This is a genomic window from Streptomyces sp. NPDC048018 (genome assembly GCF_043202995.1).
GTDB lineage: Bacteria > Actinomycetota > Actinomycetes > Streptomycetales > Streptomycetaceae > Streptomyces.
Genome location: NZ_JBIDBK010000005.1, coordinates 674,125 through 730,196, shown reverse-complemented (window position 1 = coordinate 730,196; position 56,072 = coordinate 674,125). Strand labels below are relative to the sequence as shown.

The 56,072-nt window shown below is 72.9% G+C and carries 45 protein-coding genes, 9 tRNA genes and 1 riboswitch (1 of these 55 running past the window's edge); of the genes, 23 read left to right on the top strand and 31 right to left on the bottom strand.

Features of this window, described 5'->3' with window-relative positions; genetic code table 11:
* Positions 1–272 precede the first annotated feature (272 nt).
* Positions 273–1,019: a TetR/AcrR family transcriptional regulator gene (locus tag ACGF1Z_RS23295; protein WP_393006877.1), complete on the top strand. Its 747-nt coding sequence runs from the start codon at positions 273–275 to the stop codon at positions 1,017–1,019.
* A gap of 205 nt (positions 1,020–1,224) precedes the next feature.
* A complete protein-coding gene (locus ACGF1Z_RS23290; RefSeq protein WP_393006875.1) occupies positions 1,225–3,210 on the top strand; it encodes a sigma-70 family RNA polymerase sigma factor in 1,986 nt (661 codons plus the stop codon).
* A 5-nt stretch (positions 3,211–3,215) separates the two neighbouring features.
* Here ACGF1Z_RS23290 and ACGF1Z_RS23285 read toward each other — a convergent pair whose 3' ends face one another.
* Together ACGF1Z_RS23285 and ACGF1Z_RS23280 are read right to left on the bottom strand one after the other, a co-directional pair.
* Complete coding sequence (locus tag ACGF1Z_RS23285; protein ID WP_393006873.1) at positions 3,216–6,401, bottom strand: ATP-binding protein; 3,186 nt, start codon at positions 6,399–6,401, stop codon at positions 3,216–3,218.
* 152 nt (positions 6,402–6,553) lie between these two features.
* Entirely contained in the window at positions 6,554–8,674 is a 2,121-nt protein-coding gene (locus tag ACGF1Z_RS23280; RefSeq protein ID WP_393006871.1) for an asparagine synthase-related protein, read from the bottom strand.
* 551 nt (positions 8,675–9,225) lie between these two features.
* Here ACGF1Z_RS23280 and ACGF1Z_RS23275 point away from each other — a divergent pair.
* The 4 genes from ACGF1Z_RS23275 to ACGF1Z_RS23260 all read left to right on the top strand — a co-directional run bounded on the left by ACGF1Z_RS23275 (position 9,226) and on the right by ACGF1Z_RS23260 (position 14,679).
* On the top strand, positions 9,226–10,695 hold the full coding sequence (locus ACGF1Z_RS23275) for an MFS transporter (RefSeq protein WP_393006869.1): 1,470 nt from the start codon (positions 9,226–9,228) through the stop codon (positions 10,693–10,695).
* A 77-nt stretch (positions 10,696–10,772) separates the two neighbouring features.
* On the top strand, positions 10,773–11,966 hold the full coding sequence (lhgO, locus tag ACGF1Z_RS23270) for an L-2-hydroxyglutarate oxidase (protein WP_376637927.1): 1,194 nt from the start codon (positions 10,773–10,775) through the stop codon (positions 11,964–11,966).
* Between the two features lie 249 nt (positions 11,967–12,215).
* Positions 12,216–13,043: a tRNA (guanosine(46)-N7)-methyltransferase TrmB gene (trmB, locus tag ACGF1Z_RS23265; RefSeq protein ID WP_393006867.1), complete on the top strand. Its 828-nt coding sequence runs from the start codon at positions 12,216–12,218 to the stop codon at positions 13,041–13,043.
* Between the two features lie 322 nt (positions 13,044–13,365).
* Positions 13,366–14,679, top strand: a complete 1,314-nt coding sequence (locus tag ACGF1Z_RS23260) for a PrsW family intramembrane metalloprotease (protein WP_393006946.1) — start codon at positions 13,366–13,368, stop codon at positions 14,677–14,679.
* A gap of 74 nt (positions 14,680–14,753) precedes the next feature.
* Here the strand turns inward: ACGF1Z_RS23260 and ACGF1Z_RS23255 are convergent, their stop codons facing one another.
* The 9 genes from ACGF1Z_RS23255 to ACGF1Z_RS23215 form a co-directional block, all read right to left on the bottom strand.
* Complete coding sequence (locus ACGF1Z_RS23255; protein ID WP_393006865.1) at positions 14,754–15,701, bottom strand: aldo/keto reductase; 948 nt, start codon at positions 15,699–15,701, stop codon at positions 14,754–14,756.
* 78 nt (positions 15,702–15,779) lie between these two features.
* Positions 15,780–16,847 carry a M23 family metallopeptidase gene (locus ACGF1Z_RS23250; protein WP_393006863.1) on the bottom strand — a complete coding sequence of 356 codons (1,068 nt, stop codon included), beginning with the start codon at positions 16,845–16,847 and terminating at the stop codon, positions 15,780–15,782.
* A gap of 11 nt (positions 16,848–16,858) precedes the next feature.
* Positions 16,859–17,004, bottom strand: a riboswitch (cyclic di-AMP (ydaO/yuaA leader).
* 212 nt (positions 17,005–17,216) lie between these two features.
* Complete coding sequence (locus ACGF1Z_RS23245; RefSeq protein WP_393006861.1) at positions 17,217–18,401, bottom strand: PP2C family protein-serine/threonine phosphatase; 1,185 nt, start codon at positions 18,399–18,401, stop codon at positions 17,217–17,219.
* A gap of 63 nt (positions 18,402–18,464) precedes the next feature.
* On the bottom strand, positions 18,465–19,712 hold the full coding sequence (locus ACGF1Z_RS23240; protein WP_393006859.1) for an MFS transporter: 1,248 nt from the start codon (positions 19,710–19,712) through the stop codon (positions 18,465–18,467).
* Positions 19,712–20,761 carry a PLP-dependent cysteine synthase family protein gene (locus ACGF1Z_RS23235; protein WP_393006857.1) on the bottom strand — a complete coding sequence of 350 codons (1,050 nt, stop codon included), beginning with the start codon at positions 20,759–20,761 and terminating at the stop codon, positions 19,712–19,714. The genes ACGF1Z_RS23240 and ACGF1Z_RS23235 overlap by 1 nt, the downstream gene beginning before the upstream one ends.
* A gap of 86 nt (positions 20,762–20,847) precedes the next feature.
* Positions 20,848–21,240: a hypothetical protein gene (locus ACGF1Z_RS23230; RefSeq protein ID WP_393006856.1), complete on the bottom strand. Its 393-nt coding sequence runs from the start codon at positions 21,238–21,240 to the stop codon at positions 20,848–20,850.
* A gap of 174 nt (positions 21,241–21,414) precedes the next feature.
* Positions 21,415–22,155 carry a MerR family transcriptional regulator gene (locus ACGF1Z_RS23225; RefSeq protein WP_393006854.1) on the bottom strand — a complete coding sequence of 247 codons (741 nt, stop codon included), beginning with the start codon at positions 22,153–22,155 and terminating at the stop codon, positions 21,415–21,417.
* 115 nt (positions 22,156–22,270) lie between these two features.
* Positions 22,271–22,344 (bottom strand) — tRNA-Met (locus ACGF1Z_RS23220).
* Between the two features lie 53 nt (positions 22,345–22,397).
* Positions 22,398–22,892 (bottom strand): rhodanese-like domain-containing protein, encoded by a 495-nt coding sequence (locus tag ACGF1Z_RS23215; RefSeq protein WP_393006852.1) that lies wholly within the window; start codon positions 22,890–22,892, stop codon positions 22,398–22,400.
* Between the two features lie 187 nt (positions 22,893–23,079).
* Between ACGF1Z_RS23215 and sigJ the strand changes: the two genes are divergently transcribed.
* Positions 23,080–23,964, top strand: a complete 885-nt coding sequence (sigJ, locus tag ACGF1Z_RS23210) for an RNA polymerase sigma factor SigJ (RefSeq protein ID WP_393006850.1) — start codon at positions 23,080–23,082, stop codon at positions 23,962–23,964.
* A 217-nt stretch (positions 23,965–24,181) separates the two neighbouring features.
* A complete protein-coding gene (locus ACGF1Z_RS23205; protein WP_393006848.1) occupies positions 24,182–24,619 on the top strand; it encodes an NUDIX domain-containing protein in 438 nt (145 codons plus the stop codon).
* Positions 24,620–24,872: 253 nt separating this feature from the next.
* Here ACGF1Z_RS23205 and ACGF1Z_RS23200 read toward each other — a convergent pair whose 3' ends face one another.
* From ACGF1Z_RS23200 to ACGF1Z_RS23180, 5 genes are all read right to left on the bottom strand, one after another.
* Positions 24,873–26,267 (bottom strand): Mucin-2, encoded by a 1,395-nt coding sequence (locus ACGF1Z_RS23200; protein ID WP_393006846.1) that lies wholly within the window; start codon positions 26,265–26,267, stop codon positions 24,873–24,875.
* Between the two features lie 123 nt (positions 26,268–26,390).
* Complete coding sequence (locus tag ACGF1Z_RS23195) at positions 26,391–26,744, bottom strand: ankyrin repeat domain-containing protein (RefSeq protein ID WP_393006844.1); 354 nt, start codon at positions 26,742–26,744, stop codon at positions 26,391–26,393.
* A gap of 202 nt (positions 26,745–26,946) precedes the next feature.
* Positions 26,947–27,022: transfer RNA gene (locus tag ACGF1Z_RS23190), tRNA-Lys, on the bottom strand.
* A 210-nt stretch (positions 27,023–27,232) separates the two neighbouring features.
* A complete protein-coding gene (locus ACGF1Z_RS23185) occupies positions 27,233–29,518 on the bottom strand; it encodes a DEAD/DEAH box helicase (RefSeq protein ID WP_393006842.1) in 2,286 nt (761 codons plus the stop codon).
* Positions 29,519–29,718: 200 nt separating this feature from the next.
* Positions 29,719–30,237, bottom strand: a complete 519-nt coding sequence (locus tag ACGF1Z_RS23180; protein WP_393006840.1) for a hypothetical protein — start codon at positions 30,235–30,237, stop codon at positions 29,719–29,721.
* 325 nt (positions 30,238–30,562) lie between these two features.
* Between ACGF1Z_RS23180 and ACGF1Z_RS23175 the strand changes: the two genes are divergently transcribed.
* The 4 genes from ACGF1Z_RS23175 (at position 30,563) to ACGF1Z_RS23160 (ending at position 31,349) form a co-directional block, all read left to right on the top strand.
* Entirely contained in the window at positions 30,563–30,913 is a 351-nt protein-coding gene (locus ACGF1Z_RS23175; protein WP_393006838.1) for a metallopeptidase family protein, read from the top strand.
* 154 nt (positions 30,914–31,067) lie between these two features.
* Positions 31,068–31,140 (top strand) — tRNA-Glu (locus ACGF1Z_RS23170).
* A gap of 39 nt (positions 31,141–31,179) precedes the next feature.
* Positions 31,180–31,253, top strand: a tRNA-Asp gene (locus ACGF1Z_RS23165).
* Positions 31,254–31,275: 22 nt separating this feature from the next.
* Positions 31,276–31,349 (top strand) — tRNA-Phe (locus tag ACGF1Z_RS23160).
* A 216-nt stretch (positions 31,350–31,565) separates the two neighbouring features.
* Here the strand turns inward: ACGF1Z_RS23160 and ACGF1Z_RS23155 are convergent.
* From ACGF1Z_RS23155 to ACGF1Z_RS23145, 3 genes are read right to left on the bottom strand one after another with little or no spacing between them, the layout of a single operon-like run.
* On the bottom strand, positions 31,566–32,405 hold the full coding sequence (locus ACGF1Z_RS23155) for a cytochrome c biogenesis CcdA family protein (RefSeq protein ID WP_393006836.1): 840 nt from the start codon (positions 32,403–32,405) through the stop codon (positions 31,566–31,568).
* The gene (locus ACGF1Z_RS23150; RefSeq protein ID WP_393006834.1) at positions 32,402–33,166 is read right to left on the bottom strand and encodes a DsbA family protein; all 765 of its coding nucleotides are present in this window, start codon (positions 33,164–33,166) and stop codon (positions 32,402–32,404) included. The genes ACGF1Z_RS23155 and ACGF1Z_RS23150 overlap by 4 nt, the downstream gene beginning before the upstream one ends.
* A gap of 57 nt (positions 33,167–33,223) precedes the next feature.
* On the bottom strand, positions 33,224–33,580 hold the full coding sequence (locus ACGF1Z_RS23145) for a hypothetical protein (protein ID WP_393006832.1): 357 nt from the start codon (positions 33,578–33,580) through the stop codon (positions 33,224–33,226).
* Positions 33,581–33,698: 118 nt separating this feature from the next.
* On the opposite strand from ACGF1Z_RS23145, the gene hrpA reads away from it, so the two are divergent.
* Complete coding sequence (gene hrpA / locus ACGF1Z_RS23140; RefSeq protein WP_393006830.1) at positions 33,699–37,667, top strand: ATP-dependent RNA helicase HrpA; 3,969 nt, start codon at positions 33,699–33,701, stop codon at positions 37,665–37,667.
* Positions 37,668–37,751: 84 nt separating this feature from the next.
* A tRNA-Asp gene (locus tag ACGF1Z_RS23135) sits at positions 37,752–37,828 on the top strand.
* A 408-nt stretch (positions 37,829–38,236) separates the two neighbouring features.
* Here the strand turns inward: ACGF1Z_RS23135 and bldC are convergent.
* Complete coding sequence (gene bldC / locus ACGF1Z_RS23130) at positions 38,237–38,443, bottom strand: developmental transcriptional regulator BldC (RefSeq protein WP_003949541.1); 207 nt, start codon at positions 38,441–38,443, stop codon at positions 38,237–38,239.
* Positions 38,444–38,987: 544 nt separating this feature from the next.
* Positions 38,988–39,839 (bottom strand): hypothetical protein, encoded by an 852-nt coding sequence (locus ACGF1Z_RS23125; protein ID WP_393006828.1) that lies wholly within the window; start codon positions 39,837–39,839, stop codon positions 38,988–38,990.
* A 154-nt stretch (positions 39,840–39,993) separates the two neighbouring features.
* Between ACGF1Z_RS23125 and ACGF1Z_RS23120 the strand changes: the two genes are divergently transcribed.
* Positions 39,994–41,082, top strand: a complete 1,089-nt coding sequence (locus ACGF1Z_RS23120) for a Leu/Phe/Val dehydrogenase (RefSeq protein WP_393006826.1) — start codon at positions 39,994–39,996, stop codon at positions 41,080–41,082.
* A 288-nt stretch (positions 41,083–41,370) separates the two neighbouring features.
* Positions 41,371–41,625 (top strand): DUF3073 domain-containing protein, encoded by a 255-nt coding sequence (locus ACGF1Z_RS23115; protein ID WP_265861184.1) that lies wholly within the window; start codon positions 41,371–41,373, stop codon positions 41,623–41,625.
* 171 nt (positions 41,626–41,796) lie between these two features.
* Here the strand turns inward: ACGF1Z_RS23115 and purM are convergent, their stop codons facing one another.
* Positions 41,797–42,864, bottom strand: a complete 1,068-nt coding sequence (gene purM / locus ACGF1Z_RS23110) for a phosphoribosylformylglycinamidine cyclo-ligase (protein WP_393006824.1) — start codon at positions 42,862–42,864, stop codon at positions 41,797–41,799.
* A gap of 45 nt (positions 42,865–42,909) precedes the next feature.
* Entirely contained in the window at positions 42,910–44,436 is a 1,527-nt protein-coding gene (purF, locus tag ACGF1Z_RS23105; RefSeq protein ID WP_376637908.1) for an amidophosphoribosyltransferase, read from the bottom strand.
* A gap of 276 nt (positions 44,437–44,712) precedes the next feature.
* Here purF and ACGF1Z_RS23100 point away from each other — a divergent pair, with 276 nt between their 5' ends.
* Positions 44,713–44,811, top strand: a complete 99-nt coding sequence (locus tag ACGF1Z_RS23100) for a putative leader peptide (RefSeq protein WP_376637907.1) — start codon at positions 44,713–44,715, stop codon at positions 44,809–44,811.
* Between the two features lie 207 nt (positions 44,812–45,018).
* The gene (locus ACGF1Z_RS23095; RefSeq protein ID WP_393006821.1) at positions 45,019–46,437 is read left to right on the top strand and encodes a sulfatase; all 1,419 of its coding nucleotides are present in this window, start codon (positions 45,019–45,021) and stop codon (positions 46,435–46,437) included.
* 43 nt (positions 46,438–46,480) lie between these two features.
* Here the strand turns inward: ACGF1Z_RS23095 and ACGF1Z_RS23090 are convergent, their stop codons facing one another.
* Entirely contained in the window at positions 46,481–47,281 is an 801-nt protein-coding gene (locus tag ACGF1Z_RS23090) for an META domain-containing protein (RefSeq protein WP_393006819.1), read from the bottom strand.
* Positions 47,282–47,370: 89 nt separating this feature from the next.
* A complete protein-coding gene (locus ACGF1Z_RS23085) occupies positions 47,371–48,159 on the bottom strand; it encodes a sterol carrier family protein (protein WP_393006817.1) in 789 nt (262 codons plus the stop codon).
* A gap of 67 nt (positions 48,160–48,226) precedes the next feature.
* Here ACGF1Z_RS23085 and ACGF1Z_RS23080 point away from each other — a divergent pair, with 67 nt between their 5' ends.
* On the top strand, positions 48,227–48,637 hold the full coding sequence (locus ACGF1Z_RS23080; RefSeq protein WP_393006815.1) for a nuclear transport factor 2 family protein: 411 nt from the start codon (positions 48,227–48,229) through the stop codon (positions 48,635–48,637).
* 76 nt (positions 48,638–48,713) lie between these two features.
* Here ACGF1Z_RS23080 and purL read toward each other — a convergent pair whose 3' ends face one another.
* From purL to purS, 3 genes are read right to left on the bottom strand one after another with little or no spacing between them, the layout of a single operon-like run.
* A complete protein-coding gene (gene purL / locus ACGF1Z_RS23075; RefSeq protein WP_393006813.1) occupies positions 48,714–50,963 on the bottom strand; it encodes a phosphoribosylformylglycinamidine synthase subunit PurL in 2,250 nt (749 codons plus the stop codon).
* Complete coding sequence (gene purQ, locus ACGF1Z_RS23070; RefSeq protein ID WP_393006811.1) at positions 50,963–51,643, bottom strand: phosphoribosylformylglycinamidine synthase subunit PurQ; 681 nt, start codon at positions 51,641–51,643, stop codon at positions 50,963–50,965. Before purQ ends, purL begins: the two co-directional genes overlap by 1 nt.
* A complete protein-coding gene (gene purS / locus ACGF1Z_RS23065; protein WP_009996980.1) occupies positions 51,640–51,885 on the bottom strand; it encodes a phosphoribosylformylglycinamidine synthase subunit PurS in 246 nt (81 codons plus the stop codon). The genes purQ and purS overlap by 4 nt, the downstream gene beginning before the upstream one ends.
* A 329-nt stretch (positions 51,886–52,214) precedes the next feature.
* Here purS and ACGF1Z_RS23060 point away from each other — a divergent pair, with 329 nt between their 5' ends.
* The 4 genes from ACGF1Z_RS23060 (at position 52,215) to ACGF1Z_RS23045 (ending at position 53,110) form a co-directional block, all read left to right on the top strand.
* Positions 52,215–52,562 carry an Lsr2 family protein gene (locus ACGF1Z_RS23060; RefSeq protein ID WP_393006808.1) on the top strand — a complete coding sequence of 116 codons (348 nt, stop codon included), beginning with the start codon at positions 52,215–52,217 and terminating at the stop codon, positions 52,560–52,562.
* 100 nt (positions 52,563–52,662) lie between these two features.
* A tRNA-Gly gene (locus ACGF1Z_RS23055) sits at positions 52,663–52,734 on the top strand.
* An 81-nt stretch (positions 52,735–52,815) separates the two neighbouring features.
* A tRNA-Gly gene (locus tag ACGF1Z_RS23050) sits at positions 52,816–52,888 on the top strand.
* Positions 52,889–53,034: 146 nt separating this feature from the next.
* Positions 53,035–53,110 (top strand) — tRNA-Gly (locus ACGF1Z_RS23045).
* Positions 53,111–53,154: 44 nt separating this feature from the next.
* On the opposite strand, the gene ACGF1Z_RS23040 is transcribed toward ACGF1Z_RS23045, so the two are convergent.
* The 3 genes from ACGF1Z_RS23040 to ACGF1Z_RS23030 form a co-directional block, all read right to left on the bottom strand.
* Positions 53,155–54,066: a phosphoribosylaminoimidazolesuccinocarboxamide synthase gene (locus ACGF1Z_RS23040; protein ID WP_393006806.1), complete on the bottom strand. Its 912-nt coding sequence runs from the start codon at positions 54,064–54,066 to the stop codon at positions 53,155–53,157.
* Between the two features lie 88 nt (positions 54,067–54,154).
* On the bottom strand, positions 54,155–55,615 hold the full coding sequence (locus ACGF1Z_RS23035; protein WP_393006804.1) for a N,N-dimethylformamidase beta subunit family domain-containing protein: 1,461 nt from the start codon (positions 55,613–55,615) through the stop codon (positions 54,155–54,157).
* Between the two features lie 169 nt (positions 55,616–55,784).
* Positions 55,785–56,072, bottom strand: the end of a protein-coding gene (locus ACGF1Z_RS23030) for a hypothetical protein (protein WP_393006802.1). Its footprint extends 1,800 nt past the window's final position; only the last 288 of its 2,088 coding nucleotides appear in the window; its start codon lies beyond the right edge, outside the window — the gene reads right to left on this strand; its stop codon occupies positions 55,785–55,787.

Here is a 56,072-nt window from a genome sequence, read left to right as displayed (position 1 = left end):
GGCGAAGGGGCCCACGGGGTGGAGAAGTACCCAGGTCAGGGTGGAAGTGGCCGGTTCGGGGCGGGGTCGGAATCGGGAGGGTCCGGGTCCTTGCTCCGATCGGGGGGCGCACCGTACGGAACTGCCCCTTCTGAATTGACCCCGACTCAACTATGTTCGTACCTCGTCGGGGTGTCGGACCGCCGCGTGAGGACCAAGGGCGCGGCCCGGTCGGACCCCCGTATCAGGGCGGGGAGTCTCCGGGGGGAGACATCATGAGCGGGGGAACGCTTATGCAGATTCAGGATTCCTACGGGCAGCTCCGTACGGCGCATGCGGCGCCCAACGGGCGGTCCGCACCGCTGCGCGTGGACGCGCAGCGCAATCTGGAGCACGTGCTGCGTGCCGCGCGCGAGGTGTTCGGCGAGCTCGGTTACGGCGCTCCGATGGAGGACGTGGCGCGTCGCGCCAGGGTCGGCGTCGGCACGGTGTACCGCCGCTTTCCCAGCAAGGACGTGCTGGTCCGGCGGATAGCCGAGGAGGAGACCGCGCGGCTCACGGAGCAGGCGCGGACCGCACTCGGCCAGGAGGACGAGCCGTGGTCGGCGCTGTCCCGCTTCCTGCGCACCTCGGTTGCCTCGGGCGCCGGTCGCCTGCTGCCGCCGCAGGTGCTGCGGGTGGGCGTGGACGACGTGCTGCTGCCGGCCGGTGCGCCGGAGGAGGCGCGGGTGCCGCAGCAGCGGGCGTCCGTGCCGGCGGGCTCCGTCGGATATGCGCAGCAGGTCGAGGAGCGGGTCGTCGCGCCGCGCGCGGTGCCGGCCGTCGAGCAGGAGGACACCGGGGCCGCGGAGCTCCTGGAGGTCGTGGGCCGGCTCGTGGAGCGGGCGCGTGAGGCGGGCGAGCTGCGGACGGACGTGACGGTGTCCGACGTGCTGCTCGTGATAGCCACCGCCGCGCCGGCGCTCCCGGACGCGGCCCAGCAGGCGGCGGCGTCGACCCGGCTCCTCGACATCCTTCTGGAAGGGCTGCGTTCGCGGTAGCGGGCGGCCCCGGGGAGGCCGGGGGACGCGGTGCTCGGCGGTCCTGGTGGACCGTCGAGCGTGACACGAACGGATGAGCGGTTACGCCCGGATACGGGAAGTCGCCCCGGACGAGTGGTAAGTGGACGCGGAGGCTCGGCGCGCCATCCCGCTGTGGCAGGCTGGGCGGCGTTCGAGTCCGAGCGTGCTTACGGGGGCTTCCGCGATGAGCGGTGACAGTCGGGACGAGACGCCGGCCGCCGCCGGCACCGCGGAGGGCGCGGCACCGCCCTCCCCGCGCCTGCCGGCCCACGGGAGCCCGGACGGGGCCTCGGCACCGGACGCCGGGATCGCCGCCGAGGCGAGCGTGCCGCAGCAGCGCGGGCACTCCTCGGCGGGCCGGCCCACCGCCGAGGACGCGGTCTCCACGTCCGTCCTGCCGCCGCCGCGCGACCTGCCGCCGTCCGACGCCGAACTCGTGCGGCGGATGCGGGAGGGCGACGACGGGGCCTACGAGGAGCTGTTCCGCCGGCACTCGGCTGCCGTCCGCCGTTACGCCCGCACCTGCTGCCGGGACGCGGACACCGCCGACGACCTGACGGCCGAGGTCTTCGCCCGCACCCTGCAGGCGGTACGGGGCGGAGCCGGTCCCGAACAGGCCGTGCGGGCCTATCTGCTGACCAGCGTCCGCCGCGTCGCCGCGACCTGGACGAGGACGCAGAAGCGCGAGCACCTCGTCGAGGACTTCGCGCTGTTCGTCGAGGACGCCTCCCGCGCCTCCGAGGTCCCCGAGCAGGCCGCGGGCTTCGGGACGGGCCTGGACCTGGGCGCGGACGTGCGCGCCATGCAGGACGCCGAACGTTCGCTCGCCATGCAGGCGTTCCGTTCGCTGCCCGAGCGCTGGCAGGCCGTGCTGTGGCACACCACCGTCGAGGAGGAGTCGCCGAGCGAGGTCGCCCCGCTCTTCGGCCTGACCGCGAACGCCACCGCCGTGCTCGCCAGCCGGGCCCGCGAAGGCCTCAAGCAGGCCTACCTCCAGGCCCACGTCAGCCAGGCGCTCACCGCGGGGGGCGACTGCGCCCGTTATGCCGACCGGCTGGGCGCGTTCGCGCGCGGCGGGCTGCGGATGCGGGCCGAACGCGGACTGCGCAAGCACCTCGACGAGTGCGCCAAGTGCCGGCTGGCCGCCGGTGAGCTGGCGCACGTGAACGCCGGCATCCCCGCGCTGCTGCCGGTCGCCGTCATCGGCTGGTTCGCCGCCGGATACGCGCTCAAGGCGGCCGGTGCCGTCGCCGGCGGGGTGGTCGGGGCCGGCGCCGCCGGTGCCGCGGCGGCCGCCACCGGCACGGGCGGCGCGGGCGGGACGGCGGGCGCGTCCTCCGCGGCCGCCGCCGAGGGCCTGGGCATCCCCGCCAAGGCGGGCATCGCGGCCGTGGCCGCCGTCGCCGCGACCGCCGGTCTGGTCTGGGCGCTCACCGGCTCCGAGCCGCAGCCCGTCGCCCGGCCGACGACCGCGCCGACGGTCCTCGCCCCCGTCGAACCGGCGCCCGCGCCGAAGCCGGCCCCCCGCCCCACCCCGAAGCCGACGCCCCCGCCCGTGCGGGCGGCGGTCCCCGAACCCCGGCCGACGCCGCCGCCGAGCGCGCCACCGCGCGCCACACCGCGCGCGACAACGAGCCCCGAGCCGACCCCGTCGCCGAAGGCGAAGCCCCGGCCGTCGCCCCGGCCCACCCCGCCCAGGACCACACCGCCGCCCCCGCCGCCCGCACCGCCGACCGTCTACCCGGTCGACCGGCTCGCCTACGGGATCTTCGGTGACGGCACCGAGCCCGAGGTGGACCTCGCCCGGTCCAGCTGGATGTGGCAGCGCTCCGGCCTCACGACGAGCGGCACCCGGTACGCCCACGGGGTGAGCGTCCACGCGCCGTCGTCGCTGTTCATCTCCCTCAACCGGCAGTGCACCGGCTACGACGCGGTCGTCGGCATCGACGACATCACCGTGCCGTTCGGGCCGGGCGGCGTCCGCTTCGCCGTGTACGGCGACGACGAGCTCCTGTGGCGCTCCCCGGTGCTCCGCCGCGGCGACGCGCCGGTCCCGGTGCACGTCGGCCTCTCCGGCCGCCGCACCCTGCGGCTCGTGGTCGAGGAGCACACCCCGTTCGGCCGGGCGGCGGTCGCGGACTGGGCGGAGTCGCGGATCACCTGCTCCTGAGCACGTCAGCCGGCGTACGGCGCCACACGGGTCAGGATGTCCTCGGCGGTGAACGCGCGCCCGGCCTCGTACGCGGCCGTGTAGGCGGCGGGGTCGAGCACGGCACGGGTCCGGGCCCTGAGGTCCTCCGCCTCGCGCAGCTCCGGCACCGCGCGCGGGATGTCGCCGCGCCAGGTGTCGGCGGCGGCCAGGACGCCGACGGCGAGGGCGGGTTCGCCGGTGAGGGCGAGCGTGGTGGCGACGCCCTCGGCGAGCGAGGCCGCGAAGACCTCGGCGCACTGGGCCTCCGCTGCCATGTGCAGGGCCTCGGCAGCATGGGCGACGGCCGCCCGGCCCGCGCCCTCGTGGGCCTCGATCCGGGCGGCGAGCCCCGTCACGAGGGCCTGGAAGTGCGGCGGCGGGGTGCTCTCGTCCATCACCGTGCCGGCCGCCTCCATGTGCGCGCGGGCGGCGGCGAGATCTCCTTCGAAGAGCGCGATGCCGGCCCGCAGGAAGCGGACGTACGTCGCGCCGTCGCGGACGTGGTGGCGCTCGGCCATCGCCGACGCCTCGTCGAGGCCCTTGGCGGCGGCGGTCACGTCGCCGACGCGGAAGTCGAGTTCGGCGAGCCGGGCGATGAGGAACGGCGCCTCGGCGTGCGCGCCGACCTCACGCGCGAGCCCCAGCGCCTCCTCGTACGCCTCACGCGCCTCCTCGTGCCGGCCGCGCACCATGTTGGCCTCACCGGCGGCGCTCGCGACCTGCGCCCGCATCCAGCGGTCACCGACCCGCCGGGACAGTTCGCGCAGCTCGGCGAGGTCGTCGTCGACCCCGGGCATGCCGCCCGGCATGTCGATGACCATGTGGGTGCGGAACATCAGCGAGACGCCCGTCTCCCACTCCCCGCCGAACCGGCGCGCGTTGGCGACCGCGACGTCGAGGAGCGCGCGCACCTCGCGGGGTTCGTCGGTGAAGTAGGCGGTGAACGGCCAGAGCAGGCCCGGGAAGCGGGCGGACTGCGGGCCGGATTCGGAGGAGAAGGCGCCCCGCACCCGCTCGATGAGGGCGACGGTCTCCGGGGCGCCCTCCAGCGCGGGCAGGGCCTGGCTCTCCAGGGCGAGGAAGAGGTACAGCATCCGCAGCTGCATGCGGGGCCAGTAGCGCGGGTCGGCGGGGTCCTCGGGGTCGTCGCCGAGCCGGATGACGCGCTCGACCCAGGCGAGGCCCTCGGGGCGGTAGTTGCGCAACCACCAGAACCAGCCCATGGCGAAGACCAGCCGGAGCGCGGCCGTCTCGTCCGGGGCGGTGAGGCTGACGCGGTGGAAGGCGGCCCGGATGTTGTCGAGTTCCCGCTCGATGCGGGCGATCCACGGGAGCTGTTCGCCGGAGCGGAGCAGCGGCTCGGCCCGTTCGGCGAGGGCGGTGAAGTGGGCGGTGTGCGCCGCCTCGGCGGCGGCGAGCAGCTCGGGGGTCTCGGCCGCCCGCTCGACCGCGTACTCGTGGATGGTCTCCAGGAGGCGGTAGCGCATCTCGCCGTCGTCGGTGGGGGTGGCGACGACCAGCGACTTGTCGACGAGGGCGCCGAGGGTGTCGGCGGTGCCGGGGGCGGCCGGGTCCAGGGCCTCGGCGGCGGCGAGGTCCCAGCCGCCGGCGAAGACGGAGGCCTGGCGGAGCAGGTCGCGCTCCTCCGGTTCGAGCAGCTCCCAGGACCAGTCGACGACGGCCCGCAGGGTCTGCTGGCGGGGCAGGACGGTGCGGGAGCCGGAGGTGAGGAGGAGGAACCGGTCGTCGAGGCGGTCGGCGATCTGGCGGGGGGTGAGCAGCCGCAGCCGGGCGGCGGCGAGCTCGATGGCGAGCGGGAGGCCGTCGAGGCGGCGGCAGATCTCGTCGACGGCCGGGAGGTCGTCCTCGGGGCGGAAGGCGGGGCGGACGGCCCGGGCCCGTTCGGCGAAGAGCCGGTGGGCGGGGGCCGGCGGGAGGGGTTCGACGGGGCGGACGGCCTCGCCGGGGACGCCGAGGGGCTCCCGGCTGGTGGCGAGGATCCGCAGGTCGGGGCAGTGGGTGAGGAGGGTCTCGGCGAGGGCTGCGGCGGCGCCGACGACGTGCTCGCAGTTGTCGAGGACGAGGAGCAGGGACCGCCGGGACAGGTGCTCGACGAGGTGGGCGGTGGGGTCGTCCCGGAGGGGCAGCCCTTCACGGGTGATCAGGTTGGTCTCGCGCAGGCGGAGGGCGGAGAGGACCGCGCCGGGTACGGCCTCGGGGTCGTCGAGCGGGGCGAGCTCGGCGATCCAGGCGGCGGCGCCGGCGGCCCGGAGGGCGGCCTGCTCGGCGAGTCGGGTCTTCCCGGAGCCGCCGGGGCCGGTGAGGGTGACGAGCCGGGAGCGCTCCAGGTCGGCGCGGAGCGCGGTGAGTTCGGGCTCGCGGCCGACGAACGAGGTGAGCCGCGGGCGGATGTTGCCGGCCTCGGCGACGGGCTCGGGGCGCCTCGGGGCGGGGGGCCCGCCGGCGAGCAGCTCGGCGTGCAGGGCGGTGAGCTCGGGGCCGGGGTCGGCGCCGAGCCCGTCGGCGAGGGTGCGGCGGGCGGCCTCGTAGGCGGCGAGGGCGTCGGCCGGGCGGCCCTCGGCGCGCAGGGCGCGGATCAGCTGGGCGTGGAAGGTCTCGTCGTACGGGTACGCGCCGGTCAGCTCGGTCAGTTCGGGTACGAGCCCGGCGGTGGCGCCGCGGCGCAGGTCGGCCTCGACCCGCTGCCGCAGCGCGGCGAGCCGCTGGGCCTCGGGGCGCACGCCGGCGGACTCGGGCAGGTCGGCGAGGGCGGGGCCCCGGAACAGCCCGAGCGCGGTGCGCAGCAGCGCGGCGGCGGCCTCGGCGTCGCCGGCGCCGAGCCGGGCCCCGGCGTCCCGCACCTGCCGCTCGAACACGTGGAGGTCGATGTCGTCGGGCCCGGCCACCAGCCGGTACCCACCCGGCCCGGACGCCACGGCGTCCTTCCCGAGCACGCGCCGCAGCCGCCCCACGAGCGCCTGCAGCGCGGCCTGGGCGTCGGCCGGGGGCTCGTCCCCGTACACGTCGTCGACCAGCTCCCCGACGGACACCGTGCGTCCTCCGCGCAACGCGAGCGCGGCGAGCAGCGCCCGCAGCCGGGCCCCGCCGAGGGGCAGGGACGCGCCCTGGGCGTCGAGGGCGTCGGTGGTGCCGAGGATCAGATAACGCACCGGCCCATTGTCGCGGCTGGGGATGCCGCGCGCCTCGGGGTTTACCGGCTCCCGGGAAGCCCCGGCGCCCGGCGTCGGGCTGGAAGGGCCGCCTGAACCGGGGGACCGTCTCGTCGAGCGAGCGTGCTGTGACGTTTCGGCGGCGTCGCTCCTCACGCCGGCAGGGACCGGGCGGTGGGGATGAGGGGGCCCGGGACCGCGCGGTGGCGTGGGGCGGCCGTGCCCGTCCAGCAGGAGCCGCGGCGGGCGAGGAGGCGGTGCAGCCAGAGTTCGGTGGAGATCAGGTCGGCGAGGCCGTCGAGGGGGACCTGCTCGCCGTCGGCGGCCGCCCGCAGGGCGCGGCGCACCACGCGGGCCTCGATCAGGCCCGCGTCGGCGAGGAGCGGGGCGTCGAAGAGGGCGAGGAGCTGCGGGAGGGCGGCGCGCAGGCCCGCCCGGGTGGCGGTGGCCGGGACCGCCGGGTGCGGGGCACCCCAGCCGGGCGGCAGGTCGTGGATGCCGGCGCCCGCGAGGACGGTGCGCAGCACCGTCGCGCGCGCGTCGGGCTGGACGCGCAGCGATTCGGGCAGGGCGCGGCAGGCCCGGACGACCTGGTTGTCCAGGAAGGGGGCGTGCAGACGCTGGCTGCGGACCTCCGCGGCCTGCTCCAGGACCCGGAGGTCGGCGGCGGCCCGGACCAGGGCGGCACGCGCGCGTGCCTCGCCCGGACGCTGGACGGCGGCCGGCAGGGTCGCCGCCCGGTTCAGCCGGAACGACACCTCCGCCAGCGCCTCCCCCGTCAGCCACCGCGCCGCGGGTCCCGGCCGCGACCACGCGAGGGCGGACAGCGAGGCCTCCAGGGGGCCGTAGGACCCGGCGGGTGCGCGGTTGGCCTCCAGCACGCGCGTGGCGGCCGCCTCCAGGCCGGTGCGGTACGGCGTACGGGCGAGGCGCCGGGCCGCCCGGTAGACCTGGAGGGGCACCAGGAGCGCGCCCGCCGAGGGGCCCGACGCCTTGGCCAGGGCGGTCACCGGGCGCACCAGCGAGCGGCGCCGACGGTCCATCAGCAGGTCCGCGAGACGCGCCGGATGGGCGTCCAGGACCTGGCGGGCGCCGAAGCCGGTGAGGTGGTCCGCGCTGCCCCCGGCGAGCCGCCGGCGGTGCCGCTCGGCCGACACCAGGGACGGGCCCGGTTCGTCCGTGAGCGGCCCGTCGAGGTCCGCGTACGGCAGCGCCTCCTCACCGGCCGCGACCACCACGTGGTGCAGCCGCGGGTTGGCGGCGATCTCGCGGGCCCGGGCCAGTTCGTCCGGGCTGCCGGCGCCGGCCAGGTCGTTGAAGGTGACGGCCAGGAGCCGCTCCCCCGCGCCGGTGCCGTGGCCGAGGATCGTGCCGGGCACTCCCGGCAGCCCGGCCGCGAGAAGGGCGAGGGTGCCGGACGCGCTGCCGCCGGACAGGTCGGCGCCGATCCCGGGCGCGGGCGCGCCGCCACGGGCCGCGCGCCGGTCGGCCGGGCCCATGCCGGGCACGGGCCCCGGGTCGGGCAGCGGCACCTCGGGGGCGTGCCGGGGCGCGGTGAGCCGGGCGCGCACGGACTCGACGAGCGCGTCCCGCACCGCCTCGACGGCCTGCCGCGGATCCGCCTGGGGCGCGGCGACGGCGAGCGAGGCGACCGGCTCGTAGCCGGTGATCTCGCGCGAGCCCTCGCGCAGGATCAGCGCGTGCCCGGGCGGCACCCGGCGCACCCCCTCGTACGGGGTGGAGTCGCGCAGCGCCTCGGGGGTCTCAGGGCAGGCGAGCAGCGCCGCCAGGTGCCCGATGTCGAGCTGGGCCTCGGTGAGGTCGGCGAGCGGCAGGGCGGCGGTCGCGTAGGCCGTGCCGCCCGCCCACGGGGTGTGGAACACCGGCCGGGCGCCCGCGAGATCACCGGTGACGGTGATGCGGCGGCCGATCCTGACGACCGCGGTGTAGCTGCCGGGCCACGCGGTCATATGCCGCAGTGCGCCCCCGCGCGCGGTCAGCAGTCCGCGCCGCAGTTCCTCGTCGCTCGCGGCGCAGCAGCCGAGCACGGCGAGCCGGGTGTGCTCGTCGACGGAGACCAGGCGCACCTCGTCGGGGCGCCAGTCGCCGACCGCCCACAGCGGATCGGGATCGCCCCACAGGAGTTGCGCGCCGACCGGGTGCACCGTGCGCCCCTCGGCGGGGTCGCCGACGGCGCCGGCCGAGCCGGGCGGGGACGCGAGCGGTGCGCCGAAGCGCGCGGCGACACTGCTCCAGCCCACCAGCCACCGCATCGCCGCCTCCACAAAGGTCGAGTGGAGGACATGCTGCCATGCCGAGGGCGCACAGGAGGTATCACAGAAGGCATCGCCGGAACGCGAATGCGCCCCTGGCATGGGCCAGTTGAACCGGGCGCAGGAACGGGCGCCTTTCGGCCATTCTCGACCCCCGGCAGGCCGGAGACCACTCCTGGAGGTCTCCGGCAGTCCGGGAGGCGGTCGCCTCCCGGAGCCGCCCGTCGCCCGCGGGGAATGGGGCGACGGTGTCCCCCAGCCCACCGGACCGGACCGTCGGTCCTCGGCCAAGTGGGCCGACCCACGCAGGACTCATGGAAGCGCTCCCCCCGGCACCCGACGAGAGCGCACGGGCGGGCGCACGGCCACACGGCGGGAGCACGACGGGCGGCGCCGGACCCGCCACTCATTCCATCCCACAACAATCTCGCCATACGGAACACCGCCCCTTAACGGTCGGGATCCGGCGAACTACGCTGTGCTTACGAATGCCGCACGCCTATGCCCGGCGTCGTGGCGGCCGTCTGGGTGTCGTGTCGAGGGGTGGCGTCATGTCCAGGGAGCAACGCGGGCCGAACGAAAAGCTCGGCACGGTTCTCGCCCTCGCGGGAATCAGCAATGCCGGGCTCGCCCGGCGCGTCAACGACCTCGGCGCGCAAAGAGGTCTGACGCTTCGTTACGACAAGACGTCGGTGGCGCGTTGGGTGTCGAAGGGCATGGTGCCGCAGGGCGCCGCCCCGCACCTGATCGCGGCCGCCATCGGCCAGAAGCTCGGCCGGCCCGTGCCGCTGCACGAGATCGGGCTCGCCGACGCCGACCCGGCGCCGGAGGTGGGACTCGCCTTCCCGCGCGACGTCGGCGAGGCGGTCCGCGCCGCCACCGAGCTGTACCGGCTGGATCTGGCCGGTCGCCGCAGCGGCAGCGGGATCTGGCAGTCGCTCGCCGGCTCCTTCTCCGTGAGCGCCTACGCCACACCCGCCTCGCGCTGGCTGATCACGCCCGCCGATCCGTCGGTGGAACGGGCGGTCACGCGCCTGGCACCGGCCATCGGCCCGGTCACGGCCGCGGCCGCGGCCGTCGGCGCGGGCGAGAACGCGGAGCACGCGCGCGTGGGGCACAGCGACGTGGCCAAGCTGCGCGAGGCCGCCGAGGACGCGCGCCGCTGGGACTCCAAGTACGGCGGCGGCGACTGGCGCTCCTCCATGGTCCCCGAGTGCTTACGCGTGGACGCCGCGCCGCTGCTGCTCGGCTCGTACTCGGACGAGGTCGGCCGCGCCCTGTTCGGCGCGACCGCCGAGCTGACCCGGCTGGCCGGCTGGATGGCCTTCGACACCGGCCAGCAGGAGGCCGCCCAGCGCTACTACATCCAGGCGCTGCGGCTCGCCCGCGCCGCCGCGGACGTGCCCCTGGGCGGCTACGTGCTGGCGTCGATGTCGCTCCAGGCGACCTACCGGGGCTTCGCCGACGAGGGCGTCGACCTCGCCCAGGCCGCGCTCGAACGCAACCGGGGCCTGGCCACCGCCCGCACCATGTCCTTCTTCCGGCTCGTCGAGGCCCGCGCGCACGCCAAGGCGGGCGACGGGACGGCGGCCGCCGCCGCGCTGAAGGCCGCCGAGGGCTGGCTGGAGCGCTCCCGCGCGGGGGACCCCGACCCGACCTGGCTCGGCTTCTACTCGTACGACCGGTTCTGCGCCGACGCCGCCGAGTGCTACCGCGACCTGAAGCTGCCCCGGCAGGTGCGCCGCTTCACCGAGCAGGCGCTGTCCCGGCCCACCGAGGAGTTCGTCCGCTCGCACGGCCTGCGGCTCGTGGTGTCGGCGGTCGCGGAGCTGGAGTCGGGCAACCTGGACGCGGCCTGCGCCGCCGGCACGCGCGCGGTGGAGGTGGCCGGGCGGATCTCGTCGGCGCGGACCACCGAATACGTCCGGGACCTGCTGCACCGGCTCGAACCGTACGGGGACGAACCGCGCGTCATGGAGCTGCGGGAGCGGGCCCGTCCGCTGCTCGTGGCTCCGGCGTGACGCGCGTCCCAGTGGGCGGGCGGTTTAGCGGCATTGTCAGTGGGCCAGTGCACTATCAGGGGTGGGAGGTGGCGCAGGTGTCTGTCCGGTATGACTGTGACGTGCTGGTGATCGGCGGCGGAATCGTCGGTCTGTCGACGGCGTACGCGATCACGCGCGCCGCCCCGGGCACCCGGGTCACGGTCCTGGAGAAGGAGCACGCCCCGGCCCGCCACCAGACCGGCCGGAACAGCGGCGTGATCCACAGCGGGATCTACTACCGCCCCGGCTCCCTCAAGGCGCGCTTCGCGGTCGAGGGCGCGGCGGAGATGGTGAAGTTCTGCGCCGAGTACGGCATCCCCCACGAGGTCACGGGCAAGCTGATCGTGGCCACCGACCGCGAGGAGCTGCCCCGGCTGCACGCGCTCGTGCAGCGCGGCCGGGAGAACGGGATCCCGGTCCGCGAGCTGGGCCCGGCGCAGATCAGCGAGTACGAGCCGCGGGTGCGCGGACTCGCCGCGATCCACGTGGGCACGACGGGCATCGTCGACTACGGGGCGGTGGCCGCCAAGCTGGCCGAGGCCTCCGGGGCACGGATCCTGTACGGCTCTGCGGTCACCGCCGTGGACCGGCGCCCCTGGGGCGTGGCCGTCCGCACAGGCACCGGGCGCGTGGTGCGCGGCCGGGTCCTGGTGAACTGCGCGGGCCTGCACTGCGACCGGGTGGCACGGCTCGCGGGCGACGACCCGGAGATGCGGATCGTCCCCTTCCGGGGCGAGTACTACGAGCTGACCGACCCCTCACTGGTGCGCGGCCTGGTCTATCCGGTCCCCGACCCGGCCTTCCCCTTCCTCGGCGTCCACCTCACCCGTGGCATCGACGGCGGCGTCCACGTCGGCCCGAACGCGGTCCCGGCGCTCGCCCGCGAGGGATACGGCTGGACGGTCGTCCGCCCCCGCGAGCTCGCCGGCACCCTGGCCTGGCCGGGCAGCTGGGCGATCGCCCGCGCCCACTGGCGCTACGGCGCGGGCGAACTGCACCGCTCCCTCTCCAAGCGCGCCTTCACGGAGGCGGTCCGGCGCATGCTGCCGCTGGTCGAGGAGCGCGACCTGCGCCGGGCGACGCCGGGCGTCCGGGCACAGGCGGTGCTGAAGGACGGCACGCTCGTGGACGACTTCCTGATCCGCGAGTCGGTCCGGACGGTGCACGTGCTCAACGCACCGTCCCCTGCGGCGACGGCCTCACTGCCCATCGGACGCGAAGTGGCGGGCCGGGCACTCGCCCTCCTCTAGCGGACCCCCGGGCAACGGACACCGCCTCTAGCGGACCCTCGGGCAACGGACACCGCGCTCTCCTGGCAGGCACCCCGGCGACGTGCGCCGCCGGCAGCACGGACCCGGGCAGGATCGATGTCCGCCGGGCGGCCCCTGGCGGTCCCCTCGGGCGGCCCCCTGGCGACCCCCGGCGCGCCCCCGGCGGTCCCCGCCCGGTCCCGGCGGCACCGGTGTCATCGTGCCGTGCGCCGTAGAATCGGGGGCATTGTGTCTGAGCAGCCTGAGAACACCGCGCCCCCCGTCCCCGCCGGTCCCGCCACGGCTCCGGCCGACGACGGCCGGCCCGTCGCACGCCTGGGCAGCCGGATGTTCGCGCCGGGCGAGGGTCCCTCCCCCGACCCCGCGGGGGCGCACTTCGAGCGGCGGATCCGCAGCTTCCAGCCGCGGCGCAGCCGGGTGACCGCGGGCCAGGCCGAGGCCATGCTGAAGCGCTGGCCCGACTGGGGCCTCGACATCGACGGCAAGCGGGTCCTCGACCTGGACGAGATGTTCGGCGGGCTGCCGGTCGTCCTGGAGATCGGCTTCGGCATGGGCGAGGCCACCGCGCAGATGGCCGCCGCCGACCCCGGCACCGGCATCCTCGCCGTCGACGTCCACACCCCCGGCCAGGGCAACCTGCTCGGGCTGGCCGACCGCAACGGCCTCACCAACGTGCGGGTCGCCAACGGCGACGCGATCATCCTGCTGCGCGAGATGCTCACGCCGGAGTCCCTCGCCGGCTGCCGGGTGTACTTCCCGGACCCGTGGCCCAAGAAGCGCCACCACAAGCGGCGGCTCATCCAGCCCGAGTTCCTCACCCTGCTCGCCCCGCGTCTGAAGCCCGGCGGTCTGCTGCACTGCGCCACGGACTGGGAGCCGTACGCGGAGCAGATGCTGGAGGTGCTCGACGCGCACCCCGACTTCGAGAACACCCAGGCCGACGGCGGTTACGCGCCCCGGCCCGGCTACCGGCCGCTCACCCGCTTCGAGGGCCAGGGCCTCGACAAGGGCCACGTCGTCCACGATCTGCTCTTCACCCGGCGCGCCGGGCTCTGAGCCGCGTCGTCGCGACGACGCCGGGCTCGCGGCGTCCGGCACACACCGGACACCGCTCCCCGGCCCGGCCTGACCCCGCACGGTCTGACCCGCACGGCACGACCCGGCCTGACCCGGACGGCACGACCGGGACGGCACGACCCGGCCTGACCCGCACGGCACGACCCGGACGGCACGACCCGGACGGCATGACCCGGGAGGTTTTCCACAGGCTGCGGGGAACTCCCTCGCCGCTGTCGGCGGCGCTCGTTAGGGTCGTTGCGTGTCGTCGAACCCCACTGCCGGACCCGTCACCGAGTCCGGCAACGCCCCAGCCCACGCGGTGATCCCCGCGCCCGCTCCCGTGCCCGCCCTGGAGAGCGACCAGCCGGACTTCGCCGCCGTCCCGGAGCGGGCCAAGTGGCGCTACAAGCCACGCAAGGCCTTCTGGCGCAGCCGGTTGCTCCGGGCCGTCGTGCTCATCACCGCGCTCGCGATCTGTGCGCTGGCGATCCTCGCGCTGGTGCGGGAGGAGACCGGCACCGAGGGCTTCCTCGTGGGCCTCGGTCTCGCCGTGCTGCCGGTGCCCCTGCTCCTGGCCGCGTTCCGCTGGCTCGACCGGGTCGAGCCGGCCCCCTGGAAGAACCTGCTGTTCGCGCTCGCCTGGGGAGCGTTCGCCTCCACCCTGGTGGCGATCCTCGCCAACTCCTTCGCCGTGGAGTGGATCAGCAGCGCCACCGCCGACCGCGGATCCGCCGACACCCTCGGGGCCACGGCCGTCGCGCCGGTCGTCGAGGAGACGGCCAAGGGAGCGGCCGTGCTGCTCCTCTTCCTCTTCCGGCGCAGGGACTTCACGGGCCCGGTCGACGGCCTCGTCCACGCGGGCTTCACCGCCACCGGCTTCGCCTTCACCGAGAACATCCTCTATCTGGGGAACGCTTTCGGTGAGGACATGGACCTCGGCACCGGAGGCCTTTCGACGACGGTGGGCACGTTCTTCGTCCGGGTGATCATGTCCCCGTTCGCGCACCCCCTGTTCACCTCGCTCACCGGCCTCGGCTTCGGCTTCGCCGCCCTGCTGCCGGCGACCGCCCGGCTCCGCCGCACCCGGCTGGTGCTGCTGCCGGTCGGTGGCCTGCTCGGCGCCATGGGCATGCACGCGCTGTGGAACGGGTCGGCGACCTTCCATCCGCTGGCGTTCGTCGTCGTCTACGGCATGTTCATGGTGCCCGTCTTCGCCCTGCTCACCTGGCTCGCGATATGGAGCCGCCAGAAGGAGCTGCGCACGATATCCGGCGAGCTCCCGGCCTACGCGACGGCCGGGTGGCTCGCTCTCGACGAACCGCTGGCGCTCTCCTCCATGCGGGCCCGCGCGCTGGCCCGCGGATACGCGGCGCGCAGCTTCGGCAAGCCGGCCGCGCAGGCCGTCGGGGAGTACGAGGCGTTCGCGACGACCCTGGCGTTCCTGCGGCACCGCGCCCGGCGCGGCCAGGCGGCGCCCGACTTCACGGCCCGCGAGCAGGAGTTGCTGCACCACCTGTGGCAGCGCCGGCAGGTCGCCTCTCCTGCGCTCACGTACGCGGCCCGGGCGACCGGCCGGGTCTGGGCGCCGCCGCAGTACCTGGACTACGGCGGCTACAACCCGTACCGGAGCTAGCCCGCCGCGACCGGCCGGCCCGGGCCAGGCCTCGCGGCGCAACGCCGCCTCGGCCCCGGCGGCGCCTCGGCGCCTCAGGCCTCCGACGCCTCCGTGAGCGCCGCCAGCTCCGCGTCCGTCAGCTTCAGCTGCGTGGCCGCGATCAGCGCCGGGAGCTGCTCGACCGTGCGGGCCGAGGCGATCGGGGCGGCGACGGTCGGGCGGGAGGCCAGCCAGGCCAGGGCGACCGACGCCTGCTCGGCGTCGTGGGCCGCGGCCACCGCGTCGAGGGCGGCGAGCACCTTCCGTCCGCGCTCGGTCTCCAGGTGACGGCCGGCCCCCTGGGCGCGGGCACTGGCGACGGCGGCACCGGGACGGTACTTGCCGGTGAGGAAGCCGGCCGCGAGACCGTAGTACGGCACGGCCGCGAGACCGCCCTGCTCGGCGGTGTCGAGGAGCGGGCCCTCGTACGTGTCGCGGGAGACCAGGTTGTAGTGCGGCTGGAGGGCGACGTAACGGGCGAGGCCCTCCGCCTCGGCGAAGTCGAGCGAGGCGCGCAGCCGCTCCGGGGAGATGTTGGAGGCGGCGACGGCTCGGACCTTGCCGTCCTTCACCAGCTGGTCGAGGGCGGTCACGATCTCCTCGACCGGCACGGACTCGTCGTCGAAGTGCGTGTAGTACAGGTCGATGTAGTCGGTGCCGAGGCGGCGCAGCGACTCCTCGGCCGCGGCCTTGATGTTCGTGGCACCCAGGCCCTTGTAGCGGGAGTGGGCGCCGACCTTGGTGGCGACGACGACGTCGGAGCGGTTGCCGCGGGAGGCGAGCCAGCGGCCGATGACGGTCTCGGACTCACCGCCCTCGTTGCCCTCGGCCCACTGCGAGTAGACGTCGGCGGTGTCGACGAAGTTGCCGCCCGCGGCGGCGTAGGCGTCGAGGACGGCGAAGGACTGCGCCTCGTCGGCGGTCCAGCCGAAGACGTTGCCACCGAGGGAGAGCGGGAAGACGTGCAGGTCGGAACGGCCAAGACGGCGAAGAGAAGTCATGGGGTGGTCAACGGTCCGCACCGTCGGGCCTATTCCTGGCCACCGGGACCCGCGGGACGGGTCCCGCGGGGACGGACGTCAGATGCTCAGGCCCTTGGAGCGGAGCCAGCCCGCCGGGTCGATGCCGTCGCCGGACGGGGTGTGGACCTCCAGGTGGAGGTGCGGGCCGGTGACGTTGCCGGTGGCGCCGACGCGGCCGATGGTCTCGCCGGTGCCGACGGACTGGCCGACGCCGACCGTCATCGAGGACAGATGGCAGTACCAGATCTCGGTGCCGTCCTCGAGCTCCAGGACGATGCGGTAGCCGTACGCGCCGGACCAGCCGGCCGACTTCACGGTGGCGCCGTGGACGGCCTTGACCGGGGTGCCGGTGGGAGCAGCGAAGTCCAGGCCGGTGTGGTAGCCGGAGGACCACATCGAGCCGGCCTCGCCGTAGGTCGAGGTGATCGTGTAGGAGGAGGTGGGCAGCGAGAAGCCGGCGGCCAGCTTGGCCAGGCGCTCCGCCTCCGCCTTGCGCGCGGCCTCCTCGGCGGCCTTCTTCTCGGCCTCGGCGGCCGCCTTCTCCGCCGCGTCCGCCTTGGCCGCGGCCTCCGCGGCGGCCTTCTCGGCGGCCTCCTTCTCCGCCGCCGCCTTCTCCGCGGCGTCGGCGGCGGCCTGCTGCTGCTCGGCCTGCTGGAGGATGCGGGCGCGCAGGGTCTCGCCGGCGTCGGCCTGCGTCCGGGTCTGTGCGCCGGTGCCGGAGGCCGTGGCGTCGGTGGTGGTGTAGGTGAGCGCGGTGAGCGGCTGGGTGGTGTTGCCGACCGCGCCGCCCGTGTCGCTCTTGTCGTGGCCGATCAGCTCGCCGACGCCGGGGAGCTCGGAGGCGTCGGGCAGGTCGACGTCCGGCAGGGCTATGGAGACCGGGGGCTTCTGCTGGGCGGTGGCCAGGCCGCCGGCACCGACAGCGGCGATGACGCCGACGCCGAGGACGGTGGAGGAGCGGGCGAAGTTGGAGCGCTGCTTGACGACGCGGTGCCGTCCGCCGGACCGGCGGTCCCGCAGGGAGTCCTCCGTCGGGTTCCATTCCTCGCCGCCCGCGGCGCCCGCCGCACCGGCGGAGTCGAAGTAGTCGAAGGGGGCTTGAGGAGCGGGGGTGTCGGACGCCACGGAGGCGCTCTCCTTTCCTTCCTTTCGCCTACCGGGTTAGCTGACGGGTTCGGAGCAGGAAGGTCTCCTACGGGCGTGCCGCATGGGTGCGGTGGGGCCCGATTCACCCCAAGTGGTGGTTCCCCGGTTCCCTTGCGGGATTCGGCGCGTGCGCACGGTGCCGCCTCTTGCGGCGGCTGGGACGACCGCGCTGCGTTATCGAACGTTAATAGACCCGGCCACTCGATTCCAAGCCGTCCCTCTTGATCATTCACTGAATTAGGAGGGAATCGCCCGACTTGAGCTCCACTCAGATACGCGCCGGTAACGAGCCCCGTTTCTGACGTTACGTCAATGGTTATCGGAGGGACACCCTGCGACTACGAGCGGTCACCGAGCCCCCGGATCCCCCGCCGGCACGACCGGCATCGTCCGCCGCCGCTCCGGCTGACCGGCCGCCGGACGGCTCACCGCGAGCAGCGCCATGTCGTCCGTCGCGCCCCCGCCGGTGTGCCGGCGCACGTCCGCCACGAGCGCGTCGAGCAGTTCCTCCGGCCCCGGGAAGAGCCGCCCCGCGAGCCGCTCCCCCGGGTCGTAGAAGACCCCGTCCGCGTCCCGCGCCTCCGAGAGCCCGTCCGTGTAGAACAGCAGCGTCGAGCCCGGCGGATAGGACGCCTCGTCGGCCCGGTCCGGCCACGCGGCGAGCTCCCCCATCCCCAGCGGCAGCGCGGCATCGCTCGGCCGCAGCAGCTCGACCCCGCCGTCCTCGCGCAGCAGGAGCGGCTCGGGGTGGCCGCGGTTGACCACCCGTACGACCCGGTCGCCGCCCGGGATCTCGGCGAGCACGGCGGTCGTGAAGCCCTCGAAGGCGTCGAGACCGTCCCGCCGGGTGCCCTCCCGGGCCAGGGCCCGCTCCAGGCGCGCGGCCACCCCCTCCAGCGTCCCCTCCTGCTCCGCCGCCTCCCGGAAGGCGCCCAGCACCACGGCCACCGCCTCCACCGCGTCGAGCCCCTTGCCCCGGACGTCCCCGACCACGAGCCGCACCCCGTGCGGGGTTTCCTGCACCGCGAACAGGTCGCCGCCGATGAACGCGTCGGCCTGAGCCGCCTCGTAACGGGCCGCGATCTGCAGCCCGCCGATCCGGCCGGCGGGCGCCGGGAGCACCGCCCGCTGCGCCGTCTCCGCGATCACCCGCGCCGACGCGAGCCGTTCGCCGCTCCTGCGCACCACCCGGTTGATCAGCAGCGCGAGCGCCGAGACGGTGACCACCGTCAGCGTCTCGGTCAGCGACGGGATCTGGTCGGCCGTCCCGTTGTAGAAGTGCAGGCCGATGCTGGCGAGGACGGCGGCGATGCCCGTGAGCAGCGTGGTCAGGGTGGAGAAGAAGGGCGCGGCGATCAGCGGCGCCGCCGAGAACAGCGGCGACGCCGTGTACGCGGCGGGGGTCGACAGGTCGAAGACGACCCCGCCCACGATGATCAGCGGGGGGAGCGCGCGCAGGAAGCGCCGTGCGCCGCGGTAGGGGCGGCCCGCGCCCTCACCGCCCGCCACGCCGTCCGCCGCTGCTCGCCCCACCTGTGCTCTCCTGCCCGGTCCGTCCACGGCGGCGGACCGTACCGCGCCCGTCCCAGCGTGCCGTCAGGCCCGGGGGCCCGGCGACTCCTCCTCGGCCGGTTGGCGTACCGCGAGCCGCCCGCCCCGGGCCAGCGCCGCCATGGCCGCCGCGCACCCGAGACCCACCGCGCACAGCACCAGCCAGGGCGTCGCCGACCAGCCGGTCAGGTCGAGCAGGGCGCCGGTGCCCAGGTTCCCGAGCGTGATGCCGATCCCGCAGACCGTGTTGTAGAGCCCGTAGTGGGTGGCGACCCAGCGGCCCCCGGCCAGGGCGACGACCGTGTCCATCTCGTACGGGTAGAGCACCGCGTTCGCGACCGCCAGGACCGCCGCGCACAGCAACAGCCCCACCAGGGACCGCCCGAGCGCGGCCGGCACCAGGAACGCCGCCCCCATCAGGGCGAGCCCGAGCACCAGACACCGCTCCCGGGAGAGCCGCGCCCGGCACCACGCGGTGATCCGCAGCTGCCCGGCGAGCGCCACCAGCGCCGAGACCACGAACAGGGCCGTGGTCGCCGCCGTGCCGTCCGCGGCGAGCGGCAGCGCCAGATAGACCTGGAAGGACAGCACGTACGAGCCGGTCATCGCGAGCGAGAACAGCCAGAAGACCCGGTGGGCGAGCACCGTGCGGAACTGCCCGCCGGTCCGCCCGCCGTCCCCGGCCGCCTCCGCGGACCGCCCCGCGGGCAGATGCCGCAGCTGTACGGCGGTGAGGCCGGCGAACAGCACCGCCGCCACCACGCACGTCAGCCGGAACGACACCCCCGTCAGGGCCACCCCGACCAGCGGCCCGAGCAGGATGCCCGCCTGGTAGTACACGTTGAACAGCGCGAACGCCTCCACCCGCCGCTCCCCCGCCTCCGCCGCCAGGCAGGCGCGCACCGCCGGGTTGAACAGCGCCCCCGCGAGGCCCGTGGCCAGCGAGGCGGCGATCAGCATGGGCAGCGACTGCGCGAAGGCGAGCGCCCCGAAGCCCACCGTCCGCAGGGCGCAGCCGGCGACGATGAGCGGCTTGAAGCCGAGCCGGTCGGCCAGCGCGCCGCCGACCAGGAACATGCCCTGCTGGGACAGGTTCCGCGCGCCGAGCACCAGGCCCACCGCCCAGGCCGCCATGCCGAGCCCGTCGGCCAGATGGGCGGCCAGGTACGGCATCAGCATGTAGAAGCCGAGGTTGATGGTGAGCTGGTTGAGGAAGAGCAGCCGCACGGCCGGGTCGAAGGTGCGCGTCTGCTTCCAGATCCCGCCCCGGGCGGGGACCGTCGCCGTCGTCATCACACGCGCTCCCCGAGGCGCGCGCCGTTCTTGCGGTCGAGGCGCCGGCGGGTCCAGCCGTCCACCGGCACGCCCTCGGTCCAGGCGTCGGGCTCCGTGCGCACCGGGCCGTCGAGCAGCCCGTGCGCGGTGCAGAACTCGTCGTTGAAGACGGTGTCGAAGTAGCGCTGCGGCCCGTCGGGGAAGACGGCCGCGATCCGGGTGCCGCGCGGCCGGGTACGGGCCAGCCAGCCGGCGACCAGGGCGACCGCGCCGACGCTCCAGCCGCCCGTCGCGAACTGCCGGGCGGCCAGCCGGCGGGCCGCCCGGACCGCCTCCGCGGGCGCCACCCAGTGGATCTCGTCGAAGGCGCCGTGGTCGACGTTGCCGGGGTGGATGGAGGAGCCGAGGCCGCGCATCAGACGCTCGCCGGCCGGCAGTCCGAAGACGGTGGAGCCGACGGAGTCCACCCCGACGAGTTCCAGGGCCGGGCTGGAACCGGCCCGCAGCGCGCGGGAGATGCCGGCCGAGTGGCCTCCGGTGCCGACCGCGCAGACCAGCACGTCGATCCGGTCGAGCTGCTCGCCGAGCTCGGCGGCGAGCCCGGCGTAGGCCTGCGGGTTGTCGGGGTTGCCGTACTGGTCGGGCCACCAGGCGCCGTCCAGGGAGGTCAGCAGCTCGGCGACCCGGTCCATCCGGGCCTGCTGCCAGCCGCCGGTCGGGCCGGGCTCGGGCACCACGTGCACGTGGGCTCCGTGGGCGACGAGCAGCCGCTCCACGAGGGGTTCGAGGCCGGGGTCGGTCACGACGTGCACGGGATGCCCGTGCAGGACGCCGGCGAGCGCGAGGCCGAGGCCGAGGGTCCCCGAGGTCGACTCGACGATCGGGGCGCCGGGCCGCAGGGCGCCGCGGCGGCGGGCCTGCTCGACCATGTGGAGCGCGGCACGGTCCTTGATGCCGCCGAAGTTGAAGCCTTCGAGCTTGGCCCAGTAGCCGTCGTCCACCCACAGCACGGGGGTGTTGCCGACGGTCTGCCCGGCGGCGGAGAGGAGGCGGGCGGGGTGCGTCATGGGGTGCGTCCCTTGGAGTGAGGCGCCCGCGCGGACTGGCGCGGACGCACGGAAGGAGCCGGAGTCGTGGGGTGCGCGACCCGGCGTCAGTTCCGGTCCACTCCGAGGGTGATCAGCAGCCGGCCCGGTTCGGGACCGGGCCCCGCCCTGCCCCGGACGCAGCGCGTGCGCGGGTCCCCGGGGTACGGCTCGGCGTAGGCGGGGAGGACGGTGCCGGCGGCGGCCGGCGCCGACAGCTGCGTGCCCGGGGACTGCGCGGGCAGATGCGCGTCGAAGGACCAGCCCTCGCCGGGCCCTTCGCAGCCGTGCTGCGGGGCGGGGGCGGAGAACCCGGCCCCGGCGGGGCCGGCGGCGAGCGGCAGGGAGTGCCCGTGCGCGCCGTGACAGACACCCGCGAGCAGCGCGAAGAGCGCGCACAGCAGCAGGACGGCGGGCGCCCGCCGTCCTGCCTCGCGCATCGTCGCACCGTGGTCACTCATGGTGCGCGTGAGATTACGGGGCGCGAGCGGGCCGCGCAAAGGAACGGGCCGCTTTCGGACATCGCGCACGTCCGAGCGGGACGCCCCGGCCCGCTCGCCGAAGTGCCGGCCCCAGACCGGCGACGGGCCGACCGGCGGGCGGGGGCCCGGGGGCGGCCGGCCCGCCGAACGGCCCTACAGGTTCCGCTCGGCCCAGATCCGCATCGCGTCCCGGACGAGCAGGGCGGTGCCCTCGCCGTGCCGGTCGTAGTTCTTCCTGAAGCGCGGGTCGTCGACGTACATCTGCCCGAGCCCGATGAAGTACTCCTTGCTCGGCGTGGTCGTGGCCGACAGCCAGGCGTGGTGCCGCCGGGTGATCTCCTGCACCTCCTCGCCGCCGGCCGCGAGGCCCTTCGCGGCGGCCGCCGCGTAGGCCCGGGCGATGGCGACCTGCTCGTCCTGGAACGCCTTCCTCTCGGCGTCGCCGAGCGAACGCCACCAGCGGTCGCCGCGCTCGTACGCCTCCCGCCCCCAGCGTTCGGTCACCTCGGCCTCGTACCGGGTGTGGTCGAAGCCGTCGAAGACTTCCTCGGCCATGAGCCGTTCTCCTCTCTCGGTCTTGTGGAGAGTGGTCCGTACGGCTTCGATCTGCCGCCCGATGCGCTCGCGCTCCTGTTCCAGGAGGGCCAGATGCGTGCGCAGGGCGACCGAGGTGTCCCGCTGGCCTTCGAGGACCTCGGCGATCGCGGGCAGGGAGAGCCCGAGTTCGCGCAGCAGCAGGATCCGCTGCAGCCGCACGAGTGCCGCCTGGTCGTAGTACCGGTAACCGTTCGCGCCGATCCGGCTCGGCTCCAGCAGTCCCCGCTCGCCGTAGTGGCGCAGGGTGCGACTGGTGGTGCCGGCCTTCCTGGCGATCTCCTGGATCGACCACTCCATGACCACGACGGTAGAACTTGACGTTGCGTAAAGGTCAAGCCGGACATCAGGAGCGGCACCCGGGAACGACGAAGGCCCGGATCCGTTTCCGGATCCGGGCCTTCGTGCTACTGAGTAGCGGGGACAGGATTTGAACCTGCGACCTCTGGGTTATGAGCCCAGCGAGCTACCGAGCTGCTCCACCCCGCGTCGGTGAACACCACCTTACGGCATGAACACCCCTGTTCGGAAATCGGTATCCGTCAGCAGCCGCAGTCGTCCGCGTCGACCGGCGCCGTCAGCGGGTCGGCCTCCTTGTGCGCCGGCCCCTCCCAGGTCTCGTAGGCGAAGCCCTCGCGCACCCAGTACTCGAAGCCGCCCAGCATCTCCTTCACCTGGAAGCCCCGCTCGGCGAGGGCCAGCGCGGCCCGCGTGGCGCCGTTGCAGCCGGGGCCCCAGCAGTACGTGACGACCGGGACGTTCCGGTCGAGCAGCTGCTCGGCCTGCTCGGGGATGAGCGCGGTCGGCAGGTGCACGGCGCCCGGCACGTGCCCCTGGTCCCAGGAGGCCGTGGAACGCGAGTCGAGCACGACGAATCCGGGATCACCGCCGGTGGCCCGGGCGTCGGCGAGCGCGGAGGCCACGTCGGAGACGTCGGCGTGGAAGGCGAGACTCGCGGAGAAGTAGGCCGCGGCGGCCGCAGGGGAGGCCGGGGGTGTCCGGAGAACGGGGTTGACCTGGTTCGGCGTCGTCGTCATGGTGATCAATCTAGAGACGGTGATCATCACGCTGAAGTGGCGATCCACGGCGGTCCGGGGGTTCGGCCGGGGAATCCCGCGCGTTGTCCCGTACGGGGCGGGGATCTCACGCAGCGGAACGGCGTCACGTTCCCGGCCCCCCGTTCGTCATCACGATGTGACCGGACGCGAAGGGGAACGACGACCGATGGACGAGGACCGCGCCGCCCAGGATCTCCTGGCCGAACGATTCGAGGCCGACCGGGGGCATCTGCGGGCGGTCGCCTACCGGATGCTCGGCTCGCTCAGCGAGGCGGAGGACGCCGTCCAGGAGGCCTGGTTCAGGCTGAACCGCTCCGACGTCAGCGACGTACGGAACCTGAGCGGCTGGCTGACCACCGTCGTCGGCCGGGTCTGCCTCGACCTGCTGCGCTCCCGGAGCTCCCGCCGCGAGGAGCCGCTGGAGCACTACATCCCCGACCCGGTCGTGCGCGAGGAGGGCACCGCCGACCCCGAGCAGGAGGCGCTGCTCGCGGACTCCGTCGGGCTCGCGCTCCTGGTCGTCCTGGAGACGCTCGCGCCGGCCGAGCGCCTCGCCTTCGTGCTCCACGACATGTTCGCGGTCTCCTTCGAGGAGATCGCCCCCATCGTCGACCGCACCCCGGCCGCCACCCGCCAGCTCGCCAGCCGCGCCCGCCGCCGCGTCCAGGGCGCCGCCCCGGCCCCCGCACCCGACGCGGCCCGGCAGCGCGCGGTCGTCGACGCCTTCCTGGCCGCCTCCCAGGGCGGCGACTTCGAGGGCCTGCTCGCCGTCCTCGACCCGCACGTCCTCCTGCGCGTCGACGGCGGCGTCCTCACCACGGCCGCCTCCAAACTGGTCCGCGGCGCCGAGGCGGTCACCGCCCAGGCCCTCACCTTCGCCAGGTTCCGCCACGAGGCCCGCCGCGTCACGGTCAACGGCGCGGCCGGCCTGGTCTCCCTCGCGAACGGCTCCCCGGTCGCCCTCATGGCCTTCACGGTCGTCGAGGACCGCGTCGTCGAGATCGACATCGTCGCGGACCCCCCACGCCTGGCGTCCCTGGGCGTGCGCTGACGGAGGCCGGCCAGACCCGCAACGCCCGGGCCACGGCGGCCGGAGGACCCGATCACGCGCCCGTGCGCCCCGCGCCGTGGCCGGCCCGAGGACGTCGCCGCCCTGGTGGCGTTTCTCGTGGGACCCTCCGCCTCGTTCACCACGGGACAGTCCGTCCACGTCGACGGCGGCCGGCTGCTCCGCCGAAGACCGCCAACAAGCAAGGAGACCGCCCGAAATGATCGAACGAGTCCGCGCCGTCCTCGTCACCCCCGACAGCACGATGCTGGCCATCCGCCGCACCAGGCCCGGCATCCCCGAGTACTGGGTCCTGCCCGGCGGCGGCGTCGAACCCGGCGACGAGTCCCGCGAGGCTGCCCTCCACCGCGAGATCCACGAGGAGATCGCGGGGAAGGCCGACATCGTCCGCCTCTTCCACACCATGGAGTCCGACGACGAGCGCCAGCTCGTCTACCTCGCCCGCATCGCGACCTGGTCCTTCGAGGACCGCACCGGCCCCGAGTTCAGCGCCGAGGGCCGCGGCGAATACGCGCTGGAGGAGATTCCGTTGACCCTGGAGGGCCTCGACGGCATCGACCTCAAACCCGAGGAGATCGCCCACGCACTACGAGGCGCCATCACCGCCGGAGGCCTCGGAGTCGAGGCACCGCTCTGAGCCCCGGACGCGCGAGGTCCCCGGCCGGGTCACCCGCCCCGTGGCCCCGCCCGCCTGGGGCCACGGTGACGGAACCCCGCCCTCGCCCACGCAAGCCCCCGAACGACGGAGCGCCCCGACCAGCCATAGCCGGTCGGGGCGCTCCCCAGCAGGAGACTGTTCCTCTCCCGCGCGCAGGAGGCGCCGACGACTCTGGATGAGCCGGACAAGCCGTAGGGGGGACGAAGCAGAGCGGGGCGGTTCTTCTCAGCGGTCAGGCGGGAACACCGGCCCGGTCCAGGACCCCGGCCATCTCCTCCTCGGGCAGCCCCGGGTTGGCACCCGCGCTGGAGGCCAGTTCGGGGACGTGAAGGACCTCGCGGAGCCGGTGGAACGGGAGGCGGGGGTCACCGGCCGCCGCCTGGCGCGTCCAGACCGCGGGGTCATGGCTGAGCCGTTCGATCAGCTCTGGCGTGGCCGCCGGGTCCCGGACCGCCAGCCGGCGGTAGTTCCCGTCCGGGTGGTCCGCGTAGCGCACGGCGAGACCCTCGCGGGGAAAGCGGGGATGCGTCTCCGCCATCCAGGCGGAGAACGTCCCGCCGAGCCGCGCGAACACACGCATCAGGACCTCCTCCGGGGTGTCGGGGTGGTAGATGCCCAGGAGGTTCTCCAACACCGGGTCCTCGACGCGTGCGAGGAGGCACAGCAGGTCGGACGGCAGGTGGGGGCTCTGGGCGGCGGCGCGCCGGAGCAGGGGGTGGGCGGAGGCCGCGGCCCGACGCAGCACCTCGGGGTCGGCGAGCCCGTCCCGTACCCACCGCACGCCGTCCCCCCGGTCGAACTCCCCGGCGGTGAAGTCGATCGCCATGCGCCGCGTCTCGTCCAGCTCGGGCCTGACGGAGACCGCGAGCCGTACGTCCTCGTCGGGGTCCACAGCGAGCCGCTCCACGAGGTCGGCGGGCAGCGACGGGTTCTCGGCGAGGGCCGCCAGGTGCGTCCGCTCGGCGACGCACCGCTCGGCGTCGGCGCGGCCGAGGAGCCCGCAGCGCTGCGCCTCGGCGGCGGACTCAGGATCGCGGAGGAGTTCGGCGGTGAGGCGTGCGTCCCGTCGGCACTCCCACAGTGCGGCGGCTCGCCGCACCTCGGCGTCGGGGTCGGCCAGCAGCGCCAACCGCTGGCCCGGCGGCAGGATCTCCCATGCACGCACCGCGCACCGGCGCGCCGCCGGATCGTGGTGAGGGGCCATCGAGGCCACGAACGACGGCGCCAGATGGGGCGAGTCCAGCAGGGCCGCGCGGACGGAAGGATCCGGGTCGTCGAGCAGGCGGGCGCACACGGCGTCCGGCAGCGGCGCGACCTTTGTGCGCGGGTCGTACACCTCGGGTCCGTACGCGAGAGCGGCCCGCACCTTGGGAGAGGGGTCGTCCGCGAGCCGGGCCCGCTGTGCGGGCTCTGCCCTGGCGCTCATGGCGAAGTCGATCCGGGCGCCCGGGTTCGGGTGGGCCAGGATCACCCCGACGGCCGGCTCGGGGAGTCCGGCCCGCTGGAGGGCGTCACGGGGCGGACGGTCACCGCCCCCGTCGACGGCGAGCAGGCGCAGCAGCAGCGGCGTCGGCAGCGCCGGATTGCGGGCGATTCCGTCCGCAGCGGATGCGTAAAACGCGACCATGATTCCCCTGCCCCTGCGTCTCCCCCGGTTGGTCCGCAGCCATGATCTCCCGGATGCCCATCAGGACCCGGCCGAGCGGCACCGGCCGTCCGGCCGGGTCCGCGTTGCCCGAGTGCCGGCGACTCAGCCGTGCCGAGCGGTGAACCGGTCCAGCACCCGGATCGCCATGTCGTGGTCGTAGAACCGGGCCATCTCGTAAGCACTGCTTCCGCCGTCGGGGGTGGCGGTGGGGTCGGCACCATAGGCAAGGACGGTTGCGGTGAGAGCGCTGTCGATCGGCTGCCCTGACCGAAGAGCCGAGTCCCCTTCCAGTTCGATGGCGTGCGTCAGCAAAGTCATGCCGAAGCAGACCTCGTTCACGTCGGCTCCCTCTTCCAGGGGGCGTGTGAGCGCGGCGTGATCGCCCGAGTGGCTGGAGACGTGGCTGGCCGGCTCCGGCTGGTACGAGGAGGACATGGTCGACGAGGGGTTCGACATGCCGCCGTGGGCGGATGCCGCCTCTCGCCTGTAGGCGGTGAGGCCGCCAGGTGCCCCTCAGTCCGTCGGGATCCGCCTCCGGCCCAGACCGTCCGCTCACGCATCGCTCACGCACAGCCCCTGGAACGCCGAAGCGCCCCGACCAGTCGAAACCGGTCGGGGCGCTCCCCAGCAGGTCAGATGGTCCTCCCTGCCCTGCGCTTGGTAGGCCGTGTGGGACTCGAACCCACAACCAATGGATTAAAAGTCCACTGCTCTGCCAATTGAGCTAACGGCCCGTGGACAAGCACACCCGAGCAGCATAGCCCGACCGCTCGTCCAAACCGATCGGGTATCGCCCCGGCGCGGCCCCGGCGCCGGGTGGGGCGGGGCGGGGGCGCGCCGCGGTCGTCGGTTCACGGTGCTGCCGGGTGTGTCCGCGAGGACGGAAAGGGCCCGCGTCCGCACCGGAGTGCGGGACGCGGGCCCTTTCACGGACTTACTGCGTGTCAGCCGTTGCGCTTCCAGCGCGGCTTGTCGTCGCGGCGGAAGCCACCACCCGTCGGGCGGTGGTCGTCACGGCGGAAGCCGCCGCCCGAGGGGCGGTGGTCGTCACGACGGGCACCGTTCGAGGGGCGGTCGTCGCGGCGGTCGCGGTTGAACGGACGGTCGCTGCCACGGTGGCCGCCGGAGGGGCGGTCGTCGCGGCGGAAGCCGCCACGGTCGTTGTCCCGGCGGTCGTTGTCGCGGTTGAAGCCACCCGACGGACGGTCGTCACGGCGGAAGCCACCGGACGGACGGTCGTTGTCCCGACGGAAGCCACCACGGTCGTTGTCGCGGTTGAAGCCACCCGACGGACGGTCGTCGCGACGGAAGCCACCGGACGGACGGTCGTTGTCCCGACGGAAACCGCCACGGTCGTTGTCGCGGTTGAAGCCGCCCGACGGACGGTCGTCACGGCGGAAGCCACCGGACGGACGGTCGTTGTCCCGACGGAAACCGCCCGACGGACGGTCGTTGTCGCGGCGGAAACCACCCGACGGACGGTCGTTGTCCCGACGGAAACCGCCACGGTCGTTGTCCCGGCGGTCGTTGCCGCGGAAGCCGCCACGGTCGTTGTCCCGGCGGAAGCCACCACGGTCGTTGTCACGACGCTCGTAGCCGCCACGGTCGTTGTCCCGGCGGTCGAAGCCACCGCGGTCGTCGCGACGGTCGAAGTCGCGGCGCTCCTCGCGCACCGGCTCGGCGGCCACCGCGGCAGCGGCGGCGACCTCGGCCTCGGCGGCCTCGGTCACCTCGGCGACGGCGGCCTCAGGGTCCTCACCGCGCTCGCGGGCGGCGCGGGCCACCAGGCGGTCGGCCTCCTCGCGGAGCTCGACGGCGCGGCGCTGCAGGCGCTCCAGCTGCTTGGTGAGGTCGGCGACCTCGCGCTCGGCCTGCTTGGCCGAGTTGTTCGCGGAGTCGGCCTGGACCTCGGTGAGCGAGCGGGCGCCGGTGATCTCGGCGACCTCGGGGTCGAACGCGCCCGCCCCGCCGACGATGTGACGCGAGGCGTCGACGCCCGCGTCCTCCATCAGACGGAAGATCTGGCGGCGCTGGTGCGGCAGGGCCAGGGAGACCACGACACCGGAGCGGCCGGCACGGGCGGTACGGCCCGAGCGGTGCAGGTAGTCCTTGTGGTCGCCGGCCGGGTCCACGTTGAGGACCAGGTCGATGCCGTCGACGTGGATGCCTCGGGCGGCGACGTCGGTGGCGACGAGCGCGTTGACGTAGCCGTCCTTGAAGTCGGCGAGGGTGCGGGTACGGGCGCCCTGGGTCATGCCGCCGTGCAGCGCGTCGGCCTTCACACCGGACTCGCGGAGCTGCTCGGCGATGCGGTCGGCGCCCAGCTGGGTGCGGACGAAGATGATCGTGCGGCCCTTGCGGGCGGCGATGGCGGCGGTGACCGGGGCCTTGTCCTTCGGCTTCACGACCAGGACGTGGTGGGTCATCGTCGTGACGGCGCCGGCGGACGGGTCGACCTCGTGGGTGACCGGGTTCACCAGGTAGCGCTTGACCAGGCTGTCGATCTCGTTCTCCAGGGTGGCGGAGAAGAGCAGGCGCTGGCCGCCGGCCGGAACCTGGTCGAGCAGCTCGGTGACCTCGGGCAGGAAGCCCAGGTCGGCCATCTGGTCGGCCTCGTCGAGGACGGCGATCTGGACCTGCTCCAGGGAGCAGGCGCCGCGGTTGATGATGTCGCGCAGACGGCCCGGGGTGGCGACGAGGATGTCGACACCGCGCTCCAGCGCGTAGATCTGGTTGCCCATCGACGTACCGCCGCAGACGACCTTCATCTTGAGGCCGAGCACGTCGCCGTAGGGCTGGAGGGCGTCCGCGACCTGCATCGCGAGCTCACGGGTCGGGGTGAGGATGACGCCGCGGGGCTTCTTCTTCTCGGTGCGGCCCTCCGCCAGCGTGGCGAGCAGCGGGAGGCCGAAGGAGAGGGTCTTGCCGGAGCCGGTGCGGCCACGGCCGAGGATGTCCTTGCCGGCCAGGGCGTCCGGGATGGTCGCGGCCTGGATCGGGAAGGGGGTGGTCACGCCGTTCTGGGCGAGCTTGCGCACGACGCCCTCGGGGAGACCCAGGTCACCGAAGGTGATCTCGGGGGTCTCGTCGGCGGGGGCCTCGTCGGCCTCGACGACGTCCACGGCGTCGGTGGCCTCGGCGAGGTCCACGGCGTCGACGGCCTCTACGGCGTCGACGACGATCTCGTCGTTCTCGGGCAGGACAGCGTGATCAGAACTGAAAATGGACATGCGAAATGCGAAACCTTCCGGAGTCTCGGCACGCGCCCGTCAACTCCGTGTTTCGCACTACGACCGCCTCAATGCGGTCAGCCACGGCAAGGGAGAGTACGCGCCAGTCACGGCGCTCTTCGGTCGTGGCGCCGGGCAAATGGGATCAAACGATCTACCACCATACGCACTCTCCCCCAGCCTTGGCAAACCGAGCCGCGTCACACCGGCCCGGCCTGCGGTGATGCCTCCGGCTCCGTCGCCCGGCCGGGCCCGTCCGCGGCCCGCATGGCACCCATGTGGGTGTCCGCGCCGGGCGTCGTCGTGGGCGACTCGGTGACGGTCGGCTCGGGCGTCGGCTCCTGGGTCGGAGAGGGCTCCTGGGTCGGCGTCGGCTGGGGCGGATCGACCGGAGGGGTCGTGGTGCCGCCGGACCCTCCGGCCGCGCCGCCGGCCCCGCCGTCCGCGCCGTCCGGCGGCTGCTGCGGCTTCGGCGCCCCGCCCGGGCCGGCCGGGCCCGCCGCGCCGGAGGGTTTCGCCGTGACGGACGCCGAGCCGCTCGGCACCGGGGTCCCCTCGTCCTCGCCGTCCGGGTCGGGCCGGCTCTGCCCCGTACGGTCGAAGCCGCCCCCGCCGTGCGAACCGGAGAGCCCGCCGTCCTCCCCGGAGCCGCCCGCCGCGCCGCGCTTCCCCGCGGAACTGCTGGGCGCCGGCTTCGCCCCCTCGTCGCCGACACTCATACAGCCGCTCAGACCCGCACAGGCGGCGACCGCCATCGCGGTGGCGGCCCATCTCACAGGGGTGGGCAAATGGCGCACGGAGGCACCTCCAGGACGGGACAGGCAGGAACGGGACGCGGTTCGAACGCGTTGCCCTGCCCAACTCCCTTTGCGCCACCGGGGACACGCCCTCCGCGCCGCTGTCGGAACTCGGCCCGCGAGCGAGCGCTCCACGGGGGCGCCCCTGCCCCACGGGACCCGCGGAGCCCACGGAGGTCACCGTCCTCACGCGATCGTCACTCCGGTGCCGCTGCGGTTCACCCCCTCGGCACCGGACAATGGCCTTGTGCTGGAGATGACGCGCGACACGTTCGAAGAACTGGTGTCCCAGGCCCTGGACACGATCCCGCCCGAGCTCACCCGGGTGATGGACAACGTGGCGGTGTTCGTCGAGGACGAACCGGACCCCTCGGACCCGGAACTCCTCGGCCTGTACGAGGGAACGCCGCTCACCGAACGCGGGGAGTGGTACGCCGGCGTCCTCCCGGACCGCATCTCGATCTACATGGGCCCGACCCTCCGCTACTGCGAGACGCCGGAGGACGTGATCCACGAGGTGGCCGTGACCGTGGTGCACGAGATCGCCCATCACTTCGGCATCGACGACGAACGCCTGCACGAGCTCGGCTGGGGATGACGCGCCCGGCGGGGAAAGCCCGCCGGAAGCCCCCCGCGAAGCCCCCGGGAAGCCCGCCACGACCGCCCCGGGAAACCGTTTTGGCGATACCGGCCGGCATCCCATATGCTTCTCACGTCCCCGACGCGCTGAGAAGCGCCCAGGCGGGCCCTTAGCCCTCATCGTCTAGTGGCCCAGGACGCCGCCCTTTCAAGGCGGTAGCACGGGTTCGAATCCCGTTGGGGGCACGCACAACCCTGTGCGAGACTTGTTCTCGCACACCATATGGTCCTGTGGAGCAGTTGGTTAGCTCGCCACCCTGTCAAGGTGGAGGTCGCGGGTTCAAGTCCCGTCAGGATCGCTGAGATCGGAAACGATCTCGTGGCTGGGTAGCTCAGTTGGTACGAGCGATCGCCTGAAAAGCGATAGGTCGCCGGTTCGACCCCGGCCCCAGCCACAAGGAGAAGGCCCCGTTCGCAAGAACGGGGCCTTCTGCGTTTCCCGACCGTCGGGCTCTCCCCCCGGCCCCCGGCCCCGGATCCCTCGGCCCCCGGCCCCCGGCCCCGGATCCTCCGTGGCCGGCCGGCCGCCACCCCCGTGGCCGGCCGCCACCCCCGCGACCGGCCACGTCCCTCCCGCGACGCCCCTCGGGGCCGGGCCCTCCCTGCGCCCCCTACTCCCCGGCCCGCTGCCGGTCCCGGCCGCGGCGCCCGCGCCACGCGAGCGCCGCCGCCACGACCGCCACCACGGCCACGAGCAGCGCCCAGTCCGGGACCGCGCGGCCCAGGGCCCCCACGCGCTCCTCCACGGCGAAGGAGTCGTCGACCGAGAGCAGCCCGGGCAGGGCCGTGGTGCCGTCGAAGACGAGGAAGAGGGTGCCGAGGGCGATGAAGAAGAGGCCCGAGAGCAGCGAGGTCGAGTGCAGCTCGAAGCGGCCCAGGCGGATCGGCCGCCCGCGCAGCCAGCGGCGCCGGCCCAGGTCGTGACGCTCCCAGAGCAGCGCGAGCAGGAAGAGCGGTACGGCCATGCCGAGCGCGTAGACGGCGAGGAGCAGGCCGCCGTAGGCCGGGCTGCCGCTGAGCGCCGCCACCGTCAGGACGCTGCCCAGGATGGGGCCCGCGCAGAAGCCGGCGAGGCCGTAGACCAGGCCCAGGGCGTAGACCGAGAACGCGGTCGTGGGGCGGATCCGGCCGCTCGCCTCGGCGAGCCGGCGGGACGCGAAGCCCAGCCCGAGGATCTGCAGCACCCCGAGGGTCACGATCAGCCAGCCGCCCACGGCGACCAGGAGGTCCCGGTGGCCGTAGAAGAGGCGGCCGGCGAAGGAGCCGGCCGCGCCCAGCGGGACGAGGGTGGTGGCCAGGCCCGCGTAGAAGATGCCGGTCCGGGCGACCAGCCGGGAGCGGGTGTCGACGGAGTACGCGAAGAAGGCCGGGAGCAGCAGGGCGCTGCACGGGCTGAGGAGGGCGAGCAGACCGCCGAGGAAGGCGGCGAAGTAGCCGATCCCGGAGGTCATCGCGCGGCCCCGGCCGACTCCCCGCCCGCGCCCGGTCCCGCCGCCTTGGATCCGGCCGCCTTCGCCGCCCCGGCCGCCGCCTCGATGGCGTCCGTGAACGTCTCCATCGGCTGGGCACCCGCGATCGGGCGGCCGTTGACCAGGAAGGACGGTGTCGAGGTGGCGCCGAGCGCGTAGCCCTGTTCCTGGTCCCTGCGCACCGCCTCCCGGGCCGCCGCGCTGTCGGCGTCCCGGGTGAAGCGGGCGAGGTCGGCGACGCCCGCCTCCTTGGCGAGGGCGGTCAGGCGCTCGGCGCCGAAGCCCTTCTCCTTGGCCCCCGGCGCGTACGCGGCCGCGTGGAACTGCCAGAACCGGCCCTGCCGCCCTGCCGCCCAGGAGGCGCGGGCAGCCGCCTCGGACTCCTCGCCGAAGATCGGGAAGTTCCGCCACTCGATGCGCAGGGTGCCGGCGTCCACGTACTTCTTCACCAGGACGGGCTCGGTGTCCCGGGCGAACTTGCCGCAGTAGCCGCACTTGAAGTCGGCGTACTCGATCAGGACGACCGGCGCGTCGGCGCGGCCGAGGGCCAGCCCGTCCTTCGCGTCGCGGCGGGCGTAGGCCTCCAGTTCGGGATAGACACCGGCGGACGGGTCCGCCGAGACCTCGGCCACGGAGGAGCCCGAGGGCGAGGACGGCTTGGTGGTGGCGTACGAGACGACGCCGAGCAGCGTGGCCGCGAGGGCCACCCCGGCGACGATCACGACGGGCTTGGACTTGGGCATGCGAAAGCGCTCCTGAGGACGGAGGAGAGAAGGGGACGGACGGCGGGAGGCGTCCGTCTAGACCCTCAGGACCGACAGCTCCACCGGTGTCGGCGACACGGGCTCCGGTGGCGCGGGGCCCTGCGGCGCGTCGGCCGCGTCCTGGTCCGCGCCCCAGCCGGGGCAGGGGGTCCGCTTGCCCGCGAGCGCGGGAAGCAGTTCTCCGAAGCCGTGCGGGCGGGGCGGGACGGCGGGGGCCGCGGCCCCCTCGACATCGCCGTGTCCCCGGTCACAGCCGGGTCCGCCGGCCGGCGCGCTCGCCACCGTGCCCGGGCCCGCTGCCGCGGGCGTCGTCGCCGTGCCGCAGACCAGCAGGCCCAGCACCAGCCCCGCCAGCGCGGCGAACACCGCCGTCGCGCGGTGGGTGCGGGACATGCGGAAACCTTTCGGGACGGTGCTGGCCGGTGTGCCCGAAATACTACGCATGGTCGCCGCGCCGCCCTCGTAAATCGGTTCGCCGCTTCTCGTCCGCAGGTGCGATCCTGGATTCCGTATGTCTACTTCCTTCGCCGCCCTCCAGTCCGTCCTGGCCGAGGTCTCGCTGCGGGACTCCCACCGGCTCGGCCGCCGTCTCGAAGGCGCCCGCCGCATCCGCAAGCCCGAGGCCCGCGCGGCCGTCCTGGACGAGATCGCCGCCGAGGCCGGCAAGGCCAAGGAGCGTGTCGAGGCGCGCGCGGCCCTCGTGCCGCCCGTCACCTATCCCGAACAGCTGCCCGTCTCGCAGAAGAAGGACGAGATCGCCGAGGCGATACGCGACCACCAGGTCGTGATCGTCGCCGGCGAGACCGGTTCCGGAAAGACGACGCAGATCCCGAAGATCTGTCTGGAACTGGGCCGCGGCGTCCGGGGCATGATCGGGCACACCCAGCCCCGCCGGATCGCCGCCCGCACGGTCGCGGAGCGCGTGGCGGAGGAGCTGAGGACGCCGCTCGGGGAGGCGGTCGGCTGGAAGGTCCGCTTCACGGACCAGGTCAATCCCGACGAGACCTTCGTCAAGCTGATGACGGACGGCATCCTGCTCGCCGAGATCCAGACGGACCGCGAGCTCCGCGCCTACGACACGATCATCATCGACGAGGCCCACGAGCGGTCCCTCAACATCGACTTCCTGCTCGGCTATCTGGCCCAGCTCCTCCCGAAGCGCCCCGACCTGAAGGTCGTGATCACCTCCGCGACCATCGACCCGGAGCGTTTCTCGCGCCACTTCGGCGAGGCCCCGATCGTCGAGGTCTCCGGCCGCACGTATCCGGTCGAGGTGCGCTACCGGCCGCTCCTGGAGGAGGACTCCGAGGAGGCGGACCGGGACCAGATCACCGCGATCTGCGACGCCGTCGACGAGCTCCAGAAGGAGGGGCCCGGCGACATCCTGGTCTTCCTCTCCGGCGAGCGGGAGATCCGCGACACGGCGGACGCGCTGATCAAGAAGAAGCTCTTCGACACGGAGATCCTGCCGCTGTACGCCCGGCTGTCCCACGCCGAGCAGCACCGGGTCTTCCAGGCGCACTCCGGCCGCCGCATCGTGCTCGCCACCAACGTCGCCGAGACCTCGCTGACCGTCCCCGGCATCAAGTACGTGATCGACCCGGGCACCGCCCGCATCTCGCGCTACTCGCACCGCACCAAGGTGCAGCGCCTCCCGATCGAGCCGATCAGCCAGGCCAGCGCCAACCAGCGCAAGGGCCGCTGCGGGCGTACCTCGGACGGCATCTGCATCCGGCTCTACTCCGAGGACGACTTCCTCACCCGGCCCGAGTTCACGGACGCCGAGATCCTCCGGACGAACCTGGCCTCCGTCATCCTCCAGATGACCGCGGCCGGCCTCGGCGACATCGAGAAGTTCCCCTTCATCGACCCGCCGGACCACCGCAACATCCGGGACGGCGTCCAGCTCCTCCACGAGCTCGGCGCACTGGACCCGGACCAGAAGGACCCCAAGAAGCGGCTCACCCCGCAGGGCCGCAAGCTGTCCCAGCTCCCGGTCGACCCGCGGCTCGCCCGCATGGTCCTGGAAGCCGACCGGAACGGCTGCGTCCGCGAGGTGATGGTGATCGCGGCGGCGCTGTCCATCCAGGACCCGCGCGAGCGGCCGGCCGAGAAGCAGGCCCAGGCCGACCAGCAGCACGCCCGCTTCAAGGACGAGACGAGCGACTTCCTCGCCTTCCTCAACCTGTGGCGCTACGTGCGCGAGCAGCAGAAGGAGCGCGGCTCCAGCTCCTTCCGCCGGATGTGCAAGCAGGAGTACCTGAACTTCCTGCGCATCCGCGAGTGGCAGGACATCTACAGCCAGCTGCGCACGGTCGCCAAGCAGATGGGCATCCACCTCAACGAGGAGGACGCGCCCGAGCAGTCCGTCCACGTGTCCCTGCTCTCCGGCCTCCTCAGCCACATCGGCCTGAAGGACGTGAAGGAGTCCAAGGACGGCAAGGACGGCAAGCGGGAGAACACGCGCAACGAGTACCTCGGTGCCCGCAGCGCCAAGTTCGCGATCTTCCCCGGCTCGGCCCTCTTCAAGAAGCCCCCGCGGATGGTCATGTCCGCCGAGCTGGTGGAGACCTCACGGCTCTGGGCCCGGGTGAACGCCCGGATCGAGCCCGAGTGGGTCGAGCCGCTCGCCCAGCACCTGGTGAAGAAGACGTACAGCGAGCCGCACTGGGAGAAGGACCAGGCCGCCGTCGTCGCCTTCGAGAAGGTCACGCTGTACGGCGTGCCGATCGTCGCGGACCGCAAGGTGAACTACGGCCGGATCGATCCCGAGGTCTCCCGCGACCTGTTCATCCGCAACGCGCTCGTCGAGGGCGACTGGCGCACCCACCACAAGTTCTTCGCCGACAACCGCAGGCTCCTGACCGAGGTCGAGGAGCTGGAGCACCGTGCCCGGCGCCGGGACATCCTGGTCGACGACGAGACGCTCTTCGACTTCTACGACCAGCGGGTGCCCGAACACGTCGTGTCCGGCGCGCACTTCGACTCGTGGTGGAAGCACAAGCGCCAGGAGGAGCCGGAGTACCTCGACTTCGAGCGCGAGATGCTCATCAACGAGAAGGCGGGGGCGGTCACCAAGGACGACTACCCGGACTCGTGGCGGCAGGGAGCGCTGAAGTTCCGGGTGACCTATCAGTTCGAGCCGGGCGCGGACGCCGACGGCGTGACCGTCCACGTCCCGCTCCAGGTGCTGAACCAGGTCACCGACGAGGGCTTCGACTGGCAGATCCCGGGGCTGCGCGAGGAGGTCGTCACCGAGCTCATCCGCTCCCTGCCCAAGCCGATCCGCCGCCACTACGTGCCCGCGCCGAACTTCGCGGGCCGCTTCCTCGACTCGGTCGTCCCGGTGCAGGAGCCGCTGGCGACGGCTCTCGCCCGCGAGCTGCAGCGGATGGTCGGGGTCCCCGTCACGGCGGAGGACTTCGACTGGGCGAAGGTGCCCGAGCACCTCAAGGTGACCTTCCGGATCGTCGACGAGCGGCGCCGCAAGCTGGCCGAGGACAAGGACCTGGAGGCGCTGCGCCTCCAGCTGCGTCCCAAGGCCCGTCAGGCGCTCTCCAAGGCCGCCAAGGCGGCCACGGCGGGCCCGGACGGCTCCGGTCCCTCCCTGGAGCGCACGGGGCTCAGGGACTGGACGATCGGGACGCTCACGAAGGTCTTCGAGACCCGGCGGGCCGGGCAGCCCGTCAAGGCGTACCCGGCGCTGGTGGACGAGGGCGACACCGTGGCCGTACGGCTCTTCGACTCGGAGGCCGAGCAGGCGCAGGCGATGTGGCGGGGCACCCGGAAGCTGATCATGCTGAACATCCCGGTGAACCCGGCGAAGTTCGCCTCGGACAAGCTGACCAACCAGCAGAAGCTGGCCCTGTCGGCGAACCCGCACGGATCGATCCAGGCCCTGTTCGACGACTGCGCGACCGCCGCGGCCGACCGGCTGATCGCGGACCACGGCGGCCCGGTGTGGGACGAGGAGTCCTTCCGGAAGCTGTACGACAGGGTCCGCGCCGACCTCGTCGACCTGACGGTCCGGACGGTGGGGCAGGTGCAGCAGGTCCTGGCGGCCTGGCAGGCCTGCGAGCGGCGTCTGAAGGCCGCGAACAGCCCCGCTCTGCTGCGGAACCTGCAGGACGTGCGGGAGCAGCTGTCCTGGCTGATGCCGGCCGGCTTCGTCACCCGTACGGGCCTGAAGCGGCTGCCCGATCTGATGCGCTACCTGGTCGCGGTGGACCGGCGGCTGCAGCAGATGCCGACGGGCGTGCAGCGGGACACCACCCGGATGGAGAAGGTGCACGAGATGCTGGACGAGTACGCCTGGCTGCTCGAACAGCTCCCGAAGGGGCGCCCGGTGCCGGCCTCGGTCACCGACATCCGCTGGATGATCGAGGAGCTGCGGGTGAGCTACTTCGCGCACGCGCTGGGCACGGCGCACCCGGTGTCGGACAAGCGGATCGTGAAGGCGATCGACGCGGCCGCGCCGTAGCGGGGCCCTCGCCGTCGGTGAGTTCGACCAGACCGCTGACCTGCTGTACAGTTTTCCTCGCAGCCAGGCAACAACGGTTGCGAAGGTCCTGTGGAGCAGTTGGTTAGCTCGCCACCCTGTCAAGGTGGAGGTCGCGGGTTCAAGTCCCGTCAGGATCGCCAGTGGAAGGTCCGCACCGTTCGGTGCGGGCCTTCTTGCGTTGCCCACCGAAGGACCAAGGTCCCACCAAGGGGTGACCAACGGCGGGGCGGTGACCCTGCCGGGGGTGGAAGGCTGTTCCGGGGCCACGGTTTGACGGTGTGACGGGAGTCACTGAATCCGTTTCAGGAGGTGGCTCGCTTACACCCTCCCTACATAGCCCCAATTTAATATGTGCAATTGCACGGCCTGGGAGCGGGCCCACGGGGACACAAAAAAGATCGCGCTGGACCCGGCGGAGTCCAGCGCGATCGATGACGTGAAGCCTGTTGGGGCAGGCGCCCGTCGGCAGAGCTTGGGGTGGGCGAACCGGGTTGGGGGACCCGGAATGTGCCCGGTGAAACGGGGTGTTACAGGGTTTCGCGTACGCCTCAGGCCTCGCTGCGCTGCTGCGGAATACCCGCCAGCAGGGCGCGGACCTCGGCCTCGCGATACCGGCGGTGTCCACCCAGCGTGCGGATGGACGTGAGCTTGCCGGCCTTCGCCCAACGGGTCACCGTCTTCGGGTCCACGCGGAACATCGTGGCAACCTCGGCGGGGGTCAGCAGCGGCTCGGCATCAGGGGTGCGAGCGGTCATGAGCGGCCTCCTCGGGAGAACCGAACCTTCTCGGTTCTTTCCTCTAAATTCTGCACCTTGACCCGCGTTGCCCGAAATGGCAGAAGCGGGCCGAGTCGGTTATAGGACGAACGGCTTGTCCTCGGCACTACAACTACACCATCCGTCCAGCCACGTCGGCCAAACCGATGGAATTGCCCTCGCAGGTGTTCATCAGCGGCGGAAGTCGATGGACCATGCCATAACGGACAGTCACGCCACTGTGACGATCAGTCACAGTGGCGATCAGGAGTCCTCAGACCCCCCATAGAGTGCAATGCTGAGCGTTCCGCCCTTACTTGGACGGAAGGAACCCTCCCCGGACTCCTTGTCCTATTTTGGCACGAGGGTGGGTGATGGGCGCAAGGGTGCGTTAAGTGCTGTCCGTCACCCTTGAGTCAAAGGCCCGGATCGGGACCTACGTCCTGCCCCGCCTTCACCACCGGCCCCAAGAGCACACCAAAGAACCGAACAGGTGTCCAGCGATGAAGATCATTTACATCAGGTGGACACGTCCGGCCGATGGTCAGTTGGCGAACTGCAGGTTGCGAATCGCCCGCCATCGCTCCGCGAGCCGCCCGTAGGCCTCCTCCGCGCCCTCGCCGTCGCCGTCCCGGAGCGCCGCGATCCCCTCGGCCAGGTCCGCCGCCGACCGGTCCGCCGCCAGCGTCTCCGCGCCGACCGCGTGCACCAGGCCGCCGTAGTCCAGCTCCACCAGCGCCCGCGGGTGGAACTCCTCCAGCCAGCGGCCCACGCCGACCAGGCTCTCGGTCATCGGCCCCTCCGCGATCGCCCCCCGCAGCGCCTTCAGGGCCCGCGCCAGCCGCCGCCGCGCCTGCACCATCGGCGTCCGGTAGCGCAGCACCGGCACCTGCCCCACCGCCCGGTCCCCCGCGGCGTACTCCCGCTCCTCGTCCGAGAACACCGCGAACCAGCTCAACGGCACCCGCCACACCGCGCTGCGGATCCACGGCCGCGCGTCCGGGTTCCGCTCCAGCCAGCGCCCGTGGTCCGCCGCCACCTGCTCCCGTACGACCGGCGGCAGCATCGCGTCCAGGACCGGGGCCGGCAGCTTCCCGCCCACCAGCTCCTCCAGGGCCAGCCAGCCGCGCAGCCGGGTCCGCCACGGACAGACCAGCACCACCCCGTCCACCGTCGCCACGAACGCGTCACCGCTCTCGTGCACCGGCACCGGGACCGGCGGCACCGGCACCAGGTCGGCCAGCGAACGCCTCAGTTCCTCCTGCGCCCCGGGGGTGTCCGTCCGGCACGCGTAGCGGGACCAGTGACCCCGCTCCGGCTCCGGGAACGCGGCCAGCGGCTCGTACACCCGCAGGTAGGAGGCATAGGGGACGAACACCGACGAAGGGACCGACATGTCGTGAATCCTTCCACGCGGGTCATCCTGTAGGGGGTGATCCTGAGCACTGCGCCCCTGCTACGGCCAGGTAGGACTTACCCTTCTGCCGACCAGGTCCCACCCCCACCCGCAGGGGGGACCTTCCGCCGCTTCGTACTTGGGAGTCACCACCGTGACCGATGTGACCGGCGTTCCTGACGTACTGCACACCCTGTTCCATTCGGAGCAGGGGGGCCACGAGCAAGTCGTGCTGTGCCAGGACCGCGCCACCGGCCTCAAGGCCGTCATCGCCCTCCACAACACCGCCCTGGGCCCGGCCCTCGGCGGCACCCGCTTCTACCCGTACGCCACCGAGGCGGAGGCCGTCGCCGACGCGCTGAACCTCTCCCGCGGCATGTCGTACAAGAACGCCATGGCCGGCCTCGACCACGGCGGCGGCAAGGCCGTCATCATCGGCGACCCGGAGCAGATCAAGAGCGAGGAACTCCTCCTCGCCTACGGGCGCTTCGTGGCCTCCCTCGGCGGGCGCTACGTCACGGCCTGCGACGTCGGCACCTACGTCGCCGACATGGACGTCGTGGCCCGGACGAACCGGTGGACCACCGGCCGCTCCCCCGAGAACGGCGGCGCCGGCGACTCCTCCGTCCTCACCGCCTTCGGCGTCTTCCAGGGCATGCGCGCCTCCGCGCAGACCCTGTGGGGCGACCCGACGCTGCGCGGCCGCAAGGTCGGCGTCGCCGGCGTCGGCAAGGTCGGGCACTACCTGGTCGAGCACCTCCTGGAGGACGGTGCCGAGGTCGTGATCACCGACGTGCGCGAGGAGTCGGTGCGCCGGATCACCGAGAAGCACCCGCAGGTCTCCGTCGTCGCCGACACCGAGGCGCTGATCCGCGTCGAGGGCCTCGACATCTACGCGCCGTGCGCGCTGGGCGGCGCCCTGAACGAGGAGACCGTGCCCTTCATCACCGCCCGCATCGTCTGCGGCGCGGCCAACAACCAGCTCGCCCACCCGGGCATCGAGAAGGACCTCGTGGAGCGCGGGATCCTCTACGCCCCCGACTACGTGGTGAACGCCGGCGGCGTGATCCAGGTCGCCGACGAGCTGCACGGCTTCGACTTCGACCGCTGCAAGGCGAAGGCCACGAAGATCTTCGACACCACCCTGGAGATCTTCGCACGTGCGAAGTCCGACGGCATTCCGCCGGCCGCCGCGGCCGACCGGATCGCCGAACAGCGCATGGCCGAGGCCCGCCGGGGCTGAGCTCGGCAGGGGCGGCCCGCCGGTCGGAGGGCGATTCGCGAGACTTCGCTCACGCCGATCGGCGGGTCGGACCTCAAGAAGAGGTTAAAATCGCGACTGACCAGCGAGGACGGGGCGCCTCGATGGTTCTGTACCGGGGTATGTGATGCGCGCGGCGTACCGTAGACCGACGGAAACAGGTACCGTTGAAGCCCTACGGACCGGTCTCTCTTAGAGAGCCCGTTCCGGACCATGAACGCGTGTCAAGACTCTGGGGCCAAAGAGCCCCGTCACCGAGGGGGTCGAGCCATGGGGCGCGGCCGGGCAAAGGCCAAGCAGACCAAGGTCGCCCGCCAGCTGAAGTACAGCAGCGGCGGGACTGACCTGTCGCGTCTGGCCAATGAGCTGGGCGCATCGACTTCGAGCCAGCCGCCGAATGGCGAGCCGTTCGAAGACGACGACGAGGAAGACGACCCGTACGCGCAGTACGCGGATCTCTACAACACGGACGACGAGGACGAGGACGACGAGTCCGGTCCGGCGTCCACTCAGCGTCGCGCTTGACCTTCTGAACGAAGAAACCCGGTCCGGGCTACCCGGACCGGGTTTCTTCGCTGTCCGCGGCCGCTGACGGGCCGCTGGGCCTCCCTGCGGCGCCCTGGTGCGAGACCTTCGGCGGATGTGACGAAGGAGCACCCCGGACGGGGGTGCTCCTTCGTGGTTTCCGACGATGGACTACTTCGCGTAGTCGCCGGTCAGCTCCGCGCCGGTCGCGTGCTCGCCGCGCTCGGTGATCTCACCGGCCACCCAGGACTCGACGCCCCGGTCGGCCAGCGTCGCCAGGGCGGCGTCCACCGAGTCGGCGGGGACCACGGCCATCATGCCGACGCCCATGTTCAGGGTCTTCTCCAGCTCCAGGCGCTCGACCTGTCCGGCCTTGCCGACCAGGTCGAAGACGGCGCCCGGGGCCCAGGTCGACCGGTCGACCACGGCGTGCAGACCGTCCGGGATCACCCGCGCCAGGTTGGCGGCGAGGCCACCACCCGTGATGTGGCTGAAGGCGTGCACGTCGGTGGTCCGGGTGAGCGCCAGGCAGTCGAGCGAGTAGATCCTGGTGGGCTCCAGGAGCTCCTCGCCCAGGGTCCGGCCGAACTCCTCGACCTGCTGGTCGAGGGTCATGCCGGCGCGGTCGAAGACCACGTGGCGGACGAGCGAGTACCCGTTGGAGTGAAGACCGGAGGACGCCATGGCGATGACCGCGTCCCCCGTACGGATGCGATCCGCGCCGAGCAGCCGGTCGTGCTCGACGACACCCGTGCCCGCGCCGGCGACGTCGAAGTCGTCCGGGCCGAGCAGGCCCGGGTGCTCCGCCGTCTCGCCGCCGACGAGCGCGCAGCCCGCCAGCACACAGCCCTCGGCGATGCCCTTCACGATGGCGGCGACCCGCTCGGGGTGCACCTTGCCGACGCAGATGTAGTCGGTCATGAAGAGCGGCTCGGCGCCGCAGACGACGATGTCGTCCATGACCATGGCGACCAGGTCGTGGCCGATCGTGTCGTACACGCCCATCTGGCGGGCGATGTCGACCTTCGTGCCGACGCCGTCGGTGGCCGAGGCGAGCAGCGGACGCTCGTAGCGCTTGAGGGCGGAGGCGTCGAAGAGGCCGGCGAAACCGCCGAGGCCGCCGAGGACCTCGGGGCGCTGCGTCTTCTTCACCCATTCCTTCATGAGCTCGACGGCGCGGTCGCCCGCCTCGATGTCGACGCCCGCAGAGGCGTAGCTGGCACCGGTGGTCTCAGGCATGCTGAAGAACTTTCGTGTCGTGTACTGCGGGGGTGCAGCGGGGTCTCACGGACGGCGCAGGGCGTCGGCCGCCGCGGTGGCGGCGGGGCCGGCGGCCAGCTCGGTCTCCAGGAGCTGCTTGCCGAGCAGCTCCGGGTCGGGAAGCTCCATCGGGTACTCGCCGTCGAAGCAGGCGCGGCACAGGTTGGGCTTCTGGATGGTGGTCGCCTCGATCATCCCGTCGAGGGAGATGTACGAGAGCGAGTCCGCCCCGAGCGACTTGCCGATCTCCTCGACCGACATGCCGTTGGCGATCAGCTCCGCGCGGGTGGCGAAGTCGATGCCGAAGAAGCAGGGCCACTTCACCGGCGGGGAGGAGATCCGGATGTGGACCTCGGCGGCGCCGGCCTCGCGGAGCATCCGGACCAGCGCGCGCTGGGTGTTGCCGCGGACGATCGAGTCGTCGACGACCACCAGGCGCTTGCCCTTGATGACTTCCTTGAGGGGGTTCAGCTTCAGCCGGATGCCCAGCTGGCGGATGGTCTGCGAGGGCTGGATGAAGGTCCGGCCGACGTAGGCGTTCTTCACCAGGCCGGCGCCGAACGGGATGCCCGAGGCCTCGGCGTAGCCGATGGCGGCCGGGGTGCCCGATTCCGGCGTCGCTATCACCAGGTCGGCCTCGACAGGGGCCTCCTTGGCGAGCCGGCGACCCATCTCCACACGGGAGAGGTAGACGTTCCGGCCGGCGATGTCGGTGTCTGGGCGCGCCAGGTAGACGTACTCGAAGACACAGCCCTTGGGCTTCGCTTCTGCGAATCGAGAGGTGCGGATGCCGTTCTCGTCGATCGCGATCAGCTCGCCCGGCTCGACCTCGCGGACGAAGGTCGCGCCGCAGATGTCGAGGGCGGCGGACTCGGAGGCGACCACCCAGCCGCGCTCCAGCCGGCCGAGGACCAGCGGGCGGATGCCCTGCGGGTCACGGGCGGCGTAGAGCGTGTGCTCGTTCATGAAGACGAGGGAGAAGGCGCCCCGGACGTCGGGGAGGACCTTCGCGGCCGCCTGCTCGATGGTGAGCGGCGTGCCGTCCTCGTCCACCTGGCCCGCGAGCAGCGCGGTCACCAGGTCGGTGTCGTTGGTGGCGGCGACCTGAGTGGTGCGCCCCTCCTTCTTCGGGAGGTCCGCGACCATCTCGGCCAGCTGGGCCGTGTTCACCAGGTTGCCGTTGTGGCCGAGCGCGATCGAGCCGTGGGCGGTCGCCCGGAAGGTCGGCTGAGCGTTCTCCCACACGGAGGCCCCGGTGGTCGAGTAGCGGGCGTGACCGACCGCGATATGACCCTGGAGGGAACCGAGAGAGGTCTCGTCGAAGACCTGGGACACCAGTCCCATGTCCTTGAAGACGAGGATCTGGGAGCCGTTGCTGACCGCGATTCCCGCGGATTCCTGGCCCCGATGCTGGAGGGCGTAGAGCCCGAAGTACGAGAGCTTTGCGACCTCTTCGCCGGGAGCCCAGACTCCGAAAACGCCGCAGGCGTCCTGGGGGCCCTTCTCACCGGGGAGCAGGTCGTGGTTGAGTCGTCCGTCACCACGTGGCACGCCACCGAGTGTAGGCGAGATCGACCATCGGTCCGAATTCGCGGACGGGGCGTGGTAGGCCCTTCCCGCTCCTCGTAGGATCGCACGAACTGATCCATCGATCCTTGTCGGAGCCCACAAAGCAAGGGGCACAAGGGTTACCGACCGGTAGTCAAGATCGGCGGCGTCCCGAGCGGACGCTCGTACGGTACGGGGTGAACGGTCGGGATGTGACGGAGTCCACGGTGCGGGACGGTCGTTGACACCTCCCGCCCTCCTCGGCCAGGCTTCCCGATCATGCAGCCCGTCAGCGACCTCGACCTCTCGGTCACCCTTGTGGCGCGGCGACACGTGGACCTGGCCCGTGTCGCGAGCGCGATCTGTCGCCGCGGCTGAACCGGCACATCCGCCTCAGCGCTGCCCCTCGCCTCGCGCAGGCACCCACGCCGGCATCGCTCCGGCTCCCACGCCGGCCTCCCCGGCCCCCACGCCGGCATCGCCCGGCTCCCACGCCGGCCTCCCCGGCCCCCACGCCGGCATCGCCCGGCCCCCGCGCCGGCCTCGCCCCGGCGTCCCCCGCTGCGTTCCCCCCAGGAGACCCGTATGTCCACGCCCCTGTCCCGGCGTGCCCTCGGCGGTGCCGCCGTCGGCGCCGCCGCCGGAGTCGCCCTCGGCGCCCCGGCCCCCACCGCCTCCGCCGCCCCGGCCACCGCCGGATCCGCCACCGCGCAGGAGCGGCCCTTCCGGGCCGCCACCGGCCGCCACGCACCCCGGCCCAACATCCTCTTCATCCTCGGCGACGACCTCGGCTGGGCCGACCTCTCCTCCTACGGCTCCCCGCACATCCGCACCCCCCACCTGGACCGGCTCGCCCGCCAGGGGGTCCGCTTCACCGACGCCTACTCCGGCTCCGCCACCTGCTCCCCCACCCGCTTCAGCCTGTACACCGGCCGCTACCCGGGCCGCACCAGGGGCGGCCTCGCCGAACCCATCGCCGACAGGTCGGCCGGCCTGGAGCCCACCCACCCCACGCTCGCCTCGCTCCTGCGCGACGCCGGATACAGCACCGCGCTCATCGGCAAGTGGCACTGCGGCTACCTGCCCGACTACTCCCCCACCCGCTCCGGCTGGGACGAGTTCTTCGGGAACTTCGGCGGCGCCCTGGAGTACTACTCCAAGCTCGGCCTCGGCGGCGAGTACGACCTGTACGAGGGCGACGCCGAGTACAAGGACCTCCGCTACTACACCCGCATCCTCACCGAACGGGCGAGCGAGTACGTGAGCCGGGACCACGACCGGCCCTTCCTGCTCAACCTCAACTTCACCACCCCCCACTGGCCCTGGATCGCCGACGGCGACGAGGAGACCAGCGCCGAGATCGTCCGGCGGATCAAGGCCGGCGACCGCTCCGCCCTGTGGCACCAGGACGGCGGCTCCGTGGAGAAGTACCAGGAGATGGTCGAGGACCTCGACCGCTCCGTCGGGAAGGTGCTCGCCGCCCTCGCGCGGGCCGGCCGCGAGCGCGACACCCTCGTCTTCTTCGGCAGCGACAACGGCGGCGAACGCTTCTCCTACAACTGGCCGCTCGCCGGCAACAAGGGCTCCCTCCAGGAGGGCGGCATCCGCGTCCCGTCGATCCTGCGCTGGCCCGCCCGCGTCGACGGCGGCCAGACCAGCGACCTGCCCGTCTACTCCCCCGACTGGACCGCCACCCTCCTGGAGATCGGCGGCGCCCGGCCCCACCCCGCCTACCCGCTCGACGGCACCAGCCTCGCCGGGCACCTGCTGCGCGGCGAGCGGGTCCCCGAGCGGGACCTGTTCTGGCGGGTGCGGGGCGAGCGGGCGCTGCGCCGCGGCGACTGGAAGTACTACCGGGGCAAGAGCGGCCGCGACCAGCTCTTCCACCTCACCGAGGACGCCCGCGAACAGGCCGACCGGGCCCCGTTCGAGAAGGAGCGGCTGGCCGAGCTGAGGGCCGCCTGGGAGCGGACGGACGCCGGACTCCTCCCCTACGGAAGCTGACGCCTCCGCCCCGCGGCCTGGGGCCCGCCCCGGAGGACAGAACCTAGGCCGCCCGGGCCGTGAAGCCCTGGCCGTCGCTGTCCTTGACGGTCAGGGTGCGGTGGTCGAGGCGGTAGGTGAGCGGGCCGTCGAGGGCGTCGTACAGCTTGGTCTCCAGCTCCATCTGCGGACCCGTGCACATCATCCGGGTGGTCGCGATCGCCCCCAGGGTGATCGTCCTGCCGGTGATCTTCGCGGGGGCCGTGACCCGATTGCAGCCGAGGCTGCCGGTGAGCCGCCCGTCCTTGCCGAAGGTCAGCTTCGCCCTGCCCTCGGAGCCGGCCGGCAGCGCACCGGCGGTGGCGCCGTCGAGCAGCGCGTCCACCGTCCACGTGGTGCCGACGAGCGGGGCGTCGGACTCGGCGGTCAGCTCCACGCCCTTGCGGCCGTCGGCCGAGGTCAGGGTGAGCACCTTGTCCTTCAGCCGCCCCTCGAGCTCCCCGCTGAAGGCCTTGAGCAGGGCCCGCTCGAACCGCACCCGGTCGGCGGGACAGCCGATCTCGGTGACCTCCTGCGGGGAGACGGTGAGGGTGTCGCCGTGCACGGCCACGGAGGCCCCGAAGTGGTTGCATCCGCTGTCGCCCTGGGCGCGCCCGTCACGGTCGATCGCCAGGTGCGCCCCGGGCGGGGCCACCGAGCGGGTGCCGTCGAGCGTGACCGCGGCGATCGTCCAGTTGCTGCCCTGGACGGGCAGGTCGGGGTTGTCGGCGCCGGACCCGGGGGCGGCGCCCTGCTCGGTACCGCATGCGGAGAGCAGGACGAGGGCGGAGACGGCGAGGGCTGCGAGTGTGCGCTGCTTCTGCATGCGGATGGGACGGACGCCGTCGCCGCACGGTTCCGGTGCCTCACGGTCCGCTTCCCCCGCCGCGCGGTCCCGGCCGGTACCGGTGCCGGTCAGCCCATCAGCGGGAGCAGGCCCGTGAGGTCCGCGCGTTCGCCGCTCGCCCTCACCCGGGCCGCGTCCAGCTCCGTCGCCCAGGCGGCCCGGCCGGTCGCGAGCCGGATCCAGGTGAGCGGATCCGTCTCGACCACGTTCGGCGGGGTGCCGCGGGTGTGCCGCGGCCCCTCGACGCACTGCACCACCGCGAACGGCGGCACCCGCACCTCCACCGCGCCGCCGGGGGCCCCGGCCGCCAGGACGTCGGCCAGCAGCCGGGTGCAGGCGGCGAGCGCCTGCCGGTCGTACGGGATCTCCAGCCCGGTCGCGGCGTTCAGGTCGTCGGTGTGGACGACGAGTTCGACGGTCCGCGTGACGAGGAAGTCGGCGAGGGTCATCGCGCCGAGGCTCACCGGCAGCAGCCGGGTGTCGGCGGCGGCCGCCGGCACCTGCTCGTACGCCTCGGCTGTCCGCCCGTACAGAGCCGCGAGATCCGCGGAGTCGAGCCCCCGGGTGTGCTCGTCGATCCGCTCGGCCGCCGCCGAGGCCGCGGACGGCCACTCCAGCAGCGGGAGTTCCTGCTTCGCGGGCTCGGGCTCGGCCAGCAGCTGCGGCACGCTGCCGACCATCCACGCGAGGTGCGCGGCCAGGTCCCGCACCGTCCACGCGCCGAGCCGGGTCGGCGCGTCGAGCGCCTCCGCCGACAGCGCGAGCACCGCGTCCCGTACGTGCCCGAACTGGGCGAGGACGGCGGCGCGGATCTTGGCGGGGTCGTAGCTGCGGGTGCGCTTCCTGGCAGGTGGCATGGGCTGAGGCTAGCCCCGAGACTTGAGGGAGGGGGACATCCCCTCATCGAAAGGCAGTGCCGGGACCATGACCCATCACGAGCACCCCGATGCCGTCCTGGTGCGCCAGGGCTACGAAGCGTTCACGAAAGGCGACATGGAGGGTCTGGCCTCCATGATGACCAGCGACTGTACCCACCACGCACCCGGCAGCACCCGGTTCGGCGGGCACTTCAAGGGCCGGGACAACATCCTGGCCATGTACGGGGCCATGGCCGAGTACACCGGTGGCAGCATGCGCATCGAACTCGGCAGCATCTGCGTCGACGGGCGCGGTCACGCCATCGCGAGCCACAAGTGGTTCGCCGAGCACGGTGACCGGGGCATCGAGATGCCGGGCGCCCTCTTCTTCACGATCATCGGCGGCAAGGTCTCCGACATCGACGAGTGCGTCGAGGACATCGCGGAACTCGACGCCTTCTACTCGCTCGACGACTGATCCCCGGCCGTCCCCACACGGCAGGAGCCCCCGCCCGGGAAGGGCGGAGGCTCTGTCCGTGCGCGTACGGATCCGGTCAGGCCAGCAGGCCCGGGATCGTCGCCTCGTGCACCGCGCGCAGCTCCTCCAGGGAGACGCTGAACTCGCCCTGCACGTCGACCGCGTCGCCGTCGACGACACCGATGCGGGTGGCCGGCAGGCCCCGCGCACCGCACATGTCGGTGAAGCGGAGCTCCTCGCTGCGCGGGACGGCCACGACCGCACGGCCGGCCGACTCGCTGAAGAGGAAGGTGAAGGCGTCGAGACCCTCGGGCACGACCAGGCGCGCGCCGTTGCCGCCGCGCAGGCAGGACTCGACGACCGCCTGGACCAGACCGCCGTCGGACAGGTCGTGGGCCGCGTCGATCATGCCGTCGCGGGAGGCCGCGATCAGGATCTCGCCCAGCAGCTTCTCCCGGTCGAGGTCCACGGCCGGCGGCATGCCGCCGAGGTGCTGGTGGATCACCTCGGACCACGCCGAACCGCCGAACTCCTCCTTGGTGTCGCCGAGCAGGTAGAGGAGCTGGCCCTCTTCCGCGAAGGCGATCGGGGTGCGGCGGTTGACGTCGTCGATCACACCGAGGACGGCCACCACGGGCGTCGGGTGGATGGCCACGTCACCGGTCTGGTTGTACAGCGACACGTTGCCGCCGGTGACCGGGGTGCCCAGCTGCAGACAGCCGTCCGCGAGACCACGGGTGGCCTCGGCGAACTGCCACATCACGGCCGGGTCCTCGGGCGAACCGAAGTTCAGGCAGTCCGAGATCGCGAGCGGCTTGGCGCCGGAGGCGGCGACGTTGCGGTACGCCTCCGCCAGCGCGAGCTGCGCACCGGTGTACGGGTCGAGCTTGGCGTACCGGCCGTTGCCGTCGGTCGCCATGGCCACGCCCAGGTTCGACTCCTCGTCGATCCGGACCATGCCGGCGTCCTCGGGCTGGGCGAGCACGGTGTTGCCCTGCACGAAGCGGTCGTACTGGTCGGTGATCCACGCCTTGGAGGCCTGGTTCGGGGAGCCGACCAGCTTCAGGACCTGGTCCTTCAGCTCGGCGCCGTTCTGCGGACGGGCCAGCTTGCCGGCGTCGTCGGCCTGGAGGGCGTCCTGCCAGTCCGGGCGCGCGAACGGCCGGTGGTAGGTCGGGCCCTCGTGGGCGACGGTGCCCGGGGGCACGTCCACGATGAGCTCGCCGTGCCAGAAGATCTCCAGGTGGTCGCCGTCCGTGACCTCACCGATGACGGTGGCGGTGACGTCCCACTTCTCGCAGATCTCCATGAAGCGGTCGACGTGCTGGGGCTCCACGATCGCGCACATGCGCTCCTGCGACTCGCTCATGAGGATCTCCTCGGGCGAGAGCGTCGCGTCGCGCAGCGGCACGGTGTCCAGCTCGACCCGCATGCCGCCGGAGCCGGCCGAGGCCAGCTCGGAGGTGGCGCAGGACAGGCCCGCGCCGCCGAGGTCCTGGATGCCCGCGACCAGCTTCTCCTGGAAGATCTCCAGGGTGCACTCGATGAGGAGCTTCTCCTGGAACGGGTCGCCGACCTGGACCGCGGGGCGCTTGGTGGGCTTGGTGTCGTCGAAGGTCTCGGACGCGAGGACCGAGACGCCGCCGATGCCGTCGCCACCGGTGCGGGCACCGTAGAGGATGACCTTGTTGCCGGGGCCGGAGGCCTTGGCGAGGTGGATGTCCTCGTGCTTCATGACGCCGATGCAGCCGGCGTTGACCAGCGGGTTGCCCTGGTAGCAGGAGTCGAAGACGACCTCGCCGCCGATGTTGGGCAGGCCCAGGCAGTTGCCGTAGCCGCCGATGCCGGCGACGACGCCGGGCAGCACGCGCTTGGTGTCGGGGTGGTCGGCGGCGCCGAAGCGCAGCGGGTCGACCACGGCGACCGGGCGGGCGCCCATGGCGAGGATGTCGCGGACGATGCCGCCGACGCCGGTGGCCGCGCCCTGGTAGGGCTCGATGTAGCTGGGGTGGTTGTGCGACTCGACCTTGAAGGTGACCGCGTAGCCCTGGCCGACGTCGACGACGCCCGCGTTCTCGCCGATGCCGACGAGCATGGCGTCGTTCTTCGGGGCCTTCTCGCCGAACTGCTTCAGGTGGACCTTGCTGCTCTTGTAGGAGCAGTGCTCGGACCACATGACGGAGTACATGGCGAGCTCGGCGCCGGTGGGCCGGCGGCCGAGGATCTCGCGGATGCGCTCGTACTCGTCCTGCTTGAGTCCGAGTTCCTTCCAGGGCTGCTCGACGTCGGGCGTCTCGGTCGCGTGCTTGACCGTGTCCAGAGTCATCAGGCGTTGACCAGCTTCTTGAGGATCGAGGTGAAGAAACCGAGCCCGTCGGTCTTGCCGGTGCCGACCAGCGGCTCGACGGCGTGCTCGGGGTGCGGCATGAGGCCGACCACGTTGCCGGCGGCGTTGGTGATGCCCGCGATGTCGCGCAGCGAGCCGTTGGGGTTCACGTCCAGGTAGCGGAAGGCCACCCGCCCCTCGGCCTCCAGCTCGTCGAGCGTGCGCTCGTCGGCGACGTACCGGCCGTCCATGTTCTTGAGCGGGACCTCGATCTCCTGGCCCTCGGTGTAGTCCGAGGTCCAGGCGGTCTCCGCGTTCTCCACCCGCAGCTTCTGGTCGCGGCAGATGAAGTGGAGGTGGTTGTTGCGCAGCATGGCGCCGGGCAGCAGGTGGGCCTCCGTGAGGATCTGGAAGCCGTTGCAGATGCCGAGGACGGGCATGCCCGCCTTCGCCTGCTCGATGATCGTCTCCATCACCGGCGAGAAGCGGGAGATGGCTCCGGCCCGCAGGTAGTCGCCGTAGGAGAAGCCGCCCGCGAGGACCACCGCGTCGACCTGCTTGAGGTCCTTGTCGCGGTGCCAGAGCGAGACCGGCTCGGCGCCCGCGAGGCGGGCGGCACGCAGCGCGTCCTGGTCGTCCAGCGTTCCGGGGAACGTGACGACGCCGATGCGTGCGGTCACGACTCCACCTTCACGATGAAGTCTTCGATCACGGTGTTGGCAAGGAAGGTTTCGGCCATCTCATGGATGCGGGCGAGGGCGGCCTCGTCGACCGGTCCCTCCACCTCGAGCTCGAAGCGCTTCCCCTGGCGGACGTCGGCGATGCCGTCGAACCCGAGGCGGGGCAGTGCACGCTGCACCGCCTGTCCCTGCGGGTCGAGGATCTCCGGCTTGAGCATGACGTCGACTACGACGCGTGCCACTGGCACTCCCGGTGGTGGTGTTGCGTGGGCGGTTCCTTCAGCGTACCTGCCTCCAAATTCTACGCGGGTAGAAGTCTGAAGGATCCTACAAAACACCCCCGCACACCGGGCCGCCGAATTCAAGCGGAATATCACCCGCCGACGGAGACACGCGGAAACAATTGACTGGGCTTCACAATGCGGGACCGGGCGCTGTACAAAGGGAATGCAGAGCAACTCCAACGAGCACAGCGTTGCCCCCGGAGCGTCGTCACCTCGGCATCACCGCACGTCAGAGCGGTGAACCCGGACCGAAACGAGCGGCCCTCCGCAGGAAAGGACCGATATCCGTGGCACAGCGTGTGGTGGTCACTCTCTTCGACGACATCGACGGCGGAGAGGCGGCGGAAACGGTCGCGTTCGGCCTGGACGGGAAGACGTACGAGATCGACCTGAATCCCGCCAATGCAAAGAAACTGCGCAAGGCCCTCGCCCCCTACCTGGCCGCCGGCCGGAAGCTGAGCGCCAAGCCGGGGACCGGTTCCGGCCCGAAGGGCGCCCCGGCAGCGCAGAAGCACACCGTGCTCGCCCCCGATCCGGCCGCCGTCCGCGCCTGGGCGCAGTCCAACAAGATGGACGTCCCCGCCAGGGGCCGCATCCCGAAGCGGGTCTACGAGGCCTTCCTCGCCGCGAGCTGACCCCGCACGCGGAAGCCGATTTGCCACGCACCCCACATGATCCGCTAGAGTCTGGAGCACGCCGAGGGGCGAGGCCGCAGGGCCGGACCTCACGCAGCGTGCGGGTGTAGTTCAGTAGCAGAACAGCCCCCTTCCAGGGGGAAGGCGCAGTGTGCAATTCCTGTCACCCGCTCTGCATCGCGATTACCGAGCACTCAGGTGCATCAGGTACAGTGGTGCTCGCACCGCCCGGTGAAAGCCGGTCGGGAGCAATGCGGACGTGGCTCAGTTGGTAGAGCATCACCTTGCCAAGGTGAGGGTCGCGAGTTCGAATCTCGTCGTCCGCTCAGGGAGCAAAGGCCCCGGTTCTCAGGAACCGGGGCCTTTGTCGTATCGCTCACGGAGTGTGGCGACCACCACAGCCCACGGCCCGGGAAACCGTGTCATCGGCACCCGGCATCCTGTGTATAGTTAGCAGCGCGCTACGGCGCATGCGGACGTGGCTCAGTTGGTAGAGCATCACCTTGCCAAGGTGAGGGTCGCGAGTTCGAATCTCGTCGTCCGCTCCATGCAGAAGCCCCCGGTCGAATCGACCGGGGGCTTTCTCGTTCCCTCAGGACCAGGCGTGGCCGGTCAGCAGCTCGAAGGCCTCGATGTACTTGCCGCGGGTCTTCTCCACGACCTCACTCGGCAGGGCCGGCGGCGGCTGCTCGCTCTTGCGGTCCCAGCCGGAGGCCGGCGACGTCAGCCAGTTCCGCACGATCTGCTTGTCGTACGAGGGCTGGGCGCGGCCCGGCTGCCACTCGGCGGCCGGCCAGAAGCGGGAGGAGTCCGGGGTGAGGACCTCGTCGGCGAGGACCAGGCGCTCGCCCTCCGGGGTGCTCTCGAAGCCGAACTCGAACTTCGTGTCCGCCAGGATGATCCCGCGCTCGCGCGCGATGTCCCGGGCACGGGAGTAGACGGCGAGGGTGGTCTGACGGAGCAGTGCGGCCGTCTCCGGGCCGACCTGGCGGGAGACCTCCTCGTAGGAGACGTTCTCGTCGTGGTCGCCGACGGCGGCCTTCGTCGCCGGCGTGAAGATCGGGGCCGGCAGCTCCGAGCCGTCGACCAGGCCCTCGGGCAGCGCGAGGCCGCAGACCGTGCGGGACTCGTCGTACTCCAGGAGTCCGGAGCCGGTGAGGTAGCCGCGGGCGACGCACTCGACCGGGACCATGTCCAGGGACTTGCAGACCAGGGTGCGGCCCGCCCAGTCGGCCGGGGCCCCGGCGGGGAGCTCGGTCGACAGGACGTGGTGGGGGACCAGGTCGGAGAGCTGGTCGAACCACCAGAGCGAGAGCCTGGTCAGCACCCGGCCCTTGTCGGGGATCTCGGTCGGCAGCACCCAGTCGTACGCGGACATGCGGTCGCTCGCCACCATGACGAGGTCGCCCGCCTCGTTGCGGTACAGGTCGCGAACCTTGCCCGTGTGGAGATGGGTCAGGCCCGGGACCTGGACAGGTTCGGGCTTTTCTACGAATCCGGACACGGTTCCTCCGCGTAGGTTGATCCAGGAGCGTGTCCGATTCTCTCGCACATCCCGGCGGTCCCGGGCGCCGGGCCCTGTGACCCCCCGCTCAGTCCCTCTTGCAGATGCGGTCGAGGAGGTTCGCCGTGGCCCGCTGGATGCGGCTGTCCACATGGCCGGGGCGGTCGAGCGCCGGCGACCAGGCGAAGGTGCCCGAGGCGAAGACCCAGGCGCCGGACGGCGCCCGGTAGAGACTCGTCTCCTGGTGCCGCAGGGCCCCTTCGCTGTCCCGGTACGGCGAGTGGGAGAGCAGGATGCGGCCCTGGTGCTCGGGGAGCGCGGTGCGCGGGAAGTAACGGTCGGCCTCGCCCGCGACCAGCCCGGGGACCTCGTCGCCGTCGCCGGCGCCGGTGGCCTCCCAGAGCCAGTGGCCCGCGTTCCGTACGACCAGCGGGTGCGGTTCGGGCACCCGGCCCGCGTACTGGATGCCGAGCAGCTGCTGCTCGGGCCGGTCGACCTCCCGCCAGAGCGCGGCGCGGCCCGGGCCCCGGCGCTTGCGGCAGGTGAGGAGCCGGTCCGGGGCGCCGGACGGGGACGGCGCGAGCTCCACCTGCCAGTACATGGTGTTGGCGGAGAGGAAGACCAGTGAGGTGCCCTGGTCGCGGGCGAGCTCGACCGTACGGCGCATGGGCACCGACCAGTACTCGTCGTGGCCCGGGAAGACCAGGCCCCGGTAGCGGCTCGGGTCGACCCGGCCCGCGTGCAGGTCCCGGGTCTCCGCGTACGCCAGGTCGTAGCCGTAGCGCTCGGCCCAGCGGATGAAGTCGTAGGCGTGGCCCACGTGCAGCGGCAGGCCCGCGCCCGCGTACGGACGGTCGAAGGACACGGTCACCGCCGCGTCCTCCTCGCCGAGCAGCCGGCCCTCCTCGTCCCACGCGTGATAGAGGCTGGCGCCGGTGCGGCCGTCCTCCGGGTACAGGTTGTACGCCTGCCAGGTCACGTCCGGCAGGACGAGCAGCAGGTCCGCCGGGTGGCCGTCGCGGACCGTGAAGGGGATGTGGGAGCGGTAGCCGTCGGCGGTGGTGAGCACGGCGACGTAGGCGCCGATCGACCAGTACGACGGGACCTGCAGCCGCCAGGACTGCCACCAGTGGTGGCAGGACACGGTCCGGTCGGCGGTCAGCGGGGCCGGCTGGACGATCCCGGACAGCCGCGGGCTGGTGGTGATCTTGGCGGCGCCGTCCCCGCCGTAGTGCCCGATCCGGTAGATGTCGACCGAGAACTGCTGCGGCGGGTCCACGGTGACGTGGAAGTCGATCGCCTCGCCGGGCGCGACGGCGCCGCTCGACACGAAGCCCTTGATCTGGCCGTGCACGTCGTCGGCCGTGCGGGGACCGCCGGTGCCGCCGCGGGCCAGGGTCTCGTCCGCGTACCAGGGCACCATCTGGCCGGTGTCGTCGAAGTAGTTCTCCGAACCGCGCAGCCAGGGCAGCGGGCCCTGGCCGAAGGGATCCGAGACCGCATGGGCGAGCGCGCCCGATTCCCACCGCCTGATCTGCTCCGCCCCCATGCCGCGCCCTCCCTCGACTCCCCCGGTCGGCCGGTCAGTGCCTGTGGATACTGCCTCTGTCAGTGCCGGTCTCCAGCACATCACATAACGCACGCACTCCGTCACCCTTCGTCGTGAATTGGCGGGAGTGGAAGTCGGTCCTCCGGGTCCGGGGCATCGGCCGGCCGCCTCAGACCAGGCGTACGGGCTTCTCCGGGCGCACCCCGGTCCTGGCCAGCCAGGCGCGCAGGGGCTCCGGATCGCCGTCCTCGACGAGCGCCAGGACGACGCCGGTCAGATCCGTGCTCCGCTCGCCCCGGACGAACAGGGCCGGCCCGTCCAGCCAGTCGAGCCCCGGCGCGGCCTCGGCCGTGTCGACCGCCGCACAGCAGACCATCGCCGCCACGTGGTCCGCGAGCAGGTCCCGTCCGCTGCGCGGCGGCTGCAGCGGGAACAGCGGCAGCGGCCCGTCCGGTCC

What these genes read in the sequence shown, in the direction of transcription:
- bldC (WP_003949541.1), bottom strand. Translation starts at nt 38,443, where the DNA reads ATGACCGCTCGCACCCCTGATGCCGAGCCGCTGCTGACCCCCGCCGAG.
- ACGF1Z_RS23235 (WP_393006857.1), bottom strand. Translation starts at nt 20,761, where the DNA reads ATGACGCACCCCGCCCGCCTCCTCTCCGCCGCCGGGCAGACCGTCGGC.
- ACGF1Z_RS23155 (WP_393006836.1), bottom strand. Translation starts at nt 32,405, where the DNA reads ATGACCTCCGGGATCGGCTACTTCGCCGCCTTCCTCGGCGGTCTGCTC.
- ACGF1Z_RS23240 (WP_393006859.1), bottom strand. Translation starts at nt 19,712, where the DNA reads ATGACGACGGCGACGGTCCCCGCCCGGGGCGGGATCTGGAAGCAGACG.
- ACGF1Z_RS23125 (WP_393006828.1), bottom strand. Translation starts at nt 39,839, where the DNA reads ATGTCGGTCCCTTCGTCGGTGTTCGTCCCCTATGCCTCCTACCTGCGG.
- ACGF1Z_RS23080 (WP_393006815.1), top strand. Translation starts at nt 48,227, where the DNA reads ATGACCCATCACGAGCACCCCGATGCCGTCCTGGTGCGCCAGGGCTAC.
- ACGF1Z_RS23035 (WP_393006804.1), bottom strand. Translation starts at nt 55,615, where the DNA reads ATGGGGGCGGAGCAGATCAGGCGGTGGGAATCGGGCGCGCTCGCCCAT.
- sigJ (WP_393006850.1), top strand. Translation starts at nt 23,080, where the DNA reads ATGGACGAGGACCGCGCCGCCCAGGATCTCCTGGCCGAACGATTCGAG.
- ACGF1Z_RS23150 (WP_393006834.1), bottom strand. Translation starts at nt 33,166, where the DNA reads ATGCCCAAGTCCAAGCCCGTCGTGATCGTCGCCGGGGTGGCCCTCGCG.
- ACGF1Z_RS23195 (WP_393006844.1), bottom strand. Translation starts at nt 26,744, where the DNA reads ATGTCGAACCCCTCGTCGACCATGTCCTCCTCGTACCAGCCGGAGCCG.
- ACGF1Z_RS23225 (WP_393006854.1), bottom strand. Translation starts at nt 22,155, where the DNA reads ATGGAGTGGTCGATCCAGGAGATCGCCAGGAAGGCCGGCACCACCAGT.
- ACGF1Z_RS23145 (WP_393006832.1), bottom strand. Translation starts at nt 33,580, where the DNA reads ATGTCCCGCACCCACCGCGCGACGGCGGTGTTCGCCGCGCTGGCGGGG.
- ACGF1Z_RS23115 (WP_265861184.1), top strand. Translation starts at nt 41,371, where the DNA reads ATGGGGCGCGGCCGGGCAAAGGCCAAGCAGACCAAGGTCGCCCGCCAG.
- purM (WP_393006824.1), bottom strand. Translation starts at nt 42,864, where the DNA reads ATGCCTGAGACCACCGGTGCCAGCTACGCCTCTGCGGGCGTCGACATC.
- purL (WP_393006813.1), bottom strand. Translation starts at nt 50,963, where the DNA reads ATGACTCTGGACACGGTCAAGCACGCGACCGAGACGCCCGACGTCGAG.
- ACGF1Z_RS23255 (WP_393006865.1), bottom strand. Translation starts at nt 15,701, where the DNA reads ATGACTTCTCTTCGCCGTCTTGGCCGTTCCGACCTGCACGTCTTCCCG.
- ACGF1Z_RS23090 (WP_393006819.1), bottom strand. Translation starts at nt 47,281, where the DNA reads ATGCAGAAGCAGCGCACACTCGCAGCCCTCGCCGTCTCCGCCCTCGTC.
- ACGF1Z_RS23085 (WP_393006817.1), bottom strand. Translation starts at nt 48,159, where the DNA reads ATGCCACCTGCCAGGAAGCGCACCCGCAGCTACGACCCCGCCAAGATC.
- ACGF1Z_RS23205 (WP_393006848.1), top strand. Translation starts at nt 24,182, where the DNA reads ATGATCGAACGAGTCCGCGCCGTCCTCGTCACCCCCGACAGCACGATG.
- ACGF1Z_RS23200 (WP_393006846.1), bottom strand. Translation starts at nt 26,267, where the DNA reads ATGGTCGCGTTTTACGCATCCGCTGCGGACGGAATCGCCCGCAATCCG.
- ACGF1Z_RS23095 (WP_393006821.1), top strand. Translation starts at nt 45,019, where the DNA reads ATGTCCACGCCCCTGTCCCGGCGTGCCCTCGGCGGTGCCGCCGTCGGC.
- ACGF1Z_RS23280 (WP_393006871.1), bottom strand. Translation starts at nt 8,674, where the DNA reads ATGCGGTGGCTGGTGGGCTGGAGCAGTGTCGCCGCGCGCTTCGGCGCA.
- ACGF1Z_RS23290 (WP_393006875.1), top strand. Translation starts at nt 1,225, where the DNA reads ATGAGCGGTGACAGTCGGGACGAGACGCCGGCCGCCGCCGGCACCGCG.
- ACGF1Z_RS23100 (WP_376637907.1), top strand. Translation starts at nt 44,713, where the DNA reads ATGCAGCCCGTCAGCGACCTCGACCTCTCGGTCACCCTTGTGGCGCGG.
- ACGF1Z_RS23185 (WP_393006842.1), bottom strand. Translation starts at nt 29,518, where the DNA reads ATGTCCATTTTCAGTTCTGATCACGCTGTCCTGCCCGAGAACGACGAG.
- hrpA (WP_393006830.1), top strand. Translation starts at nt 33,699, where the DNA reads ATGTCTACTTCCTTCGCCGCCCTCCAGTCCGTCCTGGCCGAGGTCTCG.
- ACGF1Z_RS23230 (WP_393006856.1), bottom strand. Translation starts at nt 21,240, where the DNA reads ATGAGTGACCACGGTGCGACGATGCGCGAGGCAGGACGGCGGGCGCCC.
- ACGF1Z_RS23295 (WP_393006877.1), top strand. Translation starts at nt 273, where the DNA reads ATGCAGATTCAGGATTCCTACGGGCAGCTCCGTACGGCGCATGCGGCG.
- ACGF1Z_RS23180 (WP_393006840.1), bottom strand. Translation starts at nt 30,237, where the DNA reads ATGAGTGTCGGCGACGAGGGGGCGAAGCCGGCGCCCAGCAGTTCCGCG.
- ACGF1Z_RS23215 (WP_393006852.1), bottom strand. Translation starts at nt 22,892, where the DNA reads ATGACGACGACGCCGAACCAGGTCAACCCCGTTCTCCGGACACCCCCG.
- ACGF1Z_RS23275 (WP_393006869.1), top strand. Translation starts at nt 9,226, where the DNA reads ATGTCCAGGGAGCAACGCGGGCCGAACGAAAAGCTCGGCACGGTTCTC.